This window comes from Ensifer sp. KUDG1 (genome assembly GCF_050434285.1).
Taxonomy (GTDB): Bacteria; Pseudomonadota; Alphaproteobacteria; order Rhizobiales; family Rhizobiaceae; genus Ensifer.
In genome coordinates this window covers 275418-330559 of the sequence record NZ_JBNDIG010000001.1, presented here as the reverse complement: position 1 = coordinate 330559, position 55142 = coordinate 275418, and the positions used below count along the sequence as shown (strand labels likewise).

The following is a 55142-nucleotide window of genomic DNA, read 5'->3' as shown; positions in this document are numbered from 1 at the left end:
TGAGCGGTATGCGCTCGGCCGGCTTTTCGCCCGTTCGCCGCGCGATCACCCGCGCCGGCGTTTCCTGCGCAGGCCCATGCTTTGCTGGCTTCTCGCGCGTTTCCGCCGTTTGCGCTGTCGCCGGTCGCGCCGGCCGCTCCTTGAAGCCGCCGCCCTTTGGCGGTGCTGAACGCTTCTCTGCGTGGCGGCCGCCGCCACGCGCTTCGGCACCACGGCCCTTGGCCGTCGTCACGGAGGCATTCTTCGACCGCCGGTCCTTTTCCTTCACGCTGAAATCCCTGGGCTTTGTTGGTGCATGGGCCGCCTGCCTGCGCAGTATCCGGGACGAGCCGGCGGACGCCATGAGGTTTGTCGCCGCAGCCTGAAGCCGCAGCATCTCTTGAAGCTGCAAATAGCATCGCTGATGCTCTTGGCAAAGCCGTTTCCGTTTTGCGAAGATCAAGGCGCAAGAACCCGCTGCGAATTTCCATGGGCCGGAACCGGCTTCGCGACAAAATTCCGCGGCAGGTCTAATGTGTCGGAGCGAAGTTTGCGCGCCGATATCGGGCGCCTGGCGCCGCCACGGGGGAGGAAAACGCATGGACATGACCGGCGAAGAACGGATTGCGGCTGGGCGCGACGCGGTGTGGCGTGGCCTCAACGACCCGGAAATCCTCAAACGTTGCATCCCCGGATGCCAGTCGCTGGAAATGACGTCGCCGACCGAGCTTGCGGCCGTGGTGAAGATCAAGATCGGCCCGGTCTCGGCCTCCTTCACCGGCAATGTCGTGCTCTCCAACCTCAATCCGCCAGAGAGCTATACGATCTCGGGCGAAGGCAAGGGCGGCATCGCCGGCTTTGCCAAGGGCGGCGCCGATGTCGCCCTGATCGAGGACGGGGAAGAAACGGTGCTGCGTTACGACGTCAAGGCAGAGATCGGTGGGAAGCTCGCGCAGCTCGGCTCGCGTCTGATCGACTCGACCGCCAAGAAACTGGCGCAGCAATTCTTCGCCGATTTTAGCGCCGCCGTCGGCGGCCCGGCGGAAGCTGCGAGCTGAAAACGCAACGCGGCCGAGTGGGCATCCCGTCTCGGCCTTCGCAGGCTTGTGAGCTTCTGATCAGTTCTGCGGCGCTGCCAGCGTCGCCTGGGTTGCGAGCTTTTCCGCCTGGCTGCGGTGTTTCTCCGCCTCGCGGTGCCACTTCACTGCTTCGTTGGCCTCGTTGCGCGCGCGCCGCCGGTACTTGCCCTGGCTGAACCAGGTGGCGGCGGCACCGAGAATGACGCCGACGATGACCGCAAGGAACAGGAAGACGAAGAACGGCGCGCTCACCGAAAGCACACTGTCTTCCGGCCGGAAGGGGTTCAGTGCCAGCGTCACGCTCTGGCGGTTGGCCACGCTGAGCACAATCAGGATGATGGCGACCGGTACAAGAACAACGATGTTGATCAGTTTCTTGAACATTCAATCGCTCCATTTCGCCGACGCCCACACTCTTTGCCGGACACTTGCCGGCAACGGGCCTCGTTTACAGGGGGTCGTTGGGGGCCTCAGCAGATCGCCAAGGATAATCAATCCTCGTCGTCGCCGTTCATGCCCGGGTTGAGCCGCTCGCGCAGCTCCTTGCCGGTCTTGAAGAACGGTACCCATTTTTCCTCGACGAAAACGGAATCGCCGGTACGCGGGTTGCGCCCGGACCGCGAGGGCCGGTTCTTGACCGAGAAGGCGCCGAAGCCACGCAGTTCGACCCGGTTGCCTGCGGCGAGCGCGTCGGTGATCTCATCGAGGACCGCGTTGACGATATTTTCGACGTCGCGGTGGTAGAGATGCGGATTGCGAGCTGCAACAATCTGCACCAGTTCTGACTTGATCACTGTCGCCCCCTCAAATTCTTGTTTGTTTTGCTTTTTCGGTCTGCATTGTGATTTCCGCAAGGCGGTGCGCGGCATTTGCAAAATCACCGACATCGCTCGACGGCTCAGGCTGGGTATATGTCGCCTTGCTCATTGGCCATCAACCTGCCAAACCGAAACAAGACCGTCAAGAAACAACTTGTCGCCTGCAACTTTTTCGAGCCCGCTCATTGCCGGAAAAGCGTCATATCCCAACATCTTGATCCAGTTGCCGACCAGCGCGCCGAGGCCAAAAGGCAGGGTCTTGCGGGGGGCTTCCCAATCGACGATCGGCAGGTCCTTCGACACCTTTTTCTCGGTGAGGAAGGCGCGAATTTCGTCCTCGCCGCCCAGCTTGTCGACGAGCTTGGCCTTCAGCGCCTGGCGACCGGTGAAAATGCGTCCGTCGGCGAGCAGCAACGCATCGGGACGCGACAACTTGCGGCGCTCGGCAACCAGGTCGACAAACCAGGCGTAGCTGTCGTCGATCATCGACTGGATCATGGCCTTCGCCTCGTCGCTGGCCGGATGGAAGGGCGAAGGTTCCGCCTTTAGCGGCCGCGACTTGATCGATTCCAGGGAGACGCCGAGCTTGTCCATCAGCTCCTTGACCTGCGGATACTGGAAGATGACGCCGATGGAGCCGGTGATCGAGCTTTCGCCGGCAACGATCGTATCGCCGCCAAGCGCAATCATGTAGCCCGCCGAAGCGGCAAGCGTGCGCACATCGGAAACGACCGGTTTCTTGGCGGCGACCTTGCGGATCGCCTTATAGATGACCTCGCCGCCATAGGTGGTGCCACCCGGCGACGAAATGGTCACGACCAGCGCCTTGACGCTGTCGTTGTCGGCAATCTTCTGCAGGCGCTCGAGCAGCTCGCGGTCATCCTGGATCAGGCCGGTGATCGCGACGCGCGCCACATGCTGCCTGTTGTGGCCGACGTCGTCGGCAGCACCGGACCAGGCAAAGATCGCGAGCGCGACGAGGAGAAGCAGGCCCGCCACCACAAAGCGCCAGAAGCTCAACTTCCGGCGCAGGCTGCGGCGATCGGCGATGGCGAGTTCGTCCATGTGGGTTTCTCCCGATTTGTTGGCGCTGCTTCTGTCAGTTTCCGCGGGAACGTGCTATCTGCGCGCGAAGAGGCATATTCCATAAACGCGCTTGGTCACGGTTGAAAGCCGCGGCAGGCGTTTTTGCGCCTTACCCGAGTTTTTTTGCGGCGCCATTGTGCGACAGCAAAAAATATCCATATTTGCGACGACTTACACCAATGTATGTAAATGACCCCTTCGCCGGGTCAGCGACAAAAGCAGTAGAACCGACAGGCCTTTTCATGTTGAACCACGCGCCAGCCCCGGGCATCTTTGCCGATACGGGTGCGAGCTCCGCCGACGCCTACGCGCTCGCCGCGCGGCATTCCGCGCGCGTGCGTCGCCTGAAGATCATCCTGCCGATCATCGCCGGCGTCATCGCCGTCATTTTTGCCGCCGTCTCCTTCGTGCGCGCCTTCATGCCCGTCGACCTGCAGATCGAGACCGCGACGATCGAGGACGGCAAGATCGTCATGAAGAACCCGGCGATCTCCGGCCGCAACAAGCAGGGCATCAGCTATTCGATGAAGGCCCAGCGGGCGCTCCAGGATATCGCAAACCCCGACATCATCACGCTGCAGACGATCCACGCGGAAATGCCGATGAAGGATTCGATGATGGCAACCGTCGACGCCACCAACGGCATCTACGATCGCGGCGCCAATACGCTCGACATGAACGCCCCGTTCACCATTTCCGTCAATAATGGCATCAACGCCGACTTCCAGTCGGCCTATCTGGACATCAATGCCGGCGAGATGGAAACGAAGCAGCCCGTTGCGATCAGCATGAAGGGTGGTTCGATCATTGCGCAGACGCTGCGAATGACGGATAAGGGACGTATTGTAATTTTCGAGGGCATGGTGAGGGTGAACGTCGAGCCCACCGCCATCCGCAAAAACGCGAAATAGGACCCGGTGCACTCCATGTCGGTCACAACCGCATCATTTTTCAAGATTTCCGCCAGCCTGGCCATTGCCGGAGCCGGCGCTTTGATTATTGCCTCCGGCGCTTTTGCGCAGGCCACGTCGAGCAAGATGAAGGGCCTTGAGTTGTCCAACGACAAGCCGATCCAGATCGAGAGCGACAAGCTCGAAATCAAGGACCCGGAAAGCAAGGCGATCTTCAGCGGCAACGTCAAGGTCGTGCAGGGCACGACGACGCTGCAGGCGGGCAACATGGTCGTCTTCTACAAGTCCGGCGGCGGCTCGGTTTCGAGCGGCGACGCCGACATCGACCGCATCGAGGTCAGCAACAAGGTTTTCCTGAGCTCCGGCACCCAGCAGGCGACGGCCGACACCGGCTCGTTCGACATGACCAAGCAGGTCTTCGTTCTCAAGGGCGACAAGGTCGTCCTCTCGGAAGGCAAGAACGTCTTCGTCGGCTGCCAGCTCAACGTCCAGATGGAAACCGGTGAGGCCCAGCTCGAAGCCTGCGGCGGCCGCGTGCAGATCCAGCTCGACCCGAAGTCCCGCAAGACGAACTGACGTAGACCGCTCGTGCAACTTCCCTTCCTCCACAAGCGCAAACGGGTCCGCAAGCCGTCGGCGACCGCTGCGGTCGCCTCCGGCCATGCGGTCGACAAGGCGCGCTATGACGGCACGCTGATCGCCCGTGGGCTGACCAAGGCCTATCGCGAGCGCCGGGTCGTCAACGGCGTGTCGCTCGTGGTGCGGCGCGGCGAAGCCGTAGGCCTGCTCGGGCCGAACGGCGCCGGCAAGACCACCTGCTTCTACATGATCACCGGCCTCGTCCCCGTCGACGAGGGCTCGATCGAGATCAATGGCAACGACGTGACGACCATGCCGATGTATCGGCGTGCGCGCCTCGGCGTCGGCTACCTGCCGCAGGAAGCATCGATCTTCCGCGGGCTGACGGTCGAGGAGAACATCCGCGCCGTGCTCGAGGTCCACGACAAGAACCTGGAGCGGCGCGAGAGCAAGCTCAACGACCTGCTCGGCGAGTTCAACATCACGCATCTGCGCAAGTCGCCGGCGATCGCGCTTTCCGGTGGCGAACGCCGCCGTCTCGAAATCGCCCGCGCGCTTGCGACCGACCCGACCTTCATGCTGCTCGACGAGCCCTTTGCTGGCGTCGACCCGATCTCGGTCGCCGACATCCAGGCACTTGTCCGGCATCTGACCTCGCGCGGCATCGGCGTTCTGATCACCGACCACAACGTTCGCGAGACGCTCGGCCTCATCGACCGCGCCTACATTATTCATGCCGGCGAAGTGCTGACGCATGGTCGCGCCAACGACATCGTCACCAATCCTGACGTGCGCCGGCTCTATCTCGGCGACAATTTCAGCCTCTGAGACCGCCTCGCGGGCGATTCCGCCCGCGATCGCGCTTGACCAAACCTTTCCGATAAGCAATTTTTGGGCCAATTAAGAAAAGGGCCCGATCGGCGACCGGAGTAGCACCGCGGCCCCTGGAGATTTCTCGGGAGTTTCGCGTCAGCATGGCCCTGTCCGCCAGCCTTCATCTGCGCCAGTCCCAGTCCCTGGTGATGACGCCACAACTCATGCAGTCGATCCAGCTGCTGCAGATGACGCATCTTGAACTCAACCAGTTCATCGCCCAGGAAGTCGAAAAGAACCCGCTGCTCGAATTTCAGGCAAATGACGATCAGCTCACCCCGGAGCGGGGCGAAATTGTCGGCGGCGACGAGAGTGGCGGAAACGACGACGGCGGCCGCCAGGCGGATCTCTATGACAGCGCCACATCGCAAAGCGGCGAGCGGCTCGACGACCAGCTCGATGCCGATTTCGCCAATGTCTTCCAGGACGACACGACGCCGCAGCGCGCCGACGCGCCGGAATTGCTTGGCCAGTGGAAATCGATGCCCGGCGGCGGCGAGGGCGAAGACTACGACCTCGACGACTTCGTCGCCGGCCGCAAGAGCCTGCGCGAAACGCTTCTGGAGCAATTGCCCTTCGCACTGCCGACGCCGTCAGACCGACTGATCGCACAGCACCTCATCGACCAGCTGGACGACGCCGGCTACCTGCAGGCGGACCTCGGCGAGGTCGGCGAACGGCTGGGTGCCGCGCATGCCGATGTCGTCAGGGTACTGCTGACGCTGCAGCAGTTCGATCCGCCGGGCGTCTTTGCCCGTTCGCTCGGCGAATGTCTCGCCATCCAGCTGCGTGCCCGCGACCGGCTCGATCCGGCGATGGAGGCGCTGCTTGCCAATCTCGAACTTTTGGCGCGACGGGATTTCGCGACGCTCAAGAAGATCTGCGGCGTCGACGAGGAAGACCTGATCGACATGCTGGCGGAAATCCGCAAGCTCGATCCGAAGCCGGGCACCAGCTTCGAGACCAGCGTCAGCGAGGCGATCGTGCCCGATATCGTCGTGCGGGCAGCGCCCGACGGGTCGTGGCTGGTCGAGCTCAATCCGGACGCTTTGCCGCGCGTTCTGGTCAACCAGGACTACTTCGCTTCGGTTTCGCGCGGCACGCAGAGAAACAGCGCCGACCAGGCCTTCCTCAACGAATGCCTGCAGAATGCCAACTGGTTGACGCGCAGCCTCGACCAGCGCGCCCGCACGATCATGAAGGTCGCGACCGAGATCGTGCGCCAGCAGGACGCCTTTCTCGCCAACGGCATCGGGCATCTCAGGCCGCTGAACCTCAAGACCGTGGCCGACGCCATCAAGATGCATGAATCGACCGTCAGCCGCGTCACCTCGAACAAGTACATGCTGACGCCGCGCGGGCTGTTCGAACTCAAATATTTCTTCACCGTCTCGATCGGCTCGGCCGAAGGCGGCGACAGCCATTCGGCAGAATCCGTGCGCCACAAGATCCGCACGCTGATCCAGGAGGAGAGCACCGAGGCCGTGCTTTCCGACGACGACATCGTCGACATCCTCAAGAAGGCCGGCATCGACATCGCGCGGCGCACGGTCGCCAAATACCGGGAGGCGATGAACATCCCCTCCTCCGTGCAGCGCCGGCGGGAGAAGCGCGCGCTCGCCAAGGCCTCCGGTTTCTGAGCCCCGAACGTTAAGGCGCATTAACTTTTTTGCGACCTTCGATTGACTCTCTCCGACACAGGCGATATGAGCCCGCCGCAATTGCCGGGGACATGCTCGCCCCGGAGGCGACCGGTGCGACCGGTGGCTGCGACAGAGGCGCGCTCGCAAGTCTGAAAGGCTTGGATGACGGGACCGCTTGGAATAGACTGGCTACGCAAATCACGAACGAGAGAGGAAACTCCATGAGTGTGCGTGTATCCGGTAAACAGATGGAAATCGGCGATTCGTTCCGCGCCCGCATTGGCGAGCAGATCGAGCAGGCCGTTACCAAATATTTCGACGGAGGATATTCAAGCCAGGTCACTGTGGAAAAATCCGGGCCGCGCTTTAGCGCCGACTGCAAGCTTCATCTCGATACGGGCGTGGTAATGCAGGCGAATGGCCAGGCGAACGATCCACAGGCAGCCTTCGACGCGGCGTCGGACCGCATCGAAAAGCGCCTGCGTCGCTACAAGCGCAAGCTGAAGGATCATCACAACGGCAACGGACAGAACGCTGCCGAAGTGGCCTACACAGTGATGGATTCGGTGCCCTTCGAGGATGACGAAGTCCCCGAGGATTACGCACCGACGATCGTCGCCGAGAGCTCGAAACAGTTGAGGACGATGTCTGTCGCCAGCGCCGTGATGGCGCTCGACATGACCGACGAACCCGTCCTGATGTTCCGCACTCCCGGCAAGGCTGAGTTGAATATCGTCTACAGACGCAACGATGGAAATATTGGCTGGATCGACGCTGCCAATATCAAAGCATGAGCGAAAAAGAGGGATGCCGGCATGCCGGCGTCCCTCTCCCGCAACTCAGCGGCCAGGCCGGAAAATGTGACTTTTCTGTGCATGGAACCCGCCATGACAAAGATGGTTAGAGCCATTGCGACGCATTTATGATGATGTTGTCCGGCTCTAACCGGCGAACGAGGACAAAAGAATGGCATTGGCAGGTCTACTGCATCAAAATGCGATCATCCCGGCCATGAGGGCCAACTCGAAAAAACAGCTCCTTCAGGAATTGGCGGCAAAAGCTTCTAAGATCACCGGGCTTCCGGAGCGTGAAATCTTCGACGTGATCCTGCAGCGCGAGCGCCTCGGTTCCACCGGCGTCGGCAACGGCATCGCCATCCCGCACGGCAAGCTCAACAACCTTCCCTCGATCATCGGCATCTTCGCGCGTCTCGACACGCCTGTCGATTTCGAGGCGCTCGACGACCAGCCGGTCGATCTCGTGTTCCTGCTGCTTGCTCCGGAAGGCGCCGGCGCGGACCACCTCAAGGCCCTGTCGCGCATCGCCCGCGTGCTTCGCGACCAGGACATGGTCGCCAAGATCCGCTCGAGCGATTCCGCCAGCGCGATCTACACGCTGCTCGACGACGACGCGACCTCGCACGCCGCGTGAGCTTGAACAACGGGGCGCATCCGGCAGGATGCGCACAGTCGCCCGAACCTTGCGTCAATAGAGCTGACGCCCGTTCAAATGATCAATGAAAATCCGGAACAGTGCACCCTGGCTCGAAATGCCGAGCCGGCGATAGATGTTCTTGCGGTGGATGCGAACCGTGCCCTCGGCGATGTTCATCACCTTGCCGATCGACAGGTTACTGTGGCCCCTGAGGATCAGGCGCACGATGTTGCGCTGCTGCTTGGTCAGCCGATCTGAACACAGGCTCTCGAACGCCGCTTCCATCGCGTCGTCGTCGCCCTCCTCGGAAGGCGGCGGCGCGACCGTCTGGCCCCGCTGGCGCCAGTTCGACCGGATGGCCTCGCGCACGATCGGCTCGTAGACGCGCAGCCGGGCCAATTCGGTCTCGCTGAAAGGCTCGCCGCCGCGGCCGCGCATCAACGAGTAGGTCGCCTGCAGGCCGCCGTCGAGCGGGACGACGAAGCCCACCTCCTCGACGAGAACGCCGGATTCCATCGACACGCAAGGATGCACTTCCGCCGACGACGAAAAGTCGGACTGGAAGAACTGGTCCGGCGCAAGCTCGCGCATCCGCCAGAGCCCGGCCGGCTGGCCGGCGCAACAGGCGACATAGAAGGGATCGAGCAGATAGGCGCCGCCGAGATAGGCGGAAAGCGCACTTGCCGACACCTTGGCCGTATAGCCGTCATGCAGGACGATCGGCCTGGCATCGTAGGGGTAGGCAAACACGACCGAGAGATCAAAGCCGGTGACCGACCGGAGCATCCGGTCCAGCGCCCGACCGAAATCCTCGGTGCCGATCAGGCCGATCATCGCCGAGATATCGGCGGACTCGCTTGCGAGCATTCCCTTGTCATCCCCCAACCCTACGTATCCCCCATGGGATATCGACAGCCCCTCACTCGTCAACAATAATTCCCGGGGAGTGAGAAACCGGATCCATCGCGGGTCGTCATTGGCGACCGTTGCGAAGGACGCCCAAGGGGAGGATGACGATGGCAGGCAGGCTTTCAGGCAAGGTGGCGCTGATCAGCGGTGGCGCGGGAGGCTGCGGTCTTGCCGCATCCGAGCTGTTCGCGCGCGAAGGCGCAAAGGTCGCGATCGTCGACCTGCCGCGCAGCAAGGGCGAAGAGGTGGCCGCCTCGATCCGCGCCAATGGCGGCGAGGCGATTTTCGCCCCCGCCGATGTCTCGCTGTCGGCCGAGGTGACCTCCGCCGTCAAGGCGGTCGAAGCGGCCTTCGGTTCCATCACCGTGCTCTTCAACCACGCCGGCATCCTTGCCGTCGGCCCCTTCCTCGAAACGGAGGAGGACGAGTGGGACCGGCTGATGGCGGTCAATGTGCGCAGCATGTTCCTGATGACCAAGGCAGTGTTGCCGGGCATGCTTGCGGCCGGCGGCGGCAGCATCGTCTGCACCTCGTCGATCTCGGCCGTGGCGGCCACACCGATGGAAGTGCTCTACGACACCACCAAGGGTGCCTGCCACATGTTCGCCCGCGCCATCGCCGTCGAGTTCCGCGACCGCGGCATCCGCTGCAACGCCGTCTGCCCGGGCTTCATCGCCACCGACCACGGCAAGCGCGAGCTTGTCGGCCTCAGCAAGTACGGTGTCGACGTTTCGGAGGCGGCCATCGCCGCGCAGCAGGGCCGCATGTGCGATCCGAAGGAAGTGGCGAACGCGGCGCTGTTTCTGGCGAGCGACGAGGCGAGCTTCATCAACGGCACGCATCTGTTCGTCGACAATTGCTTCACCGCGGTTTGAGGGAGGGAAAAATGCTTCAGGCAGGTGGCCACTGGCGCAACTGGGTCGGAAACCAATCATGCATCGTGCGCCATCGCGGCGCGCCGGAGAGCGAGGCGGCGCTGGCCGAAATGGTGCGCGATGCGACAGCGCAGGGGCTGAACGTGCGTTGCGCCGGGTCCGGCCATTCCTTCACACCGGTGGCGCTGACGAGCGGGCTGCATCTGACGCTTTCCAGCATGCAAGGTGTCGTCAACATCGACAGCGCGCGCAAGCGTGTGGCGGTAAAGGCCGGCACCACCATCAACCAGCTCGGCAAGGTGCTGAAGGAAAACGGCCTGTCGCTGATCAACCAGGGCGATATCGACAGCCAGGCGCTGGCCGGCGCGCTGACGACCGGCACACATGGCACCGGCGCCAGGCTCGGCAACATGGCCTCGCAGATCGTCGGCATGCGCCTCGTGCAACCGGACGGCAGCATCCTCGTGGTCGACGAGACGACGCCGGATCTGCTGGAGGCGGCGCGCGTCTCCGTCGGCATGCTCGGCGTGATCTCGGAGATTACCCTGCAGGCGGTGGATAGCTACAATCTCCATGAAAAGCTCTGGCGCTGCACCTTCGACGAAATGATCGAGCAGCACGACGAGCTTGCCGCCAAGCACCGCCATTTCGGCTTCTTCTGGTGCCCGGTGCCCGAGAGCCGCCACTGCTACTGCCTGCCGGATACGGCCTCGGTTTCGACCACCGACAAGACGTCCGACGTCTGCGAGATGAAGGTGATCGACATCACCGGGGAAGCGCCGATGGAGCGCGGTTTCGAGAAGATCGCCTATTCCTCGGAGATCTACCCGATCGAATACGTGCCGAACTTCCACGAGCTCGAATATGCGGTGCCCGTCGCCCACGGCAAGGAAGCGGTCAAGGCGGTGCGCAAGCTGATGCTGGAAAAGCACCCGACCTGCATCTATCCGATCGAGTATCGTTTCACCGCCGGCGACACCGGCTGGATCAGCCCCTTCTTCGAGCAAGACTCGATCACGCTTTCGGTCTCCGGCGAGCCCGGCACCGACTATTGGGAATATCTGAAGGACGTGGACACGATCCTCAGGCAGTACGGCTCGCGGCCGCATTGGGGCAAGCTGCACTTCCTCGGCGCCGAGGATGTAACAGCACTCTACCCCCGCGCCGGCGACTTCCGGGCGCTGAGGGCCAAGGTCGACCCCGAAGGACGCTTCCTTAACGATCACCTGCAGCAATTGTTCGGGTAAGACTTGCCCGCGGCTACCGCCTCACGGTGCACCAAACAAAAACGCCGCGCGAAGTTCGCGCGGCGTTTTTGTTGAATACCGTTCGGCGGGATCAGGCGGCCGGCGTGTCGCCGTTCTCGCCGGCAACGACCTTGGGGCCGCCCTTGGAAACGCCGACCATGGCCGGACGCAGGACGCGGTCGCCGATGGTGTAGCCGGCCTGGACGACCTGCAGCACCGTGTTGTTCGGCACATCCGCATTCGGGATTTCGAACATCGCCTGGTGGAAGTTCGGGTCGAACTTCTGGCCTTCCGGCTCGAGCTTCTTCACGCCATGGCGCTCAAGCGCCGAAAGCATCGAGCGCTCGGTCATCTCCACGCCTTCGATCAGCGTGTTGAGACCGGCTTCGCCCGCTTCCTTGGCTTCCGCCGGAATGGCGTCGAGCGCACGGCGCAGGTTGTCGGATACCGCCAGCATGTCGCGGGCAAAGCCTGCAACCGAATAGGACTTGGCATCCTTGACGTCGCGTTCGGTGCGACGGCGCAGGTTGTCCATCTCGGCAGCAAGCCGAAGGTACTTGTCGCGCAGTTCGGCGCTCTCGGCCCGGGCGAGTTCCAACGGATCGGGCTCGGCAACGGCTGCTGCCTCGGCAGCGTCCGGTGCGGCGTCGAATACCTCGTCGGTGGCCTCGGGTCCGTGCTTGTTCGTATCGTCGGTCATGACGTTCTCCGCAGTGTCGTCTCTATTGTCCTTCGCATTTCCACACCGCAAGCGCGAGCCTGCGTTTCAGCAAAAATGCTCAGGAACTGGATTTGAAGCCGATATCGAGGTTTGGGGCCGAAAAATCAAGGGTTCAATGGCGCACGTGCGCTAAAGGCGCGCTCCTAGCGCGAAAGCCGCGACATCAGCTGCGCGGTATAATCGACCATCGGCACGATGCGCGAGTAGTTGAGCCGCGTCGGACCGATGACACCGACGGCGCCAACGATGCGGTCCTCGCCATCGCGATAGGGTGCGACGATCAGCGAGGAGCCGGACAGCGAGAACAGCTTGTTTTCCGAGCCGATGAAGATCCGCACGCCCGGTCCGCTTTCGGCAAGATCGAGCAGCTCGATCATGCTGTCCTTCTTTTCCAGATCGTCGAACAGCATTCTAAGCCGGTCGATATCCTCGGCGCCTTCGAGCCCTTCGAGCAGGTTGGCACGGCCGCGCACGATCAGGCGCGCCGGCTTCTCGTCGCCCTCGTTGCCCGACCAGATGGCAAGGCCGCGCTCGACGAGATCCTGCGACAGCGCGTCGAGTTCGCCGCGCACGGTCAGCTTCACCCTTTCGAGCTGCGCCCGCACCTCGGCGATCGTCTGTCCGGCGAGATGGGCGTTGAGGAAGTTTGCGGCTTCCGTAAGCTGCGAGCTGGTGACGCCTGCCGGCAGCTCGATGATGCGGTTTTCCACCTGGTCATGTTCGCCGACGAGCACGGCCAGCGCCTTGGTCGGCGCCAGGCGGATGAACTCGACATGCTTCAGCACCGGATCGGCCTTGGCGGTGATGACGAGACCCGCGCCGCGCGACATGCCGGACAGCATCTGGCTCGCTTCGGTCAAAAGCGCATCGACCGGCTGGGTATGGTCGTCGCGCCGGACATGCCGGTCGATCGAGGCGCGGTCTTCAGGTGAGAGATTGCCGACCTGCATGAAGGCGTCGACGAAGAAGCGCAGGCCCGTCTGGGTCGGCAGGCGACCGGCGCTCACATGCGGCGAATAGATGAGCCCGAGGTCTTCGAGGTCGCTCATCACGTTGCGCACGGAGGCAGGCGACAGCGCCATCGGCAGAAGCCGCGACAGATTGCGCGAGCCCAGCGGCTCGCCGCTCGTCAGATAAGTCTCCACGATGCGACGGAAGATTTCGCCCGAGCGCTCGTCCAGCGCGGCTGCGATTTCCTTTGCTCCGGGATTGCGCAGTACCATGTCACTCCACATTTGCAGGCACATCCTGCCGTGGCCGGAATATAGTGTTCCTGCCGCCCGATGGCAAAAGGGAAAAAACGCCCCGTCGCCCGGCTATCCACCGGTTCCCTTTGCTCGCGCCATGTTCTAGAAGGCACAGCAGATACGATAGGAGTTTGACGATGCGGCCATCCGGCAGAAAAACAGATCAAATGCGCAAGGTGTCCTTCGAGCGCAATTTTTCCAAGCATGCGGAAGGCTCCTGTCTGGTGCGGTTTGGCGACACCCACGTGCTGTGCACCGCGAGCCTCGAAGAGAAGGTCCCTGCCTGGCTGCGCAATGGCGGCAAGGGCTGGGTGACGGCGGAGTACGGCATGCTGCCGCGCGCCACCGGCGAGCGCATGCGGCGCGAGGCATCGAGCGGCAAGCAGAGCGGCCGTACCCAGGAAATCCAGCGGCTGATCGGCCGGTCGCTGCGCGCCATCGTCGACCTGCCGGCGCTTGGCGAACGCCAGATCTCGATCGACTGCGACGTGATTCAGGCTGACGGCGGCACCCGCACAGCTTCGATCACCGGCGCCTGGGTGGCGCTCCACGATTGCCTGAAGTGGATGGAAGCGCGCAACATGGTCAAGGTCGAGAAGGTCCTGAAGGACCATGTGGCCGCCATCTCCTGCGGCATCTTTGCCAACCAGTCCGTGATTGACCTCGATTACCTCGAAGATTCCGCCGCCGAGACCGACGCCAACTTCGTCATGACCGGCTCCGGCGGCATCGTCGAGATCCAGGGCACGGCCGAAGGCAAGCCGTTCTCGGAAGAGGAATTCGCAAGCCTGATGGGCCTTGCCAAGAATGGCATTGCCGAACTGGTCGCGCTGCAGAAGCAGGCGATCGCCGGCTGAGGAAGGAACGTCAGGATGGCCCCGGCGCTGGAAGGCATTCTCGAGACCGCCCTCTACGTGGGCGACCTCGATGCCGCCGAGGCCTTCTACGGTGGTATTCTCGGCCTGCAGAAGATCACGCGCGCCGCAAACCGGCACGTGTTCTTCCGCTGCGGTCAGGGCGTGCTTTTGATTTTCAATCCGGCCGAAACAGTTAAACCGCCGGCGCCGGACGCAGCCCTACCAGTACCGCCGCATGGCACGACCGGTCGGGGACATATGTGCTTTCGGGTAGCAGCCGAGGCGCTCGACACCTGGAAAGCTAAGCTCGAAACAGCCGGTATCGAGATCGAAAGCGATCTTCGCTGGCCGAACGGGGCGCGGTCCTTCTATTTCCGCGACCCGGCCGGCAACAGCCTTGAATGTGCGGAACCGGGCCTCTGGTCCATCGAATGAACACGAAACGAGACACCATGCGCAAACTGGACAACAAGACGCTGATCGTCGCCAGCCACAATGCCGGCAAGATCCGCGAAATCCGCGATCTCATCGGCCCGCTCGGCTTCGAGGCGAAGTCGGCAGCAGACCTCAATTTTGTCGAGCCCGACGAGACCGGAACGACCTTCGAGGAGAACGCCACGATCAAGGCGCTCGCCTCGGCCAAAGCCTCCGGCCTGCCGGCGCTTTCGGACGATTCAGGTCTCGCGATCGACGCGCTCGACGGCGCACCCGGCGTCTATACCGCCAACTGGGCCGAGCGCGAGGATGGCAGCCGCGACTTTGCCATGGCCATGCAGAAGGTCGAAGATGCGCTGCAGGAGAAGGGCGCCAAGACGCCTTCCGAGCGCACCGCCCGTTTCGTCTCGGTTCTCTGCCTTGCCTGGCCGGACGGCCACGTGGAGCTCTTCCGCGGCGAAGTCGAAGGCTTCGTCGTCTGGCCGCCGCGCGGCAGCCAGGGCTTCGGCTATGATCCGGTGTTCCAGCCCAAGGGCTACGACACCACCTTCGGCGAGATGAGCGCCGAAGAGAAGCACGGCTGGAAGCCGGGCGACGAAGAGGCCCTGTCGCACCGCGCCCGAGCCTTCAAGATTTTTGCCGAGACCTGCCTCGGGGCCTGATCGGAGCGGATGAGGACGTGCGCGCGGCTTTCCGCCCGCGTCCCGTTGCCTATGAAAGTGACTATGAGAGACGCAATCATGCAGACTGCCACGCTATCGGCGATCGGTGACGGCATGGACCCCGGTTTCGGGGTCTATGTGCATTGGCCGTTCTGCGCGGCCAAATGCCCCTATTGCGACTTCAACAGCCATGTGCGCCACCAGCCGGTGGACCAGCCGCGTTTCGTTGCCGCTTTCCTCAAAGAAATGGAAGAAGTGCGCGAGCTTTCCGGCCCGCGTACCGTCACCAGCGTCTTCATGGGCGGCGGCACGCCGTCCTTGATGGAACCCGCCACGGTCGACGCCATCCTCCAGGGTATCGCTCGCCATTGGCATGTGCCTGATGGCATCGAGATCACCATGGAGGCGAACCCTTCGAGCGTCGAGGCGACCCGTTTCCACGGCTATCGCGCAGCTGGGGTCAACCGCGTCTCGCTCGGCGTCCAGGCGCTGAACGACCGGGACCTGAAGTTCCTCGGCCGGCTGCACAATGTCGAGGACGCGCTGAAGGCGATCCGACTGGCGCGCGAAATCTTCCCGCGCATGTCCTTCGACCTGATCTACGCCCGCCCGAACCAGACGGTCGAGGAGTGGGAGCGAGAACTGAAGGAGGCGGTCTCCTACGCGGTCGACCACCTGTCGCTCTACCAATTGACGATCGAGGAAGGCACACCCTTCTACGGCCTGCACAAGGCCGGCAAGCTGGTCGTTCCCGATGGCGAGCAATCGGCCGTGCTCTACGAGGCGACGCAGGAGATCACCGCCGCGGTCGGCATGCCGGCCTACGAGGTTTCCAACCACGCCCGCCCGGGTGCCGAAAGCCGGCACAACCTGACTTACTGGCGCTATGGCGACTATGCGGGCATCGGGCCCGGTGCGCACGGCCGCCTCGGCATCGGCAACGGCAAGATCGCGACCTCCACGGAGCGCAAGCCCGAAGAATGGCTGCGTCTCGTCGAGACCCATGGCCACGGCATGATCGAACGGGAATCGCTCGATCTCGAAGCTCAGTCCGACGAGCTGCTGCTGATGGGCCTGCGCCTGAAAGAAGGCGTCGATCTCGCCCGCTGGCAGACCCTTTCCGGCCGCGATCCGGACCCGGAGCGCGAACAGTTCCTGATCGATCACGGCTTCATCGAGCGGCTCGGCAATTCCCGCCTGCGCTGCACGCCGGCGGGCATGTTGATCCTCGACGCGGTGGTGGCCGATCTCGCCTGCCCGTGAGGCGATCGTGACGCAGCAGCGGACGGCAACTGCCGGGCAATGGTCCGCAGCGGCGTCCGGTTTTTTTCGCCGGCTACCGGTTCAATCGAACGTTTCGCCCGACAGCGGCGTTGCCCGCATGGACGGCCGCTCTTCGAAAGCGTCGAACCAGCGGGCCAAGCGCGGCCGATCCCGAAACGACGGCAAGTCGCGGAAAGCCATCCAGGAGAGCGTGGTTGCGAGCGCAATCTGGCCGACATCGACGGCAGCCTCCGGATCCAGCGTCCGCTCCAGCCAGTCGTAGGTCGCCTCGATCTTTTCGGCATAACCATCGGCAAGCGCCGGATAACGCAGATGCTCCGGCCTGCGCTCCCACTCCCAGCGCAGGCCGATACCCGTCTGGGCCAGCACCTGCGCCACCGACTGCAGCCTGAGCGCGCGCCAGCGCGGCTCGCCTGCCTCAGGGATCAGCTTGCGGCCCTCATGGAGCGTGTCGAGATAGGCGCAGATCACGTCGCTGTCGAAGATCGGCTCCTGCCCCTCACGCAACAGGATCGGAACCTTGCCGAGCGGGTTTTCGGCATAGACCTCGTCGTTGCGCCTTGTCGGGCTGGTTTCGTGATGAATGACCTCGAGCCGGTCGGCAAGACCGATCTCATGGGCAAAGACGAGCGCCTTGCGAGCGAAGGGGGAATGGGTCTGGTAATAGAGGATCATGTCTATCTCGCGGGATCTGGTGTGAAGTCCTGGTCCTGCGCAGAGATATTGCATTCAGCGTGATAAAGGCGCTCTGTTTTGCAACCACGACTGCAAGTTTGTTTCGTCAAGATCCGTTTCGCCGGATGGGCCTTCGGCCGACAAACGCGTGCCGCTGCCGTCCAGCGCACAAATCGTCATTCCGACCCGGTCAATGGCAGTGCGGCCAAACGTTTTTCCAGGAACAGAACTTCGGCCCGGCCTGGTGCGATAGCGATCGCGCGCCGATAGGCGTCTGCGGCCTCGGCATGTTTGCCCACCGACGCCAAAAGCGCCGCGTGCGCCGCATGCCACGGCTGGTAGTCCGCAAGTTCTGCTGCGAGCCCCTCGACGATCGCCAGCCCGCGGGCAGCATCGCCCGCCTCGGCCACGGCCACAGCGGCGTTGAGCGAGACCACCGGTGTCGGCTCAAACCGGAAGAGGGCGGCATAAAGCGCGGCGATTTGCGGCCAGTCGGGTCCTCCCTCACCCAGCCGGCAATCGGCGATAGCAGCCTTGATCTGGTATGGACCGGGGCTTCGTCGGCTCACAGCGCGCGCAAGAAGGGCGCGGCCCTGTGCGATCTGCGCCTGATCCCATAGATTGCGATCCTGCTCGCTCAGCGGAAGGCTTGCCCCGTCAGCACCGATCCGTGCCGCGCGGCGTGCGGCGGTCAAGAGGATCATCGCCAGCGCACCCTCGATTTCCGGGTCCGCCGGGCGCAGCCGGTCGATCATCCGCATCAGATACTCGGCCTCCAGACACAGATCCCTTGGACCTTCCGTCGCCGCAAGATAGCCGGTCGTGAAAATCAGGTAGATCGTGGTCAACACGGCGTCCAGCCGCGCCGGCCAGTGCTCGGCCGTCGGCACGAAGAACGAGATGCCGGCGCCCGCGATCTTGGCCTTGGCGCGGCTGATGCGCTGGCCCATCGTCGGCTCGTGGTCGAGGAAGGCGCGGGCGATTTCGGTGGTGGAGAGACCGCAGACTGTCCGCAAGGTCAGTGCCACGCGTGACTTCAGCTCAAGCGCCGGGTGGCAGCAGACGAAAATCAGGCGCAGGCGCTCGTCGGGAATGTCTTCAGGGTCCGCTTCCTCGCGAACGATCAGTTGCGCCAGTGCCTCGGCCTTGCCGATATCACGGCGAGCGGCGCGCAGGCGATCAAGCGCCTTGCGCCGGGCAACTGTCAAAAGCCAGCCCTGCGGCGATGCCGGCGTGCCCGTCCGGCCCCAATGCGACAGCGCGGAGACGCCTGCCTCCTGCAGCGCGTCTTCTGCCAGCGACAAGTCACGCAGGTTGGCGACAAGGATGGCAAGCAGCCGCCCCCGATCGGCCCGCAGCGTGCTGTCGAGCAACTTCGCCACTGCGATGGCCCTGGGGACGGCTTGTGTCATGGATCTAGTGTCATGGATCAGGTGCCATGGATCATGATCATCGGGGATCAGCTCGCCGGGTTGTAGTCCATGAGCGGACGCACCTCGATCGTGCCGAAATGCGCCGAGGGTATCAACGCTGCGTAGGTGAGCGCCGCATCCAGGTCCGCGACATCGATGACATAATAGCCGCCGAGATGCTCGTGCGTTTCGGCAAACGGACCATCCATGGTTTCGACCTTGCCGGACTTGATGCGCAGCGACGTCGCGGTTTCGACCCCCTGCAGGCCTTCGCCCGACCGCAGCACGCCGTCCTCCTTCATCCGCGCGTTGGCGGCGAAGAACCCCGCCATGATCTCCTGGAAAGCGGGCGTGCCATAGGCTGGTTCTTTTTGAGGGTCGTTATAGATCAGCAGCATATATTGCATGGTTTCATCTTTCGATTGGGTGCAGCTTTCAAAGGCCGACGATGTTGGCGCCCAGGCAGACCATGGCGTTGAGCGCAGCAAGGATGTTGGTGCCGTTTCCGACGTAACGAAGGGGGTGCCCTGCATTGTCAGCCTTCAGGCCGAAGGGATGCGCAATCCGCCCGATCAGCAACAGCGCGCCCGAGATATGCAGATACAGCGCCGGAGCCCCCATACCTTCGGCAAGGACCATCAAAATGACGACGAACGCCGACCATTCAGCGCAATTGCCATGTTGGCGGATGCGCTGAAGCAAAAGGGCATTTCCGCCGTCACCAAACGATACGCCCTGCGCGGATCGCATCGCGCTGACGCGGAACCACAGGATCAGATAGATCGCCGCCACGGGCAGCGCATAAAGCGGTGTCACAGTAAAAATCATGGTCTCTCCAATGGGATTGAATAGTCTGAGCGCCCGATGGACGTCCGCGCTTCGCAAATTTCGACATGGGGCTAAATTTTTTTCGGAAATTTTTGAGGATCGGCCGGCGGGACCATGCACGACCTGCGGAATCCATGCAAGGAGAGGTCGTGTTTTAGAAACAATGCACGCAAAAGCATTGTGGCATCGCCGAACGATGGATCATCCCAGGAACGCCCGGCGTGACCGAGCTCGGCAGCAAAAGCGAGCGCCGCGCGCACGCTGGCGACGAGCCTGGCGATGGATCATGATCGCCTCGCGGGATCCGGCACGCGCGTGTTCCCGCGAAGAGATGGGCTTTGGCGGCGATGCAGGCGTCCTCATGCATCGCCGCGCTGCAGGAGCGGTTCGTCAGAACCTACTTCATCGGATCGCCCTTGAGGCGATTGAGTTCGATGCCCCTGGCAACGAGCCGGGCGACCTGTGCTGCGTCGACGTCAGCGGTACTGCGCAGGCGGATATAGGCCATGTCACCCTTGCCGCCGCCCTTCTCCATGCGAGGATCAAGATCGAGCATGTCAGCTCCGCGCCAGAAGCCGAAGGTGACGGAGTCCTTTGTGCCCTTGAGCAGGCAGACAGCGCCGCCGGCGTCGTAGACGGGATGCCCCCATTTGACGATGTCCGTCAGCCCGCCCACCGCGAGGATAGCATCATGCAGGCGTTTCGCCACGTCGGCAGGAACGCCGGAAAGGCCGGTAATGTAGTCGTTGACTGTCTTGGTCATGGTCGTCTTTCTATCGCTTGCCGTTAGTTCTTGAGCGGGATGAGCGCGCGCAGGCGCGGATCCCGAAGCCAGAGGCCGCCCCAGGCGATCACGCCGAGATAGAAGCCGAAAAGCAGATGGGTGAAGAGCGGGCTGCCGGCGCGCAGATGCGTCGCCATCGCGCCACCGAGATAGCCGGTGAGCAGAATGGCGCCGAGGATCGAGGTGCGCGGGATCACATAGAGCACCGTGCATAGCAATGTGAGAATGCCGAGCAGACGTGCCAGGCCCTGGTCGGCCGAGTAGCCGAGCGCGACCATGGTTTCGGTGACGACGGCAAGCGGCACAAGCTTGATGGCCGCATCGAAGATCAGGAAGGCGACAAGCAGGCCGCTGAGGAAGCGGCCGAGGATGATCGACTTTGCCGTCGGGGCTGGCACTGCAAGGCTGGTGGTCATGGGTTTCTCTCCTTGGATTTCGTTCTCGGTCCAAGGACGAAACCGCATGCGGGATCCCGACAGGCACCGTCAGATTTTTCTTTCGGAGATCTCGATGCCAGGCGTTTCATCGAGCTTGTCGAGCTGCATGCGGATGTAAGCGCATTCGGCCGCGTTGGTCGCAAGCGCAATCGCATGGTCGAAGGCCACACGCGCCTCGCGGACCTTGCCGAGCTGCTTCAGGAGATGGCCGCTCAGGCCATGGAAATAGAAATAGCCGGAGAGCTTTTCCGCCAGGGGCGCGATCATCGCCAGCGCCGCTTCTGGGCCCTGCCTCTTCGAAACCGCCACGGCGCGGTTGAGCGTGATCACCGGTGATGGCTGCAGTCGTTCGAGCGCCTGGTAAAGCAGGTCGATCTGCGCCCAGTCGGTCTCATCCGCCCGTTCGGCGCGGGCATGCAGCGCCGCGATCGCCGCCTGGATCTGGTAGGCGCCCGGTTGACGGTACTGCATCGCCCTGTCGATCAGCGCCAAGGCCTCGTCGATCAGCGGGCGGTCCCACAGGCCCCGGTCCTGGTCTTCGAGCAGGATGACGGCGCCATCGGCATCGAACCGGGCGCGTGCCCGCGAATGCTGGATCATCATGAGCGCCGTCAGCCCCATGATCTCCGGCTCGGCCGGGAAAAGCTGAAGCAGCAGGCGTCCGAGCCGGATCGCCTCCTGGCACAGGTCGGCCGAGACGCTTTCCGGTCCGTTCATCGCCGAATAGCCCTCGTTGAAGACGAGGTAGATCATCGTCGCGACAGCGGCGAGCCGGTCTGACCGATCGGCCGCATCCGGGGTCTCGAAGGCAAGGCCGGCGGCGGCGACCCGGGATTTGGCACGGGTGATGCGCTGTTCCATTGCCGCCTCGCTGACGAGGAAGGCGCGCGCGATCTGCTTGACCGAAAGGCCCGAGACGATGCGCAGCGCCAGCGCTATCTGCTGCGTTGCCGGCAGCGCCGGATTGCTACAGACGAACAGGAGGCGAAGAATGTCGTCGCGATAGTGGGAACCGTCGAGCTGGTCGGCAAGCGCGCCCTCCCGATCTTCGAGGTCGGAGAGGATTTCCTCCGGCGGCAGCGCCGTCTCGCGGGACTGGCGGCGAACCTTGTCGATGCCGCTGTTGCGGCCGACGAAGATCAGCCAGGCGGCGGGGTCACGCGGTGGGCCGCTCTTCGGCCAGGTCTTCAAAGCCCGGATGCAGGCCTCCTGAAACGCTTCTTCGGCGGTGTCGAGGTTGCGGAAATAGCGCAACAGCGCGCCTACGGCCTGCGGCCGGGCAGAAACGAGTGCGAGGTCTATCCAGGATGTGTCTGTCATGAAGCAAGCTCACTGGGTTTGTAGATGGCAAGGGGACGGATTTCGTAGGAGCCAGCAGCCGGGTTGGCGGAGCTCAGATCGCGGGCAAAATCGAGTGCTTCATCGACAGACGCGCAGTCGATGACGTAGAAGCCAAGCAATTGCTCTTTCGTCTCGGCAAACGGGCCATCGATTACGATCGTCTCGCTGTGACTGTGCCGGAGCGTCGTCGCCGACGTCGTCGGCATCAAGCGCGCCACTGGTCCAAGCCGGCCTGCCTCCGCATATTTGCTCTGTACGGCCAACAGATCATGCATGACTTTTTCGTCCTGCTCCTTGGTCCAGGCGTTCGTGACATCTTCTTGATTGTAGCAAAACACGGCGTAAAGCATCGGAACTCCAGCTCCTGAAACAAAGACGGTGGCGGCAAGCAATAGCCGACAACCGGGATGAAAAAAACAGGGCCGGTGGTGCTTTCGCCCACCGGCCCGCAATGCGTGTAAATCAGAAACGCTCAAGCGTTGTCGCGGCACTCTAACTTGGTGTCGATGGCCGGCCGGGAAAAGAGGCGCAAAAGCCGCCCGTCAATCGCCGCCAGACCAGCTGTGATCAAGGTCATGCCGAGAAAGTGCTTGGGTTCCAGCGTTTCGCCGAGGAACAGGGCGCCAAGCAGGATGGCGCTGACCGGGATCAGGAAGGTCACCAGCATCAGGTTTGTGACACCGGCAGTCTCAAGGATGCGGAAGAACAGGACATAGGCGAGCGCCGTGGAAATGAGCGCGATGCCGACGATCGCCGCCCAGACGTCGAAGCCGGGCATGGGAAGCGTCCAGGGATGATCGATCAGCAGTGACAGCGGGATCAGCATGGTGCTTGCGGCCGAGACCTGGCCGGTCGCCGTCACGATCGGCGCCACGCCCATGCGCTTGAAGCGGCGGGCAAAGACACCGGCGAGCGCATAGGAAAGCGCTGCACCGAGCACGGCGACCTGGGCAAGCAGGTTCGAACCGAGCCCACCGAGCGCCGCCGGGCCGATCATCATCGCAACCCCGAGGAAGCCGACGACGACACCGGCAAAACGGTTGGCTGTCAGTTTCTCGTCATCGGTCAGGAGATGCGCGACGATCACGCCGAAGAGCGGCGTGGTCGCATTGAGGATCGAGGCAAGACCGCTGGCGATATGCGTCTGCCCCCAGACGATCAACGAGAAGGGGACGAGATTGTTGAGCAGACCCATGCCGAAGAAAGCGAGCCACACGCGCGGGTCGCGCGGCATCGACAGTCCCATCAGACGAATGAAGGCGAGCAGCGCGAGCGCCGCGAGACTGACGCGGAGCGCCACGATCGTGACTGGCGGCAACGCCTTGACAGCGACGCCGATGAAGAAGAACGAACCGCCCCACAAAATAGAGAGCAGGATCAACATGCCCCATTCCCGGGCGCCCATGACCTTGGCCCGCGTTGCTTGTGTCATTGCCTTAACCCTCGTTTGTTTGTCAGGCTAAACCGTGATGGCATCGACCATCTTGACTTTGTGCCATTATTCTCAGGATATTGAGCTTCAAACAAACGATCATTTCTCGACACATGATTGAGTTTGGCTAAACCATGGCGACATCCCTTCCCTCCCTCGCCTCGCTGCGCGCCTTTGAGGCGACGGCGCGCCATTCGAGCGTGACGAAGGCTGCACAGGAACTCAACGTGACGCCTGGCGCGGTCAGCCTGCAGGTGCGCGAACTGGAGCAGACGCTTGGCGTGACGCTGTTTGAGCGCCGGCCGAGACAGTTGGTGCTGACGGAGGACGGCAGCACCTATTTCGCGACACTCAGGCGCGCGTTCCGGATGATGCGCGAAGCGACCGAGGAGCTGACGGCACGCAAGCGCGCGCCGGTGCTGACGGTGAGCTGCACGCCCACTTTTGCCGCCCAATGGCTGGTCCCGCGCATCGGCGCCTTCGAGCTGCAGGTGCCTGGCATCGACGTGCGCATCAGCACCACCAACCGGTTGACGGACTTCAACACCGACGGGGTCGACATTGCCATCCGCCACGGGCTTGGCCGCTATGACGGGCTCGTCAGTGAACGGCTGATCGATGACGACCCGGTCCCGGTCCTTCACCCGGCATTACGCGCAAGGAACCCGCTCGACATGCCGGGCGACCTCGCCGCGCATGTGCTCCTGCACGATGTGCACCGTCAGGATTGGAGGCTGTGGCTGGATGCGGCAGGCGCCGACGGGGTGGACGCCGGACGAGGGCCAGTCTTCGTCAACAGCAACGGCGCCATCGAGGCAGCCAAGGCCGGCGACGGCGTTGCACTGGTGCGCCTGTCGCTGGTCACGCGCGAGCTTGCGGAGGGCGTGCTGGAAGCCCCCTTCCCCGAGGGCGTCATGACCGGGCTTGCCTATCATCTCGTGTACCCGCCGGCGGCTCTCGACCGGCCGCCGGTCACGGCCTTTCGTGCCTGGATCATCGAGCAGGCACGGGCCGAACAGGGCGTGGGAAATCCAGCGGCCAAGCACTCGCCGCGGCCGGCACTGAAAACGGTCCGGTAAAACAAAAAAGCCCGGGCGAACCCGGGCTTTTTTCGGCAATCCGCCGCGACTATTCGTTGATCAGGCGCTTCAGCAGCTCGATCTCATGGCTGAGCTTGGTGTCACCCGAAATCAGCTCCTCGATCTTGCGCACGGCATGCAGCACGGTCGTATGGTCGCGTCCGCCGAAGCGACGGCCGATCTCCGGGAAGGAGCGCGGCGTTAGCGTCTTCGACAGATACATGGCGATCTGGCGCGGCTTGACGATGACACGGGTGCGGCGGTTGGAGACAAGCTCCTGGCGCGAGACGTTGTAGTGCTTGGCGACGACGCGCTGGATGTCCTCGATGCGGACGCGGCGGGGTTCGCCGGCGTTGACGAGGTGGCCGAGCAGTTCATCGACGCGCTCGATCGAGAGCTGCGGCTCGAAGGAGCGGCGGAACAGGAGCTGGTTGAAGGCGCCTTCCAGTTCGCGGCCGCTGGCCGTCACGTTGCGTGCCACATGGCTGAGGATTTCGCCGGGAATGTCGAGCGAACCGTCGTCCTGACGGGCCGTGTCCAGGCGACGCTTCAGCATTTCCAGGCGCATGTCGTAGTCCGGGCCGTCCATCTCGATGGCGACGCCGCCCTGGAGACGCGAACGAACGCGGCTGTCGAGCGATTCCAGTTCCCACGGTGCGCGGTCGGCGGCGACGACGACCTGCTTGGCGGAATCGAGCAGCATGTTCAGGAGATGGCAGAACTCATGCTGGATCGACTTGCCCTGCAGGAACTGCATGTCGTCGATGATCAGGAGATCGATGTTGCGCAGCGACTCCTTCAAGGACAGCGCGTCGTTGTCGCGGATCGCGGTGGCGAAACGCCACATGAAATATTCGGCCGTCAGGTAGACGACACGCGGTGCACGCGCGCTCTGCAGCGCCTGGATGGCGATCGCCTGCAGAAGGTGCGTCTTGCCGAGGCCGACGCTCGAATGGATGAAGAGCGGGTTGAACCGCACCGCACCGGCGCCGGCTTCCGCGATCGTCCGGGCGGCGGCAAGCGCCACGCGGTTCGAGGACCCCTCGACGAAGCTCTCGAAATTGTAGCGCTGGTCGAGCGGCGAGCCGAAAAGCGGCGCCTGGGTCGGCTTCTGCATGCTTGCGACGGTCGCCGCGGCAACGCTTGCCACCGGCTGGGCTGCGGCCGGACGGCGCGCGGGCTGGGCCGGAGCTGCTTCTGCCGCCTGCGGCAGCACATCTTCCTGGGTGGTCGGACGGGCGCCACGGGTTGCCGTGCGCACCAGGATCTCGATCTTCATGATCTCGCCGTCTTCCTGCTGGAAGATCGAGGTGATGAGGTCGAGATAACGGTTGTTGATCCAGGACTTCAGGAACGTGGTCGGCACCGAAAGGCGCACAACGCTCTTGGATACGGAATGGAGCTTCAGACGCCCAAACCAGCTTGCAAAGACATCCGGACCGACTTGAGCTTTGAGACGCGCACTTACCCGCTCGAACAGTGCGTCGTGCCTCATGTCGATTTTTTCCCCCGCCGCCTGAGATAGATTGCTTCCGGCCTGAAATGCGTCTCCTTCTTTCTGAAGTGCGCCCGCCGTCACCAAATTCATCTGCATTTTGCCGCCTTCCAATTCATGTTCAGATGCCGTCATCGCTGCCGGCCTCATCTCTTATGTCCGTCGCCCGCGGCGCCTTCGAAGGCCATGCCGCTTTCGCCGAACGTCACAGTCGCAGACGACGCCGGGCTCCTCATCTCCCGCCTCGCTGCGCGCTACGCGCACCCACCTGCCCTTCGGGCCGGAGGATGTCCCCTCGCGCCTCTTGTCAACAATCCCTTCGACGCGCTCCCGCGCCGTACCGGATCCTCCTCCTCGTCAACAGCTCCTCGCACCCTCGTACGAAGCGATGAGCCGCGCGTTGGACCTTGGCCTCGTGTCGGGCGCCGCTTGCACCCACCATCGAGACCGCCTGCATGTTTCCTTTGTCGTAGCCGATCAAAGGGCAGGATAGGCAGCCGTCAAAGCGCCGCAGCGACCTTCAGGCGTCCGACCGGACGCACGGTGCCGCAGATGGCCGCCTCACAATCACAGGACGAAAGTTTCTCGTCCGGAGTGGTATGAACCATCCGGTTTTTCACCTTCGACTTGTCTGATTGAACGACGCGGAGCCGCCCTGATACAAAGGACAGAAACATCGAAACCATTTCTTCGAAATGGCCTCTTTTGCTTCCTTTTACAGATGTGGTCCGTGTCCCCTGTGGAGGGCATTTAGGCAGGATCGATGGGCAAGATCAATCGCGATTTTTACGCAACCTTAAGCGCCGGCCGTTGACTCTCCGGCCGCCATTTGCTTGCCGCATTCCGAGTCCGAGAAGAATCCCTGTTGAATCAAGGGTTTTGATTTTTCGCTCTTTGCTTAGCTGGCGAAAAAGAAAAAAAATAAAAATTCGCTTGACTCAGAATGGGCCTAACGGACCCCCAGCCAGAGACATCCTTTTGATAAGGACCTCTCACAAGTCATTGAAATAATTATATAAATTTTGTCATCGCACTGACATAAGCCCAAGTCGCCAGATTAACCATCGCAATGACAGAAGTATGAATCCGAAAAGCCCGGCGCAAGGGCCGGGCTCTCGATTAACAGATTTTTCTTAGCCGGATTAGGCCGAAAGCGACTTTACGCGCTGTGCAAGACGCGAAACCTTGCGCGATGCAGTGTTGGCGTGCAGGACGCCCTTGGTGGCTGCGCGCATCAGCTCGGGCTGAGCTGCCTTGAGCGCTGCGGCTGCAACAGCCTGGTCGCCGGTGGCGATCGCTTCTTCTACCTTGCGGATGAAGCCACGGACGCGCGAACGACGTGCCTTGTTCACTGCAGTGCGGCGTGCGATCTTGCGGGTCGCCTTTTTCGCCGAAGTTGTATTGGCCATTGGTGCCTCTCTTCGAAAACTGACATGAACTCCGCCCTCGCCGTGCCGGGTCACTGCGACCTGTCATCAAAGCAATTCGGGAGTATTTCCGGAAAGCCCAGGATGGCGTTCCAAACTGAGGGCGGCGTATAGCGGGAAACGGCCGCCCCGTCAACGCGCAATTTCCAGAATCTGCGCGCCACCCCTTGCGCTAGCGATGCTTGAAGTCAGGCTTGCGCTTGGCGACGAAGGCGGCCATGCCCTCTTTCTGGTCTTCGGTTGCAAACAGCGAGTGGAAGAGCCGGCGCTCGAAACGAAGCCCTTCGGCAAGCGTCAGCTCGAGCGAGCGGTTGACCGCTTCCTTGGCCATCATAACGGCCGGCAGCGAGAAGGACGCGATCTTCTCGGCCGCGGCCAGCGCTTCCTCCATCAGTTTCTCCGGCGCCACCACACGCGATACGAGTCCTGCGCGTTCGGCCTCGGCCGCATCCATCATACGGCCGGTCAGCACAAGATCCATCGCCTTGGCCTTGCCGACGGCGCGCGTCAGGCGTTGGGAGCCGCCCATGCCGGGAATGACGCCGAGGGTAATTTCCGGCTGGCCGAATTTCGCAGTCTCGGACGCGATGATGAAGTCGCACATCATCGCCAGCTCGCAGCCGCCGCCCAGCGCATAGCCGGAAACGGCAGCGATCAAAGGCTTGCGGGCTGCCGCCACCTGGTCCCAGCCGCCGATGAAATCGCCGAGATAACTGTCGACGAAGTCGAGCGTCTGCATCTCCTTGATATCGGCGCCGGCGGCAAAGGCCTTCTCCGAGCCGGCAAGGACGACGGCGCCGATATCCTTGTCGGCATCGAAGGCCTTCAGCGCTGCGGCAAGCTCGCGCATCACCGTCGAGTTCAGCGCGTTCAGCGCCTGTGGACGATTGAGCGTCACCAGGCCAACGCGGCCGCGTGTTTCGACCAGCAGCGTTTCGTAGGTCATTCCTGTTTCCTCCGGTTCATGCACCAGACCGCTCACGGACCGGCGTTCATTCCTGGCAATGCGGGCAGTAGAAGGTCGAGCGGCCCGCCTGCACGATCCGGGCGACCGTACCGTCGCAGCCGGGCGTGCGGCAAGCCTCTCCTTCGCGGTCATAGACGGAGAAGGAGTGCTGAAAGTAGCCGAGCGAGCCGTCGGCCTTGATATGGTCCTTCAGCGACGATCCGCCGGCGGCAATGGCATCGGCGATGACCTCGCGGATCGCGTCCGTCAGGCGCACAAGCCCATCCTTCGGCTTGCCGCGCTTGTCGACGAGCGCGCCGGCCGGTTTCAGCGGCGACAGGTGCGAGCGCCACAGTGCCTCGCAGACATAGATGTTGCCGAGACCGGCGATGTTCTTCTGGTCGAGCAAGGCCGCCTTCAGCGGCTGCGCCTTGCCCGAGAAGCGTGCGGCGAGATAGGCGGCATCGAGCACGTTTCCGGTCGGCTCCTCGCCGAGCGCGCGGAAATAGGCGTGGTTTGCCACGGTGTCGCGGCGAGCAAGGTCCATGAAGCCGAAGCGGCGCGGGTCGTTGTAGATCACTCGCACCGGGCCTTGCGCGCCGTCGAGATGGAAAATGACGTGATCGTGCTTTTCGTCCTTGCCGCGCGGATGGTGGAATTCGCCCGGCGTTGCTGCCGCCGGTCCCACCTCGATGCGGAAGGAGCCGGACATGCCGAGATGGGCGATGATCACGTCGCCGGCTTCCAGATCGATCATCAGATATTTGGCGCGACGCGACAGCGAGACGATGCGCTGGCCGGCAACGGTCGAGGAGAAATTTTCCGGGAAGGGAAATCGCAGATCCGGACGGCGCAGTTCCGCATTGACCAGCAGCGCCCCCTCCATGGTCGGCGCCAGGCCGCGCTTGACGGTTTCGACCTCGGGCAACTCCGGCATGCATGCACTCCTTCGATCTCAGCCACCGGATGCGGTGGTTGGCATTTCCTTGGCGGCCTTCTTATCCTATAGGGGTGCGCTATGCCGCAGCCGCGGTCCCGCCCACGAGATAGCGCGTGGCGGGCCTTTTCGCTATGGTGCCGGAAAAATTGGTTCAGGTGGAGTTCTTCGTATGACGGATCAGCGCGTATCGGCCGATGGCGGCATGGAAACATCGTTCGGTTTCCGCAACGTCGGCACGGGCGAGAAGCAGCCGCTCGTCAACGACGTGTTCCACAAGGTCGCCAAGCGCTACGACATCATGAACGACGTGATGTCGGCCGGCCTCCACCGCGCCTGGAAGGACGCGATGATCGCCGCCCTCAACCCGCCACGCCGCGAGGGTTACAGGACCCTCGACGTTGCCGGCGGCACCGGCGACATCGCCTTCCGCATCATCGAGGCCTCCGACCGCAAGGCACATTCGACCGTGCTCGACATCAACGGCTCGATGCTGGCCGTCGGCGCCGAGCGGGCCGAGAAGAAGAAGCTCTCCGCCAATCTCGATTTCGTCGAGGCCAATGCCGAGGACCTGCCCTTCGAGGCCAACACCTTCGATGCCTATACGATCGCGTTCGGCATCCGCAATGTGCCGCGCATCGACGTGGCGCTGAAGGAAGCATACCGGGTACTGAAGCGCGGCGGCCGCCTGCTGGTGCTGGAATTTTCCGAAGTGGAGATGCCGCTGCTCGACCGCTTCTATGATGCCTGGTCGTTCAACGCGATCCCCAAGTTCGGCAAGCTGATCACCGGCGACGAAGCGCCCTACCAGTATCTGGTGGAATCGATCCGCAAGTTCCCGAACCAGAAGGACTTCGCGACGATGATCAAGGAGGCGGGTTTCTCCCGCGTTTCCTTCACCAATTACACCGGCGGCATTGCAGCGCTGCATTCCGGCTGGAAAATCTGATCCCGATGAGCACGCCTGGAGCATATATCCGCCTCGCGCGGATCGGCTGGGTTCTCGTGCGCGAAGGCGTCGTCTCGGCCGTCCCGACGGAGCACCTGCCACCTTTTGCCCGTTTTGCCCAGAAGGCGGCCGGACTTTTGGCGCGCCGCAGGGTTCCGGGAGAAGAGCGCAGCGACCGGCTGTCGCGCGCCGTCGCCCGTCTCGGCCCTTCCTATGTGAAGATCGGCCAATTCCTTGCAACCCGCCCCGACGTCGTCGGCGCGGAGTTTGCCGCCGATCTGTCGCTGTTGCAGGACCGCATGGCGACCTTCCCGCAGAACGAGGCGAAGGCCGCGATCCAAGGCTCGCTCGGCCGGACGGTCGACGATCTCTACGCCGAATTTTCCGAGCCGATGGCCGCGGCCTCGATCGCGCAGGTGCATCCGGCGATCGTGATGCGCGACAGCGGCCCCGAGAAGGTTGCGGTCAAGGTCATCCGCCCCGGCGTGCGGCAGCGTTTCGCCTCCGACATCGAGGCGATGTATCTCGTCAGCCATATGCAGGAGCGGTTCCTGCCCTATACCCGCCGGCTGAAGCCGGTCGAGGTGACCAAGACGCTGGAGCAGACGACGAAGATCGAGATGGATCTTCGCCTGGAGGCGGCCGCGCTTTCCGAACTTGGCGAGAACACCAAGGACGATTCCGGCTTCCGCGTGCCGAAGGTCGACTGGGAACGGACCGGGCGTGACGTCGTCACCATGGAATGGATCGACGGCGTCAAGATGTCGGATATCGAGGGGCTGAAGGCCGCCGGCCACGATCTCAACCTTCTGGCCGAAGTCCTGATCCAGTCCTTCCTGCGCCACACGCTGCGCGACGGCTTCTTCCATGCCGACATGCACCAGGGCAATCTTTTCGTCGACGACGCCGGCCATATCGTCGCCGTCGACATGGGCATCGTCGGCCGCCTTGGCAAGAAGGAACGCCGGTTCCTGGCCGAAATCCTCTTCGGCTTCATCACCCGCGACTACCAGCGCGTCGCAGACGTGCATTTCGAGGCGGGCTACGTGCCCTCGCACCACGATGCTGCGAGTTTCGCCCAGGCGATCCGCGCGATCGGCGAGCCGATCCACGGGCAGCCGGCCGAAACCATCTCGATGGCGAAGCTGCTGACGCTGCTTTTCGAGGTCACCGAACTCTTCGACATGCAGACGCGTCCCGAGCTCGTCATGCTGCAGAAGACGATGGTGGTCGTCGAAGGTGTGGCCCGTACGCTCAATCCGCGCTTCAACATGTGGAAGGCGTCCGAGCCGGTCGTCGGGAAATGGATCCGCGACAATCTCGGACCGAAGCGCATCGTCACGGATCTGCGCGACGGCCTGCATGCCGCACTGCGGCTGGCCGAAGCCGCGCCTGAAATCGCCGCTCGCACGGAGAAGTTTTCGAGCGAGATCATGGCGATGAGCGAAAACGGCCTGCGTTTCGATGCGGAGACCGCGCATGCGATCGGCAAGGCGGAGGCGAAACACACGCGCTCCGGCCGCATCGCGCTTTGGCTGATCGCCGCCACGCTCGTCTATATCGCCTGGCAGGTGACCTGATCCTGCCCGCGCCCGAAGGGGCGCGGCGGGCTTGTCTTTCTACCCACGCTTGCTATCCTTCCCGCATGGACAATCGCTCGATTCTTGCCATGGTACTTTGCACGCATACCCAAGGGGTGTGCGGGAGACCTGTTGCGCTGAGTTAAGCGAAAAGTCCCCCACCAACCCTGCCGAGGCGAGCAGGGTTGGGACCTGTTTCCTCGGAGCCAAGAGAGGAAACAATGACCGAGGCAAACGATCCCTCAAAAATCCATATCCGCGCGGCCCGCGCCGTCGATTTCGAAGCGATCTCGGCGCTGATGAGCCAACCGGGCATCCGCGCAGGCACGCTGCGCCAGCCGTTCTCCAATCCGGAACAGACACGCAAGTGGCTGGAAACCCTTTCGGACGACAGCATCGTCATCGTCGCCGAGCGCGCCGGTCGGATCCTCGGCCTGGCCGGGCTGCACCGCAGCAAGGGGCGCCGGCATCATTCGGCAGCCCTTGGGATCAGCGTCGACGACAATCATCGCGGCGAAGGCATCGGTAAGTCGTTGCTGACCGCTCTGATCGATGCCGCCGACAACTGGCTCGGCATCGCCCGCATCGAGCTTACGGTCTTTACCGACAACGAGCCGGCGATCGCGCTCTATCGCAAGGCCGGCTTCGAGATGGAGGGTACGCACCGGGCCTATGCGCTGCGGCACGGCGTTCTCGCCGACGTGTTCGCGATGGCGCGCATTCGCGCCCCGGCAGAGCCACGCGCCGCCTGAAGAGCACGACATTCGGCGACCAGATGGAGCTTTGGGCCGGCGGAGCGCGCCTTCACGCATCCGCCGGTACCATCCTGTTCCATCCGGAACTGCGAATATATCGGCTTCATGCGACTTTCGTCTCATGGATGACGAAGGATCATCCCACCCATCCGGAGGAGAGATCATCATGCGCAAGTTCATCGTCGCAGCCGCTGTCGCCGTCACCGCCGCCATCTCCTTTGCAGCACCGTCTCAGGCCGGCGGTTTCTCGATCGGCTTCAGCAACGGCTATTACGGCCATGGCTGGAGCGGCCGTGTCGGCTATGTCGACAGCTATTATGGCGGGCCTTACTACTACGAGGACGAGCCCTATTGCTTCCTGAAGACGGTGAAGCGTTACGACAGCTACGGCAACCGCTACTACAAGAAAATCCGCATCTGCCGCTAAGCGACAGAATGAGGGAGGGCGCTCGAGAGCCCGGCCGCCATGCGGCCGGGCTTTTGCATTCCCACCCCCACCGGCGTCAAAACGATTCCTCTGCGCGGAAATCTGGTGTAGCTCGGATGCCGAGCCATTCTGAATTCCGCAATCGAGGAGGGTCGGCCATGGATCTCGGCATCGCTGGAAAACGCGCGCTGGTGCTCGGCGGCAGCAAGGGGCTGGGGCGCGGCATTGCCGAGGCTCTTGCCGGCGAAGGCGTCATCGTGGCGCTGACCGGCCGCGATGCGGCATCGGCCGCCAAGGTGGTAGCCGACATCAGCGCTTCGGCGCGCGGCTATGCCCTCGACCTCTCGAAACCCGAAAGCCTCGATGGCCTGCTGGACCAGCTCGAAGCCGATTTCGGCGCGATCGACATTCTGGTGCTGAATGGCGGCGGGCCGCCGCCCTCGCCTGCCTCGGTCATCGAACCGGACTTCTGGCGGGCGCAATTCGAGACCATGGTACTGGCTGGCATGCGCATCACCGGACGACTGCTGCCCGGCATGCGGAAACGCCAGTTCGGGCGCATCATTGCCGTCGCCTCCACCAGCATCCGCGAGCCGATCGTCGGGCTCACCGCGTCGAACGCCCTCAGAAGTGCGGTTGCCGGCTGGCTGAAGACGCTTGCCGGCGAAGTCGCGGCCGACGGCGTGACCGTCAACCTGCTTCTGCCGGGGCGGCTTGCCACCGACCGCACGCTCAGCTTCGACCGCATGGACGCCGAAAGCGAAGGGCTCGATATCGCGACGGTCGCAGCCCGCAGCCAACGCGACATCCCGATCGGCCGCTACGGCACCCCGGCGGAATTCGGGGCGGCCGCAGCCTTCCTTGCCGGCCGTCAGGCAAGCTACATCACCGGCGTGGCGTTGCCCGTCGATGGCGGCCTCAGCCGTTCGATGCTCTGATACGGTTCAGGACATTTCCGCCGACGGATTGGGGGAGCCTGCGAAGGCGAGGTCATGCCTCGTCCCGGCTGTCATCGCCGATGAGCGCTGAAAGATCCTCTGCCAACCGCGTGACCAGAGCGCCGGCCTCCGGCCGGTAATAGAGCCCGATCTCCATCGTCTCGATCATCGGCAGCCCGTCCTGCGGCTCCACCACCCGGTGCCGGTCGTGGACCACGCGGGCCGGCAGCAGGCTGATACCGAGCCCATCGGCAACGGCCGACTGAATGCTGGCAAGGCTGGAGCTGGTATAGCTCACGCGCCAGCGTCGCCCTGAGGCGTCCAGCGCTGCCACCATGTCGTCGCGATAAAGCCCGCGCGGCGGAAAGACGACGAGCGGTAAGGGATCGAGCGCCAGAACAGGATGGGCGGCGCTATCGATCCAGCACAGGGTCTCCTGCCACCGCTGCACCGCCTCGCCTGAGCCACGGCGCTGCTTGACGACGACGATATCGAGCTCGCTGCGATCATAGAGCGACCGCAGTTCGCGGCTGAGCCCACTCGTCACTTCGAGCCTGACATTGTCATGCCGGCGGGCAAAGGCCGAAAGCATGCGGGTCGTGCGACCGGCGGCAAAGTCTTCGGGCAGGCCGAGGCGCAGCGTCGCGGCGACCGATGCGCCGGAGAGAAGCTGCCGCGCCTCTGCATCGAGCGCCAGCATGCGCCGCGCATAGCCGATCAACTGCTCGCCCGCATCGGTCAGGCGGACCTGACGATGGCTGCGTTCGAGCAGCCGATGGCCGGCCTGCTCTTCCAGCCGCAGGACTTTCTGACTGACGGTCGACTGGGTGGAATTGAGCCGGCCGGCCGCAGCGGTGAAACCACCGCAATCGGCCACCGTCGCGAAAGCTCTCAGCAGATCCAGATCGAAAGGCTGACCATTCATAATTCCACTTGGTAGCATTCATACATTTAATTTCCAAATGAATGCGGCAGTGCCTAAGGTCGCGGGCGGGAGGGCCATGCCGGGCGCGGGAGACGTTCGGCGACGACGCGTGTCTTGCGCCCTTGAAAAGGTCACGGATCGGCTCAAGTAAGCACGAGATCGCGATGAGCGAGAGCGGCATGGACGGAGCCCCTTCCGGGTTTCCACGTTTCGCTCGTAACCGGAACCATTGCGATCGGTCGATCCATTCGACCGGCCTGTATGATCGGAAAGACCAAATGCGACCAAGACTTTTCGGCTCGCTGATCGGCGCATCGATTGCCGCCTTCAGCCTTGCACCTCAAACCGTGGGGGCTTCGATGCTTGAAAACCAACTGATCTCCGCCGCCGAGACCGGCGATCCGGACAAGGTCAAAGCGCTGCTCAAGGAAGGCGCGAGCATCGAAGCGCGCGACGCCAGCGGTGCGACAGCGCTGCTCGCCGCCACCCATGAAAATCGCGTCGATGCGGCCCGTGCTCTGATCGAGGCCGGCGCCGACGTCAACGCCAAGGACAAGATCCAGGACAGCCCCTACCTCTATGCCGGCGCGCGCGGGCATCTCGAAATCCTGAAGCTGACGCTTGCCAATGGCGCCGACCTCAAGAGCACCAACCGCTATGGCGGAACGGCGTTGATCCCGGCCGCCGAGCGCGGCCATGTCGAGACCGTCAAGACCTTGATCGAAGCCGGCATCGACGTCGATCACGTCAACCGCCTCGGCTGGACCGCACTGCTCGAAGCCATCATCCTCGGCAGCGGCGGCGAAAAACACACCGAGATCGTACGGCTGCTGATTGCGGCCGGCGCCGACGTGAACCTTGCCGATGGCGAGGGTGTCAGCCCGCTGACCCATGCCCGCCAGCGCGGCTATGGCAAGATCGAGAAGCTGCTGGCCAACGCCGGCGCCCGCTAGAAAGAACTCCCATGTCCCAGGAACAGACCTATCTGGCCGAAGCGGTAACGCTTGCCCGCCGCAACGTCGAGAAAGGCGGACGCCCCTTCGGCGCCGTCGTCGTCAAAGATGGCGAGATCGTCGGTCGCGGCGTCAACGAGATGCTGTCATCCGGCGATCCCACTTCGCATGCGGAACTGAACGCGTTGCGCGAGGCCGCCCAGAATCTTCGTTCCCCGCGGCTCGAAGGCGCCGCCGTCTATGCCAGCGGCCAGCCCTGCCCGATGTGCCTTGCGGCCATGCGCATGGCCGGGATCACCGAGATCGCCTATGCGAACTCGAATGCCGACGCCGAGCCCTTTGGCCTCTCGACCGCAGCGATCTATGCGGAACTGGCAAAGCCGCTTGCCGAGCAGGCCATGCGCTTCCGCCATGTGCCGGTCGACGATGCAGGGACGGCACCGCTTTACGCGGCCTGGCAAGAGCGACAGGCCAAGGCCTGAGCCGCCGGGTCAACGCCCGGCCATCCGGATGTGAACAGCCGAGGCGGCCGACGGCCGCCTCGGCCTTCTGTTCAGTCCAGAGGATCGGGGAAACGATGCCCCTTGCCGAACACACGTGCCGGCTGTAATCGCATAGGCGTTTCTTCCTTTAGCTCTGCCCCATCCTTCAAGGAGACCGGGCGGCTTCCAGCCTGCAGGTGCCCGTGATGACTGCCTATTCCGAAAAAGCCGGCCGCTTCGTCGCGCTGCTTCTCATCGCGGGCTCCGGTGTGGTGACGATCGCCAAGGGCATGAGCCTGACCTTCCTTGCGATCCGCCTCCAGCGTGACTTCGGCCTCACCCCCGCCAGCATCGGCGCGTTGATCGGCGTGGGTCCGCTGCTCGGCGCGATCGTCAGCCCCTTCGCCGGCACGCTCTCGGACCGGATTGGCCGAAAAACCGTGCTGACCGTCGCACTCTTCATGGCCGGACTGGCGCTGGCCGGGCTCGGGCTGGCACAATCGATCGCCGCCTTCGCGCTGGCCCACATCGTCTCTGCCGTTGCCGCCGCCGTTTTTGAGCCGGTCGCGCGCGCCTTGATGAGCGATGCGGCGCCTGAACATCTGCGGCTCAAGGTTTTCTCCTGGCGCTATCTCGCCATCAATGCCGGCTGGGCGATCGGGCCGTTGATCGGCGTATGGGTCGGTGCGGCCTATGTGACGCTGTTCGTCATCGCCGGCGTCATTCATGCAGCCTTCGGTCTCGTGATCTTGCTCACGGTACCCGAGGCCAGCAGCAGGCAGTCCACCGAGACCGAACGAGCGTCAGGGAGTGCCGTTGGCTGGCGCGGACTTGTCGCCGCCTTGCGCGACCGGCGCCTGGTCTTCTTCGTCGTCGGCGGCACACTGCTTCTCGCAGTTCACGGTCAATGGTCGGTGACCCTGTCGCAATATCTCAACAGCGGCTTCGAGGACGGCATCACGCTCTTTGCGCTTTTGGTTTCGACCAACGCGGTAACGGTGCTGGTCGCCAGCACGCCGGCCCGCTTCGTCATCGAACGGATCGGCGCCCTGCGCGCGCTGTCGCTTGGCAGCCTGCTGTTCCTGATCGGCGAGATCGGATTTGCCGCCTCGTCCGGAATGGAAATGCTCGTCGCCTCGATGATCCTTTTCACCTTCGGCGAGGTGCTGGTCGTGCCCTCGGAATATGTGCTGGTCGACGGCATTTCCAACGCTGGCAACCGGGGCACCTATTTCGGCGCCCATTCGCTCTCGACATTCGGAAACTTCCTCGGGCCGCTCATCGGCGGCCTTGCGCTTGGCGCCGTCGGCGGCGCCGGCATGTTCCTGCTGTTCGGGTTGTTTGCGGCGGCAGGTGCAATTCTGTTTGCGATCGGCCATTCCATGCCGCCGCCACGGCCCGAGGTCGCGCGCGCCACGGCGCTCGACAATGGCGCCGCGACGGGAGACCTCTTGCGGCTGGGACAGTTCGCCTAGCCCTCCGCTACAGGGGATCCTGTCCGGCGGTCGGCCAAGACGCGGCGGTACTCTTTGAACCCGCCAATCGACAAAACCCCAATGCCATGCGCCAGAGCGCCATCCCGTCGCGACTGTCTTGCGGCGGGCCGAAACGCTATGCTTGCAGCGTCATCGACCCTCCTTGCCACCATTTCGACACTGCCAACGCCTAAGCACCGCGCCAAAACCGGAGTAAAAACAAGATCATGAGTGCGCCAAGCGAACAGACAGTCCTCAAACAATCGATCGCGGCCACCGTCGTCGTCGGGGTGACGGGCGTTATCTTCGGTCTGCTTTCGGGTTCGGTATCGATCGTGTTCGACGGTGTTTTCTCGGCCGTCGACGCCTCCATGACCCTGCTCGCGCTCGGCGTGACTCAGCTGATCCCGAAGCCGAGCAAGCGCTTCCAGATGGGCTTCTGGCACATCGAGCCGATGGTGCTGCTCTTCAATGCCGGGCTGCTGACGCTGCTTTCCTTCTACGCGATGGTGAACGCCGTCGGCTCGCTCCTGTCAGGTGGCCACCACCTCGCCTTCGACTGGGCGATCGCCTATGCCGCCGTCGTCGTGGTGATCTGCGCCTTCATGTTCTTCTATGTACGCCGGGCGAACCGGCCGATCGGCTCGGAATTCCTGGCGCTCGACGTGCGCGCCTGGGCGATGTCCGGAGCGATCACCTCCGCGCTGCTCGTCGCCTTCGCGATCGCCGCCGCCCTGAAGGGAACGGCTTACGAATACGTCACGCCCTATGTCGACCCGGCGATCCTGATCGTGCTGACGCTCTGTTTGATCCCGCTGCCGATCCGCACGGTGTTCCAGGCCTTGAAGGAGATTTTCCTGGTCGCGCCCGCCGAACTCGACGAGCGCGTGCGACAGGCGGCCGCAAACGCCGTCGAGCGCCACGGCTTTGCCGATTACCGCACCTATGTCGCCAAGGTCGGGCGCTCCAAGACGATCGAGGTCTACCTGATCGGAACGCCCGAAACCAAGGTCGGCACGCTCGCCGAACTCGACCGGATCCGCGCCGAGATCGGCGAGGAGATCGGCGATCCCGGCCACGACCGCTGGCTGACGATCGCCTTTACCGGCGAGGCCCGCTGGGCGGAATAGTCATTTCCCATCACGAAAGCTCGATCCGTCTGGTGATGCCGATCGCCTCGAGAAAAGCCTGGTCGTGGCTGACGACCAGCAGCGCGCCGTCATAGGCCCTCAAGCCCGCCTCGACCGCCTCGATGGAATCGATGTCCAGATGGTTGGTCGGCTCGTCGAGGATGAGGAGCTGCGGCGGCTTGCTGCCGCTGAGCACACAGGCGAGACCGGCGCGCAACATCTGGCCGCCGCTGAGACTTGAGACGACCTGCAGCGCAGCATCCGCCCGGAACATGAAGCGGGCGAGCGCCGCCCGGCAATCGTTCTCGCTTGCGTCGGGATTGAGGCGCCGGAAATTGTCGCGGATCGACAGACTAGGATCGAGCAGGCTTACCTTCTGGTCGAGCATGGCGTGATCGACCTGGACACGCACCGTGCCGGACCATGGCTCGAGATCACCCGTCAGCAGCGACAACAGCGTCGTCTTGCCCGAACCGTTGCGACCGGTGAGTGCCACGCGCTCCGGCCCGACGACCGAAAGCGACAGCCGATCGACGATCGGTTTTCCCGGTCCATAACCAACGCTGACATCATCGACCTGCAGGACGCTGCGGCCGGAAGGCAGGCCGGTCGGCGGCAGACGCACGGTCAACGGCTGCAGGATCTCGATGCGTTCGCGCGCTTCGACGAGATCGCCGACCGCCTGGTCCCGTCGCCGTTCCGCAAGGCGGGCATTGTCGCCGCCGGTCTTTTCGCTGCGCTCCTTCCTGGCGTCGAGCAGGAGCAGCGGTTCGTCGCCCTTGGCGCGCTTGCGGCGGCCGGCGGCATCCTTGCGCGCCTTGCGTTCGGCCGCCTCCTGGGTCTTGCGCTCCACCTCGGCCAGACGCCGCTCGGCATCGGCGAGATCGTGGCGCGCGGACGCCAGCTCGATCGCCTTGCGTTCGCGATAATGGCTCCAGTTGCCGCCATAGGTCGTCGCACCAAGCGTCGTGAGTTCGACGATCGCGTCCATCGTCTCCAGGAGTTCACGGTCATGGCTGACGACGATGGCGCCGCCGCGCCAGCCCGCCATCAGCGCGGCGACGGCCGCCCGACCTTCGCGATCGAGATTGTTGGTGGGTTCGTCGAGCAGAATGAAATCCGGCTCCTTGAAGACGAGCGCGGCAAGCTTCACGCGGGTCATCTGCCCGCCAGACAGGGCGGCAAGGCGCGTTTGCGCTGCCGCGTCCAGACCGACGCGCGCAAGCGCCTCCTCCATGCGGGCCCCCAGCGTCCAATCGGCAGAAGCCAGTTCGTCCACGGAGGCGTGCCCCTCGTCCGCTTTCTGCAGAACCGCCAGCGCGTCGGTGACGCCGAAGAGATCGGCGACGGTCTCGCCTGCTGCGACCTGAACGGTCTGGCTGAGCACACCGAGACTGCCGACAACACTGACCTTGCCGCCCTGCGGTGTCAGCGCCCCCTCGACCAGTCGCAGCAGCGTGGATTTGCCAACGCCATTGCGGCCGACAAGGCCGGTGCGGACAGGACCAAAGGTCAGGTCGAGATCGGAAAGGAGGCTTCGGCCCTCAGGCGTGGACCACGAAATTTGGGAGAGTGAAATGGAGGCAGGCATGGATACGGTTTTCCCTGATGGCAAGACGGTTCGGCTTGGCGGTCAGGGTGAAATCCATCGATGCGTGTATCCTGTTCAAATTTCTATCGCGGTCATAGATAGCATCGAATGCGCCCGTTTCAAGGCGGGGCATTCGATACGGTGTGCCGGACGCCAGGGGATCAGGCGAGGCTGCGACGCGCCTCGTCGTCGCCGAAGGCGAGCCCCGAGGCACGCACGCTCCGGTTTCGGCCTTGGTTCTTGGCGTCGAGAAGAGCGGCATCGGCCCGGGTCAGAAGCGTGGCTACAGGCCCATCGTCTGGCGCCGAGGCAACGCCGACCGAGACCGAAACCGTGCCCAGAATGCGGCCGCGATGCGAAAGCGGCGTCGTGCCGATCCGCGTCCTCAGCCGCTCGGCAAGCTCGAAGCCTGCGGCTTCGCCGGCGTCGGGCATGAGCACGGTGAATTCCTCGCCGCCAAAGCGATAGGCGCTGCCGGCATCGCCCACCGTGTCGACGATAATCTGGGCGACATACTGCATGACGACGTCACCGGCATCGTGGCCGAACTCATCGTTGAAACGCTTGAAGTGGTCGATGTCGATCATCAGGCAGCTAAGCAGCTTGCCGGCCTGCCCGCGCGGCTGCCGGTTCAGCGCCTCGTCGAGGCAGCGCCGGTTGAGCAGGCCCGTCAACGCATCGCGGACGGCGAGATTGGTGAGCTTCTCGCGCAGCTGAAGATTGGCGACGGCGAGCCCGATATTTTCGGCGATCAGTTCGAGATAGAGGCGCGACGCCTCGACCGCGAACTCCTCCTCAGACCGTTCCTCGAAGTAGAGGAGCCCGATCGTGTCGCCCTGGGCCGTCAGCGGCACGCAGAGGCCGATCACGCCCTCATCGTCGAGGTGCTGGCAGGCAATGTCGCTGTGGCCGCGGTTGCTGACATGCGGCCGGCCGCGGCGAAGCCCCCAGCAGGCGCTGGACGGAAACGTCGGCGCCGAATGCTGCGGATCGAGCCAGGTACCGACGCGCGACAGGAGCGTCCGGCTGTCGTTCAGCACATAGAGATGGCCGGCGAGGTTGGGAAAGACCTGCGGCGCGAAACGAGCGACGACCTCGGCCAGCTCGTCCTGGCTCTGGCAGGCCTGCAGCCGGTGCATCATCTGCAGGATGAGATCCTTGGTCTGCTGGTCCAGCCGCCGTTCGGCATCGAGCCGGTCGCGTTCCAGGCCGTTCTCGCGGAAGATATGGATCGCCTGGTTCATCTCACCGATCTCGTCACGGCGCCGATCGAGCGGGACCTCCACGGCATAATCCTGCTCGGCAAGGCGGGTGACGATGCCGCTCATTCGGGTAAGCGGCATGGCGACGCGGCGCTTGAGAATGAAATAGAGCACGCTCAGGAACAGGGCGGCAGTGATGCCGAGCATCGTCTTGGCGGCGGCGGCATACCAATCGCTGCGCTCCTGCGCCTCGTTGAGGGCCGCGCCGGTGCGAACGTTGGTCAGGTCCCTGAACCGCGCCACCGTCTCAAGAAGGGCGGTCTGCAGACGCTCGTGCTCGGGGCCAAAGAGCTTTTCCTGCGCGCCGGCGCGGTCACCCTTCTGATAGACCTCGATGGCAGCAACCTCGATCTTGTCGAGCGCTTCCGCCTCGCGAACGATTTCCTGCAAGGCGGCGATCTCCGCCGGCGTCGCGCCAAGCTTGGTTGCGGTCTTGGTCGCCTCCTCGCGCCGTCGTTCTTCTTCCTCGGCGCGGTGGAAGGCTTCGAGATGGCGCTCGTCGCCGCGCATCACATAAAGGCGTGCCTCGTCACTTCGCGTTTCAGCCCCGAGCGCAAGCTCTTCGCCGAGCGTATCAAGCACCAGATGTTGCTCAACCGCCTGGCGTTCCTTGATCGCGCTGTCGGTCGACAGGATGAAGGCGGCACCAGAAAGCCCCGTCAGAAGGACGGTCACGCCATAGGCCCAGTTTGTGATCGCATTTATTCGCATGGAAGAAGCTTAGCCCCCGCGGATTGAGAGCGGATTAACCGCATTATCAGGCTTCGGCAACAGCCCCTGTCCCGGTTGACGCAAGCGGTGCGGCTTTTGTTCTGCCTCCGATCCTCGATCCTCGGTCAACGTCACGGCCGGACGGGTGTCCGCCGGACACATTGCACCCGGCGGATCGCTCAAGTAGGTTCGGTGCCAGCGGCGCCGGCAAGAGCGGGTCGCCTGGACTATTCTGGTATCGCGTAGGCTCGGCAGCCCATGCCGGGCAAGAGGACGGCCGAAGGGCCGGGTGCAAATGACACTGTCGGGCAAGCGTATTCTCCTCATCATCTCAGGCGGCATCGCGGCCTATAAGAGCCTCGACCTTATCCGGCGCCTCAGGGAACGCGGCGCGAGCGTGCGGCCGGTGATGACAGCGGGCGCACAGCAGTTTGTGACGCCGCTGGCCGTCGGTGCGCTTTCGGCCTCGCATGTCTATCTCGACCTGTTCTCCCGCGAGGACGAGCAGGATGTCGGCCATATCCGTCTCGCCCGCGAATGCGACCTGATCGTCGTGGCACCGGCCACCGCCGACCTGATGGCGAAGATGGCGAACGGCCACGCGGATGATCTCGCCTCGACCATTCTGCTCGCGACCGACCGGCCTGTGCTGGTCGCGCCGGCGATGAACACGAAGATGTGGACGCACCCGGCGACCCGCCGCAACCGGGCGACCCTTGCCAAGGACGGCATCCGTTTCATTGGCCCGGAAGCGGGCGAGATGGCGGAAAGCGGCGAGGCCGGCGAAGGCCGCATGAGCGAGCCGCTGGCAATCGTGGCGGCCGTCGAGGATCTTCTCGGCGGAACGCCAAAGCCGCTTGCCGGACGCAGCGTCGTCGTCACGTCAGGGCCGACGCATGAGCCGATCGACCCGGTGCGCTACATCGCAAACCGCTCCTCGGGCAAGCAGGGCCATGCGATCGCCGCGGCGCTGGCAAAACTCGGCGCAAACGTCACGCTGGTCTCCGGCCCGGTGACGATCCCGGATCCGGCCGGCGTGAAGGTCGTGCATGTGGAACGGGCCGAAGAGATGCGCGACGCGGTGCTTGCCGCCCTCCCTGCCGACGTTGCCGTCATGGTCGCCGCCGTTGCCGACTGGCGGGTGGCGACGGCCGCCGGCAACAAGATCAAGAAGAAACCCGGCGAGGCGCCGCCGCCGCTGCAGCTTGCCGAAAACCCCGATATCCTGAAGACGGTCGGCCACCATACCAAGCGGCCGAAACTCGTCATCGGCTTTGCCGCCGAAACCGAAAACGTCGCCGACAACGGCCGCGCCAAGCTCGAACGCAAGGGCGCCGACTTCATCCTCGCCAACGACGTGTCACCGGCAACCGGCATCATGGGCGGCGACCGCAACAAGGTGAAACTGATCTCGGCCACCGGCAATGATGATTGGCCGGAGATGGACAAGGACGCAGTGGCGGAGAAGCTTGCGGCGATGATCGCCGACGCGTTGGCACGGGCAGATAAAGGCTAGTCCAGCGAAACAGGCGCCCCTCACCCTACCCCTCTCCCCGCAAGCGGGGCGAGGGGACGTGCCCTGCGTGAACGGTGCGTTCGCAGCGAGCAGATGGATCGGGAGGGTGCGGCGTGTCCCTTCTCCCCGCCTGCGGGGAGAAGGTGGCGGCAGCCGGATGAGGGGCTGGCACTGTCCGCTACATCACAAATGTGATTTCTCAGGCGAGATGCCGCGAGCGAACCGGTGCGCCCTTGGTCGAAAACAGTCGGACATCGACGCCATTTTCGCCCACGATAACCGCCGTGCCGTCAGGGATTTCCACCCAGGCGCTGTCGTCGTCGTTGAGCGGCTCGGAAACCAGGCAATAGCCGCCGCTCGGACCCATGGGTGCGGCATAGAGCGTCGGCGCCTTCCAATCGGAGGCGTAGCGCACGGCGTAGAGATCCTGGCCGTCGGAGAAAGCAGCGGTGAAGCGCACCAGCACCTGGCGCTCCAGATGTTCGGCAAGCTGCTCGATGAAGGCCAGCGCCTCGGCGATGGCGCCGAGCGGATCGCGGTCGAGCCCGAACTGCATGGCGAGAAGAAACAGAAGTTCCGAGTCGGTCGTGCCGGTGCGAGCCGAATAGAGGTCGTTGTCGAGCATGCTCTCCATCGGCCGACGCAGGTGCTCGAAGTCGCCGATCTGGCCGTTGTGCATGAAGGACCAGCGACCGAAGACGAAGGGATGACAGTTGTCGCGCCGGGTGCCGCCGCCGGTCGCGGCGCGCACATGGGCGAGGAAGAGCGGCGAGCGTATCTGCCGTGCGATGCTCTTCAGGTTGCAGTCGGACCAGGCCGGCAGGATATCGCGGTAACGTCCGGGCTCCGGGTGATCGCCATACCAGGCGATGCCGAAACCGTCGCCGTTGGTGGCGGTCTTGGCCCGTGTCGCGCAATGGGACTGCTCGATCAGCGAGTGCGCCGGAGAGGTCACCAGTTCCTCGAGATAGAGCGGCTCTCCGCGATAGGCTGCCCAGCGGCACATGCTGACTTCACTCCAGCTCCGCCCCCGTTCACTTGAGGGCGATTCGTTAACCATGACGAAATGCGATGTTCCAACGGAACATGGTAAAAATGCGTTAACACATTCCCCCTTCGTCAAGGTGGGACTAACCGGAACACACAGATTTGGCTGTTTCGAGCGGCACAGAGCGTGCATCCCGCCCGATTTCGAACAAATATTCCATATTGACAAATCTTGCACAATTCATTTCATTTCGAGCCAACACGGCAGCGCCGCCAGGGAGGAATTCGGCATGGGCAGCAAGCGCAAACTCGGCATCGGCCTGATCGGCACGGGCTTCATGGGCAAGGCCCATGCGCTCGGCTTCACCATTGCCGCGCGGGTCTTCGACCTGCCCTTCGAGCTCGACCTCGTTTCGGTCGCCGACGTGACCGTCGAAAGTGCCGAGCGCGCCCGCGGCCAGCTCGGCTTCCGCAAGGCGACGGCCGACTGGCGGGAACTCCTGACCGATCCGGATATCGACATCATCGACATCACCACGCCGAACCTCTTGCACAAGGAGATGGCGCTGGCGGCGATCGCCCATGGCAAGCACGTCTATTGCGAAAAGCCGCTGGCGCCGACCGTTGCGGAATGCCGCGAGATGGTTGAAGCGGCTGAGAAGGCAGGCGTCGTCACCCAGGTCGGCTTCAACTATCTGAAGAACCCGCTGATCTTCCTTGCCAAGGACATCATCGAAAGCGGCGAGATCGGCGAAATCCGTTCGATGCGCGGCATTCATGCGGAAGACTTCATGGCCGATGCGCAGGTTCCGTGGGGCTGGCGCCTGAACCCGGCCAGCGGTGGCGGCGCGCTTGCCGACATCGGCAGCCACATCATCGCCTCGATGCGCCACCTCGTCGGCCCGATCAGCCGGGTGCTCGCCGAGACCATCATCCAGATCCCCGAACGCCCGGTTTCCGCCGGCTCCAGTGAAACCCGCGCCGTCGAGGTCGACGACATCACCCGCGCCTTCGTGCGCTTCGAAAACGGTGCGACCGGCAGCTTCGAGGCAAGCTGGATCGCAACGGGACGCAAGATGCAGCACGATTTCGAGATCTACGGTTCGAAGGGCAGCATCGTCTTCACCCAGGAGCGGCTGAACGAAATCCGCCTCTATAAGACTGGCGACGATATCCGCACCCGCGGTTTCCGCACCATCTGGGCCGGACCGGAACATCCGCCCTATGGCGCCTTCTGCGTGGCGCCGGGCCACCAGATCGGTTTCAACGACCTGAAGGCCATCGAGGTCAAGGAGTTCCTCGACGCCATCGCCGGCGGCAGGTCGCCATCGACGGATTTCCGCGAAGGCTACGAGGTGCAGAAGGTGCTTTCGGCGACCTATCAATCGGCCAAGACCAACGAATGGGTACGGATTTAAGCGGTTCCCCGACGCGCATTCCCGGACGCAAAACCGCTGCGCACTTTTGCTGGAAATGCTGGAGGAAAATAGAACGCCTGTTCTATCCCGTTCCCGACTAATCGATTAGGGTGAGGCCGAAAGCCAGACTGATATCGAGGGAGACGAGCGAGACATGGCCACGCCGGAAACGACGACAGAGGTGCCGCAGGATTTCGAGGCGCTGAAGGCCGCCATTCTGGAACGCAAGGCGGACCTGCCGAAGCGGCTTCGCCAGGTCGCCGCCTATGCGCTCGACAACCCCGACGAAATCGCCTTCGGTACAGCCGCGAGCATCGCCACCTCGGCGGAAGTGCAGCCGTCGACGCTGGTGCGCTTCGCCCAGCATTTCGGCTTCGAGGGCTTTTCCAGCCTGCAGCAGATCTTTCGCGCCCGGCTGCGCGAGCGCACGCCGGGCTATGAGGACCGGCTGAAGGCACTGAGCGCCAACGATCACAGCAAGCTCGAAAGCGGCTCAATCTTCAACGGCTTCGTCGCCGCCGCGCACCGCTCGCTCGACAACATCGCCTCCTCGGTCGATCCGGAAGCCTTCGAGCGCGCCGTCGATATCCTCGCCAAGGCCGACACGATCTACTTGATCGCCAAGCGCCGCTCCTATCCCATCTCCAGTTACATGGCCTATGCCTTCGGCAAGCTGAAGGTGAAGTACCAGCTCGTCGGCACGGCCGCCGGCATCGACGAGGACATGCTGGCGATGGCGACGAAGAACGATGCCGCCTTTGCCGTCAGCTTCTCGCCCTATGCGTCTGAAAGTGCCGCCCAGGCACGGCTTCTCGCCGAGCGCAAGGTGCCGGTCGTGTCGCTGACAGACTCGGCCTTCTCGCCGCTCGCGGAATCCTCGAAAGTCTGGTTCGAACTGGTCGAGGCCGATCATGCCGGCTTCCGTTCGCTCTCCGCCAGCATGGCCTTTGCCATGGCATTGACGGTCGCCATTGCCGAGAAGCGCCAGCGGCTTGCCGAGGGCAGTTAGGCGAAACGGAACAGATAGAATGAAAATTCCATATTGACTAAACGTCGGAATTTATGTTTCATACGGCCGTCACCCACAGTACGGAAATGGTCGGGCCCGCCAAGGTGTCCGCGGGGAGGAAGCAGTGAGCCAGAACGTTTCGGCACAGGGAGCAAAGCCGCTCGACCTGATCACCATCGGCCGGGCCTCGGTCGATCTCTATGGCCAGCAGATCGGCACGCGGCTTGAAGATGTTTCGAGTTTTGCCAAGTCGGTGGGCGGCTGCCCCTGCAACATCTCTGTCGGCACGGCGCGCCTCGGTCTGAAGTCAGCGCTTCTCACCCGCGTCGGCAACGAGCAGATGGGCCGTTTCATCCGCGAGCAGCTCACCCGTGAAGGCGTCGAGACCCGCGGCATTGTCACCGACCCGGAGCGGCTGACGGCGCTCGCGATCCTCGCGGTCGAAAACGACAAGACCTTCCCGCTGCTCTTCTATCGCGACAACTGCGCCGACAACGCGCTCTGCGAAGACGACGTTTCGGAAGAATTCATCCGCTCCGCCCGCGCCGTGCTTGTCTCCGGCACGCATTTCTCCAAGCCGAACACCGACGCTGCCCAGCGCAAGGCGATCCGCATCGCCAAGGAAAACGGCGCGAAGATCGTCTTCGACATCGACTACCGCCCGAACCTCTGGGGCCTTGCCGGCCATGACGCCGGCGAGAGCCGATACATCGCGTCGGATCGCGTTTCGGCGCACCTGAAAACTGTTCTCTCCGATTGCGACCTGATCGTCGGCACCGAAGAGGAAGTGCTGATTGCGTCCGGCGAAAGCGACCTCTTGCTGGCGCTGAAGACGATCCGTTCGCTGTCCAAGGCGACGATCGTGCTGAAACGCGGGCCGATGGGATGCATCGTCTATGACGGCCCGATCTCCGACAATCTCGAAGACGGTATCGTCGGCAAGGGGTTTCCGATCGAGGTCTACAACGTGCTTGGCGCCGGCGACGCCTTCATGTCCGGTTTCCTGCGCGGCTGGCTCAAGAACGAGCCGCACGCGACGTCCGCCACCTGGGCCAATGCCTGCGGCGCCTTTGCCGTCTCGCGGCTGCTCTGCGCCCCTGAAATCCCGACCTGGACGGAACTGCAGTTCTTCCTGGAAAAGGGCAGCAAGGAGCGGGCACTGCGCAAGGACGAGGCGATCAACCACGTGCACTGGGCAACCACCCGCCGGCGCGAGATCCCGCTTTTGATGGCGCTGGCGATCGACCATCGCAGCCAGCTCGAAGACATCGCCGCCGGCGATCCGGCATTGCTTGCCCGCATCCCCGCGTTCAAGGTTCTGGCGGTCAAGGCCGCCGCCCAGGTCGCGGCCGGACGGTCGGGTTTCGGCATGCTGATCGACGACAAGTATGGCCGCGACGCGCTCTATGCGACGGGCGCCCACCGCGATTTCTGGATCGGCAAGCCGATCGAGCTTCCGGGTTCGCGGCCGCTGCAGTTCGAATTCAGCCAGGATCTCGGCAGCCGGCTCATCGACTGGCCGGTCGACCATTGCATAAAGGTGCTCTCCTTCTACCATCCGGACGATCCGGCCGAACTGAAAGCCCAGCAGGTGGCAAAGCTGCGCTCGGCCTTCGAGGCGGCGCGCAAGGTCGGCCGCGAGATCCTGATCGAGATCATCGCCGGCAAGCACGGCACGCTCGATGACCAGACCATTCCGCGTGCGCTCAACGAACTCTACGACGCCGGTCTCAAGCCGGACTGGTGGAAGCTCGAGCCGCAGGCAAGCCGCGGCGCCTGGGCAGCGATCGATGCCGTCATCGAGGCGCGCGACCCGCTCTGCCGCGGCGTCGTTCTTCTCGGCCTCGAAGCGCCCTATGAGCAGCTCAAGGACGGCTTTGCGGCAGCCCGCACCTCGAAGACCGTCAAGGGCTTCGCCGTCGGCCGCACGATCTTCGCCGATGCCGGCAAAGCTTGGCTCGGCGGCACGATGACAGACGACCAGGCGATCGCCGACATGGCCGGCAAGTTCAAGGCGTTGGTCGATCTCTGGCTGCAACTGGGTGAAACAAAGGCGGCATAGGATCGACGCTTGGCGTTGGACAATGCAGCAAGCAGGGCGGAACGGGACGATTTCGCCACGAGGAGGAAACAGACAATGAGCCAGAAGACCGTGCGCCTGACAATGGCCCAGGCCGTGGCGCGGTTCCTGACCCGCCAGATGACCGTCATCGACGGAAAAAAGGTGCCGATCTTCGGCGGCGTCTTCGCCATCTTCGGCCACGGCAACGTCGCCGGGGTCGGCGAAGCGCTGCACGCCATCAAGGACACGCTGCCCACCTACCGCGCCCAGAACGAGCAGGGCATGGCCAATGCTGCGATCGCCTTTGCAAAGGCGAGCTTCCGCCGTCGATTCATGGCCTGCACCACTTCGATCGGCCCCGGTGCGCTCAACATGGTGACCTCGGCAGCACTTGCCCATGTCAACCGCCTGCCTGTCTTGTTCCTGCCCGGCGACGTCTTTGCAAACCGCCGCCCCGATCCGGTGCTGCAGCAGGTCGAAAGCTTCGGCGACGGCACGATCTCCGCCAATGACTGCTTCCGTCCGGTGTCGCGCTACTTCGACCGCATCACCCGGCCCGAACAGATCATCCCGGCGCTACGCCGTGCCATGCAGGTACTGACGGACCCAGCCGATTGCGGCCCGGTGACGCTGTCGCTCTGCCAGGACGTTCAGGCCGAAGCCTATGACTATCCGGAGAACTTCTTCGAGGAGAAGGTCTGGGTGCCGCGCCGCATCGAGCCCGATCTCGACGAGCTGGCGACGGCGATTGCGGCGCTGAAGGCAGCGAAGAAGCCGATCATCATCGCCGGCGGCGGCGTGCTTTATTCGGAAGCGAGCAAGGAACTCGGCGACTTTGCCGAACGCCACGGCATCCCGGTCGTCGAGACCCAGGCCGGCAAGTCGGCGCTGCCGCATTCGCATACGCTCAACATGGGCTCGGTCGGTGTGACCGGAACCTCGGCATCCAACGCGCTTGCCGAGGACGCCGACGTGGTGCTTGCCGTCGGCTCGCGCCTGCAGGACTTCACGACCGGCTCGTGGGCGCTCTTCAAGAACGAAGGCTTGAAGATCATCGGCCTCAACGTCCAGCCTTTCGACGCCGGCAAGCACAACGGACTACCGCTGATCGCCGACGCGCGCGCCGGCCTGAACCGCATTTCCGGCGGTCTCGGCAGTCACAAGGCGGATGCGAGCTGGACCGCCAAGGCGAAGGCCGGCAAGGCCGAATGGCTGGCGGTTGCCGACAAGGCAACGGCCACGACCAATGCGGCCCTTCCCTCCGACGCCCAGGTGATCGGCGCCGTGCAGCGCGCCCGCGGAGCCAAGAACACGACGCTCGTCTGCGCCGCCGGCGGTCTACCCGGTGAGTTGCACAAGCTCTGGCAGGCGGAAGAGCCCGGCGGCTACCATATGGAATACGGCTTCTCGACCATGGGCTACGAAGTGGCCGGCGGCCTTGGCGTCAAGCTCGCCAAGCCCGAGAGCGACGTGATCGTCATGGTCGGTGACGGCAGCTACATGATGCTGAATTCGGAGATCGCCTCTTCGATCATGCTTGGCGCCAAGTTCACGATCGTGCTGCTCGACAATGCCGGCTACGGCTGCATCAACCGGTTGCAGATGGGCACCGGCGGCGCCAACTTCAACAATCTGCTGAAGGACACGCACCACGTCGAGCTCCCGCAGATCGATTTTGCCGCCCATGCCGGCGCCATGGGCGCCGTCACCCGCAAGGTCGGCTCGATCTCCGAGCTCGAAGCGGCGCTCAAGGAGACATCGAGCGAGACGCGCACGACCGTGATCGTCATCGACACCGACCCGCTGATCACCACCGAGGCCGGCGGCCACTGGTGGGATGTCGCGGTGCCCGAGGTCTCGGGCCGCGCCCAGGTCAACGCGGCGCGCGAGGGTTATGAGAAGGCGCTCGCCGCACAGCGCTTCGGCTGATCAAAAACATAGCGCTCGCGCTTTCTGCGCGGGCGCCATTTTGTCTTTATGCCCCCTCACCCTAACCCTCTCCCCGCCTGCGGGGAGAGGGGACTGCGGAGAGCACGGCTTTTCCCTTCCCAACGAGTGGAGAGGAGACGCAGAGGGCACGGCATATCCCTTCTCCCCGCCTGCGGGGAGAAGGTGGCGGCAGCCGGATGAGGGGCAATCTACCTCCTGCTGCGCGCCGATGAGGCACCACGAACGATCCGCCCCAAGCGGACAATGCTATAGGAAACGACAGACCATGATCCGCTACGGAACCAACCCGATCGCCTGGAGCAATGACGACGATCATTCGATCGGCGCGCATCTGACCCTCGACGACTGCCTGTCCGATTGCCAGAAGATCGGCTTCGACGGCATCGAGAAGGGCCACAAGATGCCGTCCGATCCGGAAGCACTGAAGCAGAAGCTTGGCGCTTATGATCTCGTCTTCGTTTCCGGCTGGCACTCGACCAACCTGCTCACCCATGACGTCGAAGCCGAGAAGAAGGCGATCCAGCCGCATCTCGATCTGCTGAAGCACAATGGCTGCAAGGTGGCGATCGTCTGCGAAACCTCGAACGCCATCCATGGCGACGACGGCAAGTCGGTCGCAAACGACAAGCCAGTCCTGCCGGCCGACCAGTGGAAGAAGTTTGGCGCCGATCTCGAAGCGATCGCGCAATATTGCGCCGACCAGGGCATCGACCTCGTCTACCATCACCACATGGGCACGATCGTCCAGACCGGTGAGGAAATCGATCTACTGATGCAGAACACCGGCCCGGCGACCAAGCTGCTGCTCGACACCGGCCACGCCTGGTTCGGCGGTTCCGATCCGGCCGAGGTCGCGAAGAAATACATGCACCGCGTGCGCCACATCCATTGCAAGAACGTGCGACCCGCTGTCCGCAAGATCGTCGAGGGCGAAGGCCTCTCCTTCCTCGAGGGCGTGCGCCGTGGCGTCTTCACGGTTCCCGGCGACAGCGAAGGCGGCGTCGACTTCCTGCCCGTGCTGAAAATTGCCGCCGAGCATGGCTATTCCGGCTGGCTGGTAATCGAGGCTGAACAGGATTCTGCCGTGCGCAACCCGTTCGAATACCAGTCGCTCGGCCTGAAATCGCTGAAGGCCTTCGCCAAGGAAGCCGGGCTCGACAAGTAAGCCGTCACTTTCGGTGAGTGTGTGCCCCTCATCCGGCTGCCGCCACCTTCTCCCCGCTGGCGGGGAGAAGGGATATGCCGCACCGTCGCCCTCCTCGCGCTCCGGCGAAGCAGAAAGTAGCGGCGAACTCGACAATCCCCTCTCCCCGCCTGCGGGGAGAGGGTTAGGGTGAGGGGCAAGCCATACGTTCGGCGTGCCCTAGAAAAGAATTCAGGGAGATCGACATGTCCAAGCTGCTCGTCAAACCAAAGGCCAAATCGGGCCTCATGCAAAATGTGACGCCGGAGAGCGCCGGCTGGACCTATGTCGGCTTCGCGCTGGAACGGCTGAAAGCCGGTGAGACGACCGAAGGCGAGACCGGCGACAAGGAAATTTGCCTGGTGCTGGTCTCCGGCAAGGCGAAGGTCGCCGTCGACGGCGAAAGCCTCGGCGAGCTCGGCGAGCGCATGACGCCGTTCGAGGGCCAGCCCTATGCCGTCTACGTGCCGAAAGGCAGCCGCTGGCAGGCAACGGCCACCTCCGACCTCGACCTTGCCATCTGCTCGGCCCCGGGCGGCGACGGCTTCAAGGCGAAGGTCATCGCCCCAGGCACCCATCCGCAGATGACCCGCGGCAAGGGCACCAACACCCGCTACGTCACCAACATCATGCCGGAAGACGACGGCTCGGCGCAGTCGCTGCTCGTCGTCGAGGTGATCACGCCCGGCGGCCACACCTCCTCCTACCCGCCGCACAAGCATGACCAGGACGACCTGCCGGCCGAGAGCTATCTGGAAGAGACCTACTACCACCGCATCAACCCGCCACAGGGTTTTGCGATGCAGCGCGTCTATACCGACGACCGCTCGCTCGACGAGACCATGGCCGTCGAGGACGGCGACGTGACGCTGGTGCCGAGGGGCTATCATCCGGTTGCGGCCGTGCACGGCTACGACGTCTATTACCTGAACGTCATGGCCGGTCCGAAGCGTGTCTGGAAGTTTCACAACGCTCCCGAGCACGCATGGCTGTTCACCGGCGTTTAAGCGCCGGCTTACCTCGCGCATTCCTGCATTGATGGATCCCGTACGGCATCGGACCAACGCCGCAGAAAGAAGAGCCCGCCGCCGTGGTCCGCAGCGGCCAAAGCTTGGCGTTCATCCTGCGGGACTGTTCAAGGGCGCGAAGCCGCTTACACTTTTCACCATCCCGCGTTAGCTTTCCTGCTTTCAGGGAGGACTTCATGCACATCGACGGGCAATGCCATTGCGGCTTCGTCACCTATGAAGCGGAGATCGATCCGGCCGATGTCGCGATCTGTCACTGCACCGATTGCCAGCAACTGACGGGATCCGCCTACCGCGTCACCGCCGGCACGGAGCGGGAGAACTTCCGGCTGACCGGCGGCGAACCGAAGCTCTATGTGAAGATCGGCGCAAACGGCCGGCAGCGGCTGCAGTTTTTCTGCCCGAACTGCGGTTCGCCGATCTATACGACCGGCACGGACGAGGACGCTTTGGAGGTCGGCATCCGGGTGGGAACGATCAACCAGCGCCGGCAGCTCCGGCCACGCTCACAGATCTGGTGCGCCTCGGCACTGCCCTGGATCGGCGACGTCAGGAAGCTACCGGGCCGTGATCGTGACGAGCCGCCTCACGCCTAGCCGCCTCGGACGGAACCATCATGCCGCAACGAGCAGGCGTTCCTTGAGTGGTGCCCAGCCCTCGCCGATCACCACCGATGCGGGCGTTGCCGTCATCTGCGACGGGCGCGCATCCGGGTTCGCCGCCAGATAGGTCTTCACGAGGTGATAGCCGATTGTGTAGCCGGCCCAGCGCGGCAGGGAGCGATCGGTGCCGAAAAACCAGCCCGCATGATCATAAGTCTCGGCCCAAAGCTCTCGCTCGGCGCGCTCCAACAAGCCTTCCCAGTCTGCAGCTTTGAGCGCATGATTCCACGCGTGGCCGTCGCCGCCGTTGATTTCCGCATCGAAGGCATCGGCCAGCCCCTCGCTGACCAAAGCTTCGCCGAGCTTGGAACCATAACCGCAGGCGCCGTGGCGGAAGGAATGATGCAGTTCGTGCGTCAGCAATTTGCGCACCTCTCCTGCAGCAAGGCTTGCCTCGAAATTCTCGTTGCCGGGATCGACCGTGAAGAAGACCAGCGCCCTGCGATAGCAGGCGCCCGCAACACCGAGTTCGGGAATCGTCTCGCCCGCACGATGCTCGACGAGGACATCGATGGGTGCGGCGCTGTCTGAGGCAGAAACCGCCGCGCCGATCCGCTCGGCGGTCTCGCGCACGGACTGCAGTATCCGCTCGCGCCACGGCGCCAGAGATCCGTCCGCTTCGAGGAAGTGAACACGCAGATCCAGCATTTCGATCATCTCCCTTTCGCGCCGCTTGGGATCGCAACGTAAGGATGCAGCAGGTGATTGCAACGTCGA

General features: G+C 63.6%; 56 protein-coding genes (1 of these 56 only partly in view). 31 read left to right on the top strand and 25 right to left on the bottom strand.

Features of this window, described 5'->3' with window-relative positions; all coding sequences use genetic code 11:
• Positions 1 to 268, bottom strand: the 5' end (the start) of a protein-coding gene (locus M2267_RS01755; protein ID WP_429112131.1) for a class I SAM-dependent methyltransferase. It extends 887 nt beyond the left edge of the window; the window shows 268 of its 1155 coding nt (coding positions 1-268); the start codon lies at positions 266 to 268; its stop codon lies off the left edge, out of view.
• Positions 269 to 578: 310 nt separating this feature from the next.
• Here M2267_RS01755 and M2267_RS01750 point away from each other — a divergent pair, with 310 nt between their 5' ends.
• Positions 579 to 1037: an SRPBCC family protein gene (locus tag M2267_RS01750; protein ID WP_429112129.1), complete on the top strand. Its 459-nt coding sequence runs from the start codon at positions 579 to 581 to the stop codon at positions 1035 to 1037.
• A 60-nt stretch (positions 1038 to 1097) separates the two neighbouring features.
• On the opposite strand, the gene M2267_RS01745 is transcribed toward M2267_RS01750, so the two are convergent.
• The 3 genes from M2267_RS01745 to sppA form a co-directional block, all read right to left on the bottom strand.
• Positions 1098 to 1442 carry a lipopolysaccharide assembly protein LapA domain-containing protein gene (locus M2267_RS01745; protein WP_034797442.1) on the bottom strand — a complete coding sequence of 115 codons (345 nt, stop codon included), beginning with the start codon at positions 1440 to 1442 and terminating at the stop codon, positions 1098 to 1100.
• Between the two features lie 107 nt (positions 1443 to 1549).
• On the bottom strand, positions 1550 to 1927 hold the full coding sequence (locus M2267_RS01740; RefSeq protein ID WP_246810660.1) for an integration host factor subunit beta: 378 nt from the start codon (positions 1925 to 1927) through the stop codon (positions 1550 to 1552).
• 54 nt (positions 1928 to 1981) lie between these two features.
• Entirely contained in the window at positions 1982 to 2941 is a 960-nt protein-coding gene (sppA, locus tag M2267_RS01735) for a signal peptide peptidase SppA (protein ID WP_043615623.1), read from the bottom strand.
• 263 nt (positions 2942 to 3204) lie between these two features.
• Between sppA and lptC the strand changes: the two genes are divergently transcribed.
• From lptC to ptsN, 6 genes are all read left to right on the top strand, one after another.
• On the top strand, positions 3205 to 3873 hold the full coding sequence (gene lptC, locus M2267_RS01730) for an LPS export ABC transporter periplasmic protein LptC (protein WP_043615620.1): 669 nt from the start codon (positions 3205 to 3207) through the stop codon (positions 3871 to 3873).
• Positions 3874 to 3888: 15 nt separating this feature from the next.
• Positions 3889 to 4449 carry an LptA/OstA family protein gene (locus tag M2267_RS01725; RefSeq protein ID WP_192448025.1) on the top strand — a complete coding sequence of 187 codons (561 nt, stop codon included), beginning with the start codon at positions 3889 to 3891 and terminating at the stop codon, positions 4447 to 4449.
• Positions 4450 to 4461: 12 nt separating this feature from the next.
• Positions 4462 to 5280 carry an LPS export ABC transporter ATP-binding protein gene (gene lptB / locus M2267_RS01720; protein WP_043615614.1) on the top strand — a complete coding sequence of 273 codons (819 nt, stop codon included), beginning with the start codon at positions 4462 to 4464 and terminating at the stop codon, positions 5278 to 5280.
• Between the two features lie 146 nt (positions 5281 to 5426).
• On the top strand, positions 5427 to 6965 hold the full coding sequence (gene rpoN / locus M2267_RS01715; RefSeq protein ID WP_429112126.1) for an RNA polymerase factor sigma-54: 1539 nt from the start codon (positions 5427 to 5429) through the stop codon (positions 6963 to 6965).
• A 224-nt stretch (positions 6966 to 7189) separates the two neighbouring features.
• Positions 7190 to 7762, top strand: a complete 573-nt coding sequence (hpf, locus tag M2267_RS01710) for a ribosome hibernation-promoting factor, HPF/YfiA family (RefSeq protein ID WP_034797455.1) — start codon at positions 7190 to 7192, stop codon at positions 7760 to 7762.
• Between the two features lie 172 nt (positions 7763 to 7934).
• Complete coding sequence (ptsN, locus tag M2267_RS01705) at positions 7935 to 8399, top strand: PTS IIA-like nitrogen regulatory protein PtsN (RefSeq protein ID WP_043615607.1); 465 nt, start codon at positions 7935 to 7937, stop codon at positions 8397 to 8399.
• Positions 8400 to 8453: 54 nt separating this feature from the next.
• Here ptsN and M2267_RS01700 read toward each other — a convergent pair whose 3' ends face one another.
• A complete protein-coding gene (locus M2267_RS01700) occupies positions 8454 to 9269 on the bottom strand; it encodes a helix-turn-helix domain-containing protein (protein WP_043615604.1) in 816 nt (271 codons plus the stop codon).
• Positions 9270 to 9418: 149 nt separating this feature from the next.
• Here M2267_RS01700 and M2267_RS01695 point away from each other — a divergent pair, with 149 nt between their 5' ends.
• Together M2267_RS01695 and M2267_RS01690 are read left to right on the top strand one after the other, a co-directional pair.
• Positions 9419 to 10186, top strand: coding sequence for an SDR family NAD(P)-dependent oxidoreductase (locus M2267_RS01695; RefSeq protein WP_043615601.1), 768 nt, complete (start codon positions 9419 to 9421; stop codon positions 10184 to 10186).
• Positions 10187 to 10197: 11 nt separating this feature from the next.
• Entirely contained in the window at positions 10198 to 11433 is a 1236-nt protein-coding gene (locus M2267_RS01690; RefSeq protein WP_043615598.1) for a D-arabinono-1,4-lactone oxidase, read from the top strand.
• A 91-nt stretch (positions 11434 to 11524) separates the two neighbouring features.
• Here the strand turns inward: M2267_RS01690 and grpE are convergent, their stop codons facing one another.
• A complete protein-coding gene (gene grpE, locus M2267_RS01685) occupies positions 11525 to 12133 on the bottom strand; it encodes a nucleotide exchange factor GrpE (protein ID WP_043615596.1) in 609 nt (202 codons plus the stop codon).
• A 164-nt stretch (positions 12134 to 12297) separates the two neighbouring features.
• Positions 12298 to 13377 (bottom strand): heat-inducible transcriptional repressor HrcA, encoded by a 1080-nt coding sequence (gene hrcA / locus M2267_RS01680; protein WP_104662632.1) that lies wholly within the window; start codon positions 13375 to 13377, stop codon positions 12298 to 12300.
• Between the two features lie 161 nt (positions 13378 to 13538).
• Here hrcA and rph point away from each other — a divergent pair, with 161 nt between their 5' ends.
• The 4 genes from rph to hemW all read left to right on the top strand — a co-directional run bounded on the left by rph (position 13539) and on the right by hemW (position 16618).
• The gene (gene rph, locus M2267_RS01675; RefSeq protein ID WP_429112123.1) at positions 13539 to 14258 is read left to right on the top strand and encodes a ribonuclease PH; all 720 of its coding nucleotides are present in this window, start codon (positions 13539 to 13541) and stop codon (positions 14256 to 14258) included.
• 15 nt (positions 14259 to 14273) lie between these two features.
• On the top strand, positions 14274 to 14693 hold the full coding sequence (locus M2267_RS01670; protein WP_043615589.1) for a VOC family protein: 420 nt from the start codon (positions 14274 to 14276) through the stop codon (positions 14691 to 14693).
• 17 nt (positions 14694 to 14710) lie between these two features.
• The gene (rdgB, locus tag M2267_RS01665) at positions 14711 to 15355 is read left to right on the top strand and encodes an RdgB/HAM1 family non-canonical purine NTP pyrophosphatase (protein WP_429112122.1); all 645 of its coding nucleotides are present in this window, start codon (positions 14711 to 14713) and stop codon (positions 15353 to 15355) included.
• Positions 15356 to 15433: 78 nt separating this feature from the next.
• A complete protein-coding gene (gene hemW / locus M2267_RS01660; protein WP_429112121.1) occupies positions 15434 to 16618 on the top strand; it encodes a radical SAM family heme chaperone HemW in 1185 nt (394 codons plus the stop codon).
• A gap of 81 nt (positions 16619 to 16699) precedes the next feature.
• Here the strand turns inward: hemW and M2267_RS01655 are convergent, their stop codons facing one another.
• The 9 genes from M2267_RS01655 to M2267_RS01615 all read right to left on the bottom strand — a co-directional run bounded on the left by M2267_RS01655 (position 16700) and on the right by M2267_RS01615 (position 23548).
• Positions 16700 to 17314, bottom strand: a complete 615-nt coding sequence (locus M2267_RS01655; protein WP_429112119.1) for a glutathione S-transferase family protein — start codon at positions 17312 to 17314, stop codon at positions 16700 to 16702.
• A 176-nt stretch (positions 17315 to 17490) separates the two neighbouring features.
• Positions 17491 to 18726, bottom strand: a complete 1236-nt coding sequence (locus M2267_RS01650) for an RNA polymerase sigma factor (protein ID WP_429112117.1) — start codon at positions 18724 to 18726, stop codon at positions 17491 to 17493.
• A gap of 47 nt (positions 18727 to 18773) precedes the next feature.
• The gene (locus M2267_RS01645; protein ID WP_429112115.1) at positions 18774 to 19133 is read right to left on the bottom strand and encodes a YciI family protein; all 360 of its coding nucleotides are present in this window, start codon (positions 19131 to 19133) and stop codon (positions 18774 to 18776) included.
• A gap of 28 nt (positions 19134 to 19161) precedes the next feature.
• Positions 19162 to 19554, bottom strand: a complete 393-nt coding sequence (locus M2267_RS01640; protein WP_429112114.1) for an MAPEG family protein — start codon at positions 19552 to 19554, stop codon at positions 19162 to 19164.
• A gap of 397 nt (positions 19555 to 19951) precedes the next feature.
• The gene (locus M2267_RS01635; RefSeq protein ID WP_429112113.1) at positions 19952 to 20317 is read right to left on the bottom strand and encodes a DUF1801 domain-containing protein; all 366 of its coding nucleotides are present in this window, start codon (positions 20315 to 20317) and stop codon (positions 19952 to 19954) included.
• 23 nt (positions 20318 to 20340) lie between these two features.
• Positions 20341 to 20754: a DoxX family protein gene (locus M2267_RS01630; RefSeq protein WP_052201752.1), complete on the bottom strand. Its 414-nt coding sequence runs from the start codon at positions 20752 to 20754 to the stop codon at positions 20341 to 20343.
• Between the two features lie 69 nt (positions 20755 to 20823).
• Positions 20824 to 22095 carry an RNA polymerase sigma factor gene (locus M2267_RS01625; protein WP_429112112.1) on the bottom strand — a complete coding sequence of 424 codons (1272 nt, stop codon included), beginning with the start codon at positions 22093 to 22095 and terminating at the stop codon, positions 20824 to 20826.
• The gene (locus M2267_RS01620) at positions 22092 to 22466 is read right to left on the bottom strand and encodes a YciI family protein (RefSeq protein ID WP_043615571.1); all 375 of its coding nucleotides are present in this window, start codon (positions 22464 to 22466) and stop codon (positions 22092 to 22094) included. Before M2267_RS01620 ends, M2267_RS01625 begins: the two co-directional genes overlap by 4 nt.
• Positions 22467 to 22588: 122 nt before the next feature.
• Positions 22589 to 23548, bottom strand: a complete 960-nt coding sequence (locus M2267_RS01615; protein WP_429112110.1) for a DMT family transporter — start codon at positions 23546 to 23548, stop codon at positions 22589 to 22591.
• Positions 23549 to 23682: 134 nt separating this feature from the next.
• Between M2267_RS01615 and gcvA the strand changes: the two genes are divergently transcribed.
• Entirely contained in the window at positions 23683 to 24627 is a 945-nt protein-coding gene (gene gcvA, locus M2267_RS01610; RefSeq protein ID WP_429112108.1) for a transcriptional regulator GcvA, read from the top strand.
• 49 nt (positions 24628 to 24676) lie between these two features.
• Here the strand turns inward: gcvA and dnaA are convergent, their stop codons facing one another.
• The 4 genes from dnaA to mutM form a co-directional block, all read right to left on the bottom strand.
• The gene (dnaA, locus tag M2267_RS01605) at positions 24677 to 26122 is read right to left on the bottom strand and encodes a chromosomal replication initiator protein DnaA (RefSeq protein ID WP_043615700.1); all 1446 of its coding nucleotides are present in this window, start codon (positions 26120 to 26122) and stop codon (positions 24677 to 24679) included.
• A 1142-nt stretch (positions 26123 to 27264) separates the two neighbouring features.
• A complete protein-coding gene (gene rpsT / locus M2267_RS01600; protein WP_043615568.1) occupies positions 27265 to 27531 on the bottom strand; it encodes a 30S ribosomal protein S20 in 267 nt (88 codons plus the stop codon).
• 190 nt (positions 27532 to 27721) lie between these two features.
• A complete protein-coding gene (locus M2267_RS01595; RefSeq protein WP_429112106.1) occupies positions 27722 to 28495 on the bottom strand; it encodes an enoyl-CoA hydratase in 774 nt (257 codons plus the stop codon).
• Positions 28496 to 28541: 46 nt separating this feature from the next.
• Complete coding sequence (gene mutM / locus M2267_RS01590; RefSeq protein WP_429112104.1) at positions 28542 to 29432, bottom strand: bifunctional DNA-formamidopyrimidine glycosylase/DNA-(apurinic or apyrimidinic site) lyase; 891 nt, start codon at positions 29430 to 29432, stop codon at positions 28542 to 28544.
• A gap of 172 nt (positions 29433 to 29604) precedes the next feature.
• Here mutM and ubiE point away from each other — a divergent pair, with 172 nt between their 5' ends.
• The 5 genes from ubiE (at position 29605) to M2267_RS01565 (ending at position 34081) form a co-directional block, all read left to right on the top strand.
• On the top strand, positions 29605 to 30381 hold the full coding sequence (ubiE, locus tag M2267_RS01585) for a bifunctional demethylmenaquinone methyltransferase/2-methoxy-6-polyprenyl-1,4-benzoquinol methylase UbiE (protein ID WP_034797505.1): 777 nt from the start codon (positions 29605 to 29607) through the stop codon (positions 30379 to 30381).
• A gap of 5 nt (positions 30382 to 30386) precedes the next feature.
• Positions 30387 to 31961: a 2-polyprenylphenol 6-hydroxylase gene (gene ubiB / locus M2267_RS01580; protein ID WP_205237248.1), complete on the top strand. Its 1575-nt coding sequence runs from the start codon at positions 30387 to 30389 to the stop codon at positions 31959 to 31961.
• A 221-nt stretch (positions 31962 to 32182) separates the two neighbouring features.
• Entirely contained in the window at positions 32183 to 32713 is a 531-nt protein-coding gene (locus M2267_RS01575; RefSeq protein ID WP_429112101.1) for a GNAT family N-acetyltransferase, read from the top strand.
• 169 nt (positions 32714 to 32882) lie between these two features.
• On the top strand, positions 32883 to 33143 hold the full coding sequence (locus tag M2267_RS01570) for a hypothetical protein (protein ID WP_429112100.1): 261 nt from the start codon (positions 32883 to 32885) through the stop codon (positions 33141 to 33143).
• 158 nt (positions 33144 to 33301) lie between these two features.
• On the top strand, positions 33302 to 34081 hold the full coding sequence (locus M2267_RS01565; RefSeq protein ID WP_429112099.1) for an SDR family oxidoreductase: 780 nt from the start codon (positions 33302 to 33304) through the stop codon (positions 34079 to 34081).
• A 52-nt stretch (positions 34082 to 34133) separates the two neighbouring features.
• Here the strand turns inward: M2267_RS01565 and M2267_RS01560 are convergent, their stop codons facing one another.
• Complete coding sequence (locus tag M2267_RS01560) at positions 34134 to 35006, bottom strand: LysR family transcriptional regulator (protein WP_429112097.1); 873 nt, start codon at positions 35004 to 35006, stop codon at positions 34134 to 34136.
• Positions 35007 to 35365: 359 nt separating this feature from the next.
• Between M2267_RS01560 and M2267_RS01555 the strand changes: the two genes are divergently transcribed.
• The 4 genes from M2267_RS01555 to M2267_RS01540 all read left to right on the top strand — a co-directional run bounded on the left by M2267_RS01555 (position 35366) and on the right by M2267_RS01540 (position 39046).
• Positions 35366 to 35959 carry an ankyrin repeat domain-containing protein gene (locus M2267_RS01555; protein WP_429113022.1) on the top strand — a complete coding sequence of 198 codons (594 nt, stop codon included), beginning with the start codon at positions 35366 to 35368 and terminating at the stop codon, positions 35957 to 35959.
• 11 nt (positions 35960 to 35970) lie between these two features.
• Positions 35971 to 36441 (top strand): nucleoside deaminase, encoded by a 471-nt coding sequence (locus M2267_RS01550; RefSeq protein ID WP_429112095.1) that lies wholly within the window; start codon positions 35971 to 35973, stop codon positions 36439 to 36441.
• Between the two features lie 206 nt (positions 36442 to 36647).
• Positions 36648 to 37916, top strand: a complete 1269-nt coding sequence (locus tag M2267_RS01545) for an MFS transporter (protein ID WP_429112094.1) — start codon at positions 36648 to 36650, stop codon at positions 37914 to 37916.
• A 227-nt stretch (positions 37917 to 38143) separates the two neighbouring features.
• Complete coding sequence (locus M2267_RS01540; protein ID WP_429112092.1) at positions 38144 to 39046, top strand: cation diffusion facilitator family transporter; 903 nt, start codon at positions 38144 to 38146, stop codon at positions 39044 to 39046.
• Between the two features lie 10 nt (positions 39047 to 39056).
• On the opposite strand, the gene M2267_RS01535 is transcribed toward M2267_RS01540, so the two are convergent.
• Positions 39057 to 40637, bottom strand: a complete 1581-nt coding sequence (locus M2267_RS01535) for an ABC-F family ATP-binding cassette domain-containing protein (RefSeq protein ID WP_429112091.1) — start codon at positions 40635 to 40637, stop codon at positions 39057 to 39059.
• A 161-nt stretch (positions 40638 to 40798) separates the two neighbouring features.
• On the bottom strand, positions 40799 to 42610 hold the full coding sequence (locus tag M2267_RS01530; protein WP_429112089.1) for a diguanylate cyclase: 1812 nt from the start codon (positions 42608 to 42610) through the stop codon (positions 40799 to 40801).
• Between the two features lie 295 nt (positions 42611 to 42905).
• Here M2267_RS01530 and coaBC point away from each other — a divergent pair, with 295 nt between their 5' ends.
• Complete coding sequence (gene coaBC, locus M2267_RS01525; RefSeq protein WP_429113019.1) at positions 42906 to 44126, top strand: bifunctional phosphopantothenoylcysteine decarboxylase/phosphopantothenate--cysteine ligase CoaBC; 1221 nt, start codon at positions 42906 to 42908, stop codon at positions 44124 to 44126.
• Between the two features lie 199 nt (positions 44127 to 44325).
• Here the strand turns inward: coaBC and M2267_RS01520 are convergent, their stop codons facing one another.
• Positions 44326 to 45132 carry a class II glutamine amidotransferase gene (locus M2267_RS01520; RefSeq protein ID WP_427345335.1) on the bottom strand — a complete coding sequence of 269 codons (807 nt, stop codon included), beginning with the start codon at positions 45130 to 45132 and terminating at the stop codon, positions 44326 to 44328.
• Between the two features lie 271 nt (positions 45133 to 45403).
• On the opposite strand from M2267_RS01520, the gene M2267_RS01515 reads away from it, so the two are divergent.
• The 7 genes from M2267_RS01515 to M2267_RS01485 all read left to right on the top strand — a co-directional run bounded on the left by M2267_RS01515 (position 45404) and on the right by M2267_RS01485 (position 54359).
• Positions 45404 to 46531, top strand: coding sequence for a Gfo/Idh/MocA family protein (locus tag M2267_RS01515; RefSeq protein ID WP_043615525.1), 1128 nt, complete (start codon positions 45404 to 45406; stop codon positions 46529 to 46531).
• Between the two features lie 154 nt (positions 46532 to 46685).
• Positions 46686 to 47540 carry a MurR/RpiR family transcriptional regulator gene (locus M2267_RS01510; RefSeq protein ID WP_429112086.1) on the top strand — a complete coding sequence of 285 codons (855 nt, stop codon included), beginning with the start codon at positions 46686 to 46688 and terminating at the stop codon, positions 47538 to 47540.
• 124 nt (positions 47541 to 47664) lie between these two features.
• On the top strand, positions 47665 to 49602 hold the full coding sequence (locus M2267_RS01505) for a bifunctional 5-dehydro-2-deoxygluconokinase/5-dehydro-2-deoxyphosphogluconate aldolase (RefSeq protein WP_429112084.1): 1938 nt from the start codon (positions 47665 to 47667) through the stop codon (positions 49600 to 49602).
• 75 nt (positions 49603 to 49677) lie between these two features.
• Entirely contained in the window at positions 49678 to 51531 is a 1854-nt protein-coding gene (gene iolD / locus M2267_RS01500) for a 3D-(3,5/4)-trihydroxycyclohexane-1,2-dione acylhydrolase (decyclizing) (protein WP_429112082.1), read from the top strand.
• A 286-nt stretch (positions 51532 to 51817) separates the two neighbouring features.
• The gene (iolE, locus tag M2267_RS01495) at positions 51818 to 52717 is read left to right on the top strand and encodes a myo-inosose-2 dehydratase (RefSeq protein WP_429112080.1); all 900 of its coding nucleotides are present in this window, start codon (positions 51818 to 51820) and stop codon (positions 52715 to 52717) included.
• Between the two features lie 224 nt (positions 52718 to 52941).
• The gene (gene iolB / locus M2267_RS01490) at positions 52942 to 53742 is read left to right on the top strand and encodes a 5-deoxy-glucuronate isomerase (RefSeq protein ID WP_429112078.1); all 801 of its coding nucleotides are present in this window, start codon (positions 52942 to 52944) and stop codon (positions 53740 to 53742) included.
• Positions 53743 to 53939: 197 nt separating this feature from the next.
• Positions 53940 to 54359, top strand: a complete 420-nt coding sequence (locus tag M2267_RS01485; RefSeq protein ID WP_429112076.1) for a GFA family protein — start codon at positions 53940 to 53942, stop codon at positions 54357 to 54359.
• An 18-nt stretch (positions 54360 to 54377) separates the two neighbouring features.
• On the opposite strand, the gene M2267_RS01480 is transcribed toward M2267_RS01485, so the two are convergent.
• Positions 54378 to 55082 carry a DUF2268 domain-containing putative Zn-dependent protease gene (locus M2267_RS01480; RefSeq protein WP_429112074.1) on the bottom strand — a complete coding sequence of 235 codons (705 nt, stop codon included), beginning with the start codon at positions 55080 to 55082 and terminating at the stop codon, positions 54378 to 54380.
• Between the last annotated feature and the right edge of the window lie 60 nt (positions 55083 to 55142).

Bases quoted from the DNA above. Each gene is read 5' to 3' on its own strand.
- ubiB (WP_205237248.1), top strand. From the start codon at position 30,387: ATGAGCACGCCTGGAGCATATATCCGCCTCGCGCGGATCGGCTGGGTT.
- M2267_RS01695 (WP_043615601.1), top strand. From the start codon at position 9,419: ATGGCAGGCAGGCTTTCAGGCAAGGTGGCGCTGATCAGCGGTGGCGCG.
- hrcA (WP_104662632.1), bottom strand. From the start codon at position 13,377: ATGGTACTGCGCAATCCCGGAGCAAAGGAAATCGCAGCCGCGCTGGAC.
- M2267_RS01645 (WP_429112115.1), bottom strand. From the start codon at position 19,133: ATGCAATATATGCTGCTGATCTATAACGACCCTCAAAAAGAACCAGCC.
- M2267_RS01630 (WP_052201752.1), bottom strand. From the start codon at position 20,754: ATGACCACCAGCCTTGCAGTGCCAGCCCCGACGGCAAAGTCGATCATC.
- grpE (WP_043615596.1), bottom strand. From the start codon at position 12,133: ATGACCGACGATACGAACAAGCACGGACCCGAGGCCACCGACGAGGTA.
- M2267_RS01595 (WP_429112106.1), bottom strand. From the start codon at position 28,495: ATGACCTACGAAACGCTGCTGGTCGAAACACGCGGCCGCGTTGGCCTG.
- M2267_RS01750 (WP_429112129.1), top strand. From the start codon at position 579: ATGGACATGACCGGCGAAGAACGGATTGCGGCTGGGCGCGACGCGGTG.
- rph (WP_429112123.1), top strand. From the start codon at position 13,539: ATGCGGCCATCCGGCAGAAAAACAGATCAAATGCGCAAGGTGTCCTTC.
- M2267_RS01700 (WP_043615604.1), bottom strand. From the start codon at position 9,269: ATGCTCGCAAGCGAGTCCGCCGATATCTCGGCGATGATCGGCCTGATC.
- M2267_RS01545 (WP_429112094.1), top strand. From the start codon at position 36,648: ATGACTGCCTATTCCGAAAAAGCCGGCCGCTTCGTCGCGCTGCTTCTC.
- M2267_RS01615 (WP_429112110.1), bottom strand. From the start codon at position 23,548: ATGACACAAGCAACGCGGGCCAAGGTCATGGGCGCCCGGGAATGGGGC.
- rdgB (WP_429112122.1), top strand. From the start codon at position 14,711: ATGCGCAAACTGGACAACAAGACGCTGATCGTCGCCAGCCACAATGCC.
- M2267_RS01510 (WP_429112086.1), top strand. From the start codon at position 46,686: ATGGCCACGCCGGAAACGACGACAGAGGTGCCGCAGGATTTCGAGGCG.
- M2267_RS01570 (WP_429112100.1), top strand. From the start codon at position 32,883: ATGCGCAAGTTCATCGTCGCAGCCGCTGTCGCCGTCACCGCCGCCATC.
- M2267_RS01485 (WP_429112076.1), top strand. From the start codon at position 53,940: ATGCACATCGACGGGCAATGCCATTGCGGCTTCGTCACCTATGAAGCG.
- M2267_RS01555 (WP_429113022.1), top strand. From the start codon at position 35,366: ATGCTTGAAAACCAACTGATCTCCGCCGCCGAGACCGGCGATCCGGAC.
- M2267_RS01560 (WP_429112097.1), bottom strand. From the start codon at position 35,006: ATGAATGGTCAGCCTTTCGATCTGGATCTGCTGAGAGCTTTCGCGACG.
- ptsN (WP_043615607.1), top strand. From the start codon at position 7,935: ATGGCATTGGCAGGTCTACTGCATCAAAATGCGATCATCCCGGCCATG.
- M2267_RS01530 (WP_429112089.1), bottom strand. From the start codon at position 42,610: ATGCGAATAAATGCGATCACAAACTGGGCCTATGGCGTGACCGTCCTT.
- M2267_RS01565 (WP_429112099.1), top strand. From the start codon at position 33,302: ATGGATCTCGGCATCGCTGGAAAACGCGCGCTGGTGCTCGGCGGCAGC.
- rpoN (WP_429112126.1), top strand. From the start codon at position 5,427: ATGGCCCTGTCCGCCAGCCTTCATCTGCGCCAGTCCCAGTCCCTGGTG.
- M2267_RS01640 (WP_429112114.1), bottom strand. From the start codon at position 19,554: ATGATTTTTACTGTGACACCGCTTTATGCGCTGCCCGTGGCGGCGATC.
- hpf (WP_034797455.1), top strand. From the start codon at position 7,190: ATGAGTGTGCGTGTATCCGGTAAACAGATGGAAATCGGCGATTCGTTC.
- lptC (WP_043615620.1), top strand. From the start codon at position 3,205: ATGTTGAACCACGCGCCAGCCCCGGGCATCTTTGCCGATACGGGTGCG.
- gcvA (WP_429112108.1), top strand. From the start codon at position 23,683: ATGGCGACATCCCTTCCCTCCCTCGCCTCGCTGCGCGCCTTTGAGGCG.
- mutM (WP_429112104.1), bottom strand. From the start codon at position 29,432: ATGCCGGAGTTGCCCGAGGTCGAAACCGTCAAGCGCGGCCTGGCGCCG.
- M2267_RS01670 (WP_043615589.1), top strand. From the start codon at position 14,274: ATGGCCCCGGCGCTGGAAGGCATTCTCGAGACCGCCCTCTACGTGGGC.
- M2267_RS01540 (WP_429112092.1), top strand. From the start codon at position 38,144: ATGAGTGCGCCAAGCGAACAGACAGTCCTCAAACAATCGATCGCGGCC.
- coaBC (WP_429113019.1), top strand. From the start codon at position 42,906: ATGACACTGTCGGGCAAGCGTATTCTCCTCATCATCTCAGGCGGCATC.
- ubiE (WP_034797505.1), top strand. From the start codon at position 29,605: ATGACGGATCAGCGCGTATCGGCCGATGGCGGCATGGAAACATCGTTC.
- M2267_RS01625 (WP_429112112.1), bottom strand. From the start codon at position 22,095: ATGACAGACACATCCTGGATAGACCTCGCACTCGTTTCTGCCCGGCCG.
- iolE (WP_429112080.1), top strand. From the start codon at position 51,818: ATGATCCGCTACGGAACCAACCCGATCGCCTGGAGCAATGACGACGAT.
- hemW (WP_429112121.1), top strand. From the start codon at position 15,434: ATGCAGACTGCCACGCTATCGGCGATCGGTGACGGCATGGACCCCGGT.
- rpsT (WP_043615568.1), bottom strand. From the start codon at position 27,531: ATGGCCAATACAACTTCGGCGAAAAAGGCGACCCGCAAGATCGCACGC.
- M2267_RS01520 (WP_427345335.1), bottom strand. From the start codon at position 45,132: ATGTGCCGCTGGGCAGCCTATCGCGGAGAGCCGCTCTATCTCGAGGAA.
- M2267_RS01480 (WP_429112074.1), bottom strand. From the start codon at position 55,082: ATGATCGAAATGCTGGATCTGCGTGTTCACTTCCTCGAAGCGGACGGA.
- dnaA (WP_043615700.1), bottom strand. From the start codon at position 26,122: ATGAGGCACGACGCACTGTTCGAGCGGGTAAGTGCGCGTCTCAAAGCT.
- M2267_RS01515 (WP_043615525.1), top strand. From the start codon at position 45,404: ATGGGCAGCAAGCGCAAACTCGGCATCGGCCTGATCGGCACGGGCTTC.
- sppA (WP_043615623.1), bottom strand. From the start codon at position 2,941: ATGGACGAACTCGCCATCGCCGATCGCCGCAGCCTGCGCCGGAAGTTG.
- M2267_RS01655 (WP_429112119.1), bottom strand. From the start codon at position 17,314: ATGATCCTCTATTACCAGACCCATTCCCCCTTCGCTCGCAAGGCGCTC.
- M2267_RS01690 (WP_043615598.1), top strand. From the start codon at position 10,198: ATGCTTCAGGCAGGTGGCCACTGGCGCAACTGGGTCGGAAACCAATCA.
- M2267_RS01550 (WP_429112095.1), top strand. From the start codon at position 35,971: ATGTCCCAGGAACAGACCTATCTGGCCGAAGCGGTAACGCTTGCCCGC.
- iolB (WP_429112078.1), top strand. From the start codon at position 52,942: ATGTCCAAGCTGCTCGTCAAACCAAAGGCCAAATCGGGCCTCATGCAA.
- M2267_RS01745 (WP_034797442.1), bottom strand. From the start codon at position 1,442: ATGTTCAAGAAACTGATCAACATCGTTGTTCTTGTACCGGTCGCCATC.
- M2267_RS01650 (WP_429112117.1), bottom strand. From the start codon at position 18,726: ATGACACAAGCCGTCCCCAGGGCCATCGCAGTGGCGAAGTTGCTCGAC.
- M2267_RS01575 (WP_429112101.1), top strand. From the start codon at position 32,183: ATGACCGAGGCAAACGATCCCTCAAAAATCCATATCCGCGCGGCCCGC.
- iolD (WP_429112082.1), top strand. From the start codon at position 49,678: ATGAGCCAGAAGACCGTGCGCCTGACAATGGCCCAGGCCGTGGCGCGG.
- M2267_RS01725 (WP_192448025.1), top strand. From the start codon at position 3,889: ATGTCGGTCACAACCGCATCATTTTTCAAGATTTCCGCCAGCCTGGCC.
- M2267_RS01635 (WP_429112113.1), bottom strand. From the start codon at position 20,317: ATGACCAAGACAGTCAACGACTACATTACCGGCCTTTCCGGCGTTCCT.
- M2267_RS01740 (WP_246810660.1), bottom strand. From the start codon at position 1,927: ATGCCGCGCACCGCCTTGCGGAAATCACAATGCAGACCGAAAAAGCAA.
- M2267_RS01535 (WP_429112091.1), bottom strand. From the start codon at position 40,637: ATGCCTGCCTCCATTTCACTCTCCCAAATTTCGTGGTCCACGCCTGAG.
- M2267_RS01620 (WP_043615571.1), bottom strand. From the start codon at position 22,466: ATGCTTTACGCCGTGTTTTGCTACAATCAAGAAGATGTCACGAACGCC.